Origin of the sequence: Citrobacter sp. BDA59-3 (assembly GCF_015167655.1) — a bacterium.
In the GTDB taxonomy this organism is placed as follows: Bacteria; Pseudomonadota; Gammaproteobacteria; order Enterobacterales; family Enterobacteriaceae; genus Phytobacter; species Phytobacter diazotrophicus.
Genome location: NZ_CP063427.1, coordinates 3,676,818 through 3,734,488, shown reverse-complemented (window position 1 = coordinate 3,734,488; position 57,671 = coordinate 3,676,818). Strand labels below are relative to the sequence as shown.

Sequence of the window (57,671 nt, the reverse complement as noted above, 5' to 3'; positions counted from 1 at the left end):
ACCGCTATACGGTGAAATGGATGATACGGGGCTTGCCTGGCAGCAGGCGCCCGGCGATTGGTGGCAGGACGACAAACCCTGGCTGCGTGAAGATTTGCATAGCGGCAGCGCGAAACAACGCGACTGGTTTTTCTGGCGGCAGAAACGCGGCGTGGTTGTGGCGGGTCGAATGAGCGCGTCGGAAGGCAAGCTGGTGGCCGCATGGGCGAAAATGCTCGGTTGGCCGCTTATTGGCGATGTCCTTTCACAAACCGGGCAGCCGCTGCCGTGCGCCGACCTGTGGCTGGGCAATGCTCGCGCGGTGAGTGAACTGCAAACGGCACAAATTGTTGTTCAACTGGGTAGCAGCCTGACCGGTAAGCGGTTGCTTCAGTGGCAGGCGACCTGCGAGCCGCAGGAGTACTGGCTGGTAGATTCCGTTGCCGGGCGGCTTGATCCGTCTCATCACCGTGGTCGCCGTCTGGTTTCCGGTGTTGCCGAGTGGCTGGAACTGCACCCGGCGGAATCACGCGCGCCCTGGTGTACTGACATTCCACAATTATCCGCTCAGGCGTGGCAGGCGGTTGCCAGCCAACGCGAAACCTTTGGCGAAGCGCAACTGGCGCATCGACTGGCGAAGTATCTGCCGGATCAAGGGCAACTGTTCCTCGGCAATAGCCTGGTGGTCCGCCTGGTGGATGCGCTGGGGCAGTTACCTGTCGGTTACCCGGTTTACAGCAACCGTGGTGCGAGCGGTATCGATGGCCTGATTTCTACTGCCGCAGGTGTACAGCGCGGCACGGCGCGGCCTACGCTTGCAATCGTCGGTGACCTGTCTGCCTTGTACGATCTGAATGCACTGGCATTACTGCGCCAGGCTTCTGCGCCGCTGGTGCTGATTGTGGTCAATAACAACGGCGGGCAGATTTTCTCGCTGTTGCCGACGCCGCAAAGCGAGCGCGAACAGTTTTATTTAATGCCGCAGCATGTCCATTTTGAGCATGCGGCGGCGATGTTTGGTCTGAAATACCATCATCCCCAAAACTGGGATGAGCTTGAACAAGCGCTGGCGGGAGCATGGAGTAAAGCGGGGGCAACGCTGATTGAGCTGGTGGTGAAAGACACTGACGGCGCGCATACACTGCAACAGTTGCTCGCGCAGGTAAGTCAGTTGTGATCCTACATGCGCGGGCTATGCCGGGAGAGCCGCAAAAGCCGTGGCTAATTTTTCTGCACGGTTTTTCGGGTGACAGCCGCGAATGGTTGCCCGTCGGCGAACGCTTTACGGCCTGTTCACGCCTCTATATTGACCTGCCGGGCCACGGAGGTTCGGCGGATAGCATGGTTACATCCTTCGAACAACTTAACGATGCGCTGTGCGACACGCTTTGTAGTTACAACATACTAAGTTACTGGCTGATAGGGTACTCGCTGGGCGGACGGGTGGCGATGCACTTTGCCTGCTCTCAGCCGAAGGGGCTATTGGGTGTGATCGTTGAAGGAGGTCACCCTGGCCTGACGGATGCGACTGCACGGCAGGAGCGCCTGATATCAGATAGACAATGGGCGCAGCGATTTCGTGCGCAACCGCTTGTCGGCGTTTTTAACGACTGGTATCAACAGCAGGTATTTGCGTCATTGAGTGACGAGCAACGGCAACGTCTGGTGGCGTTACGCAGCCAGAACAACGGCCCGGCGCTTGCCGCTATGCTGGAGGCGACTTCGCTCGCTATACAACCGGATTTACGCGCTGCGCTGCGTAACGCGCCTTTTCCATTTCATTATTTATGTGGTGAGTTTGACAGTAAATTTCGCACGCTGGCGGCTGATGTCAGCGCGAACTGTCATGTCATTGTTGACGCCGGGCATAACGCGCATCGGGAACGCCCCGATAGTGTGGCTAACTGCCTGGCGCAAATTCTGCGTCTCGATATAAAGGGCATATTATGATCTATCCCGATGAAACCATGCTGTACGCACCGATTGAATGGCAAGACTGCTCTGAAGGCTATACCGATATTCGGTATCACAAATCGGTGGATGGTATTGCCAAAATTACCATCAACCGCCCTCAGGTGCGCAACGCATTTCGTCCTTTGACCGTCAAAGAGATGATTCAGGCGCTGGCTGATGCGCGCTATGACGATAACATCGGCGTGATCATTCTGACCGGTGAAGGCGAAAAGGCGTTCTGTTCGGGTGGCGATCAGAAAGTCCGTGGCGATTACGGTGGATACCAGGACGACTCCGGCGTGCACCATCTGAACGTACTGGACTTCCAGCGCCAGATCCGTACCTGCCCGAAACCGGTGGTTGCGGCCGTTGCGGGTTACTCCATTGGCGGCGGTCACGTGCTGCACATGATGTGCGATCTCACGATCGCGGCGGAAAACGCTATCTTTGGCCAGACCGGCCCGAAAGTGGGCTCCTTTGATGGCGGCTGGGGGGCATCCTATATGGCGCGTATTGTTGGTCAGAAAAAAGCGCGCGAAATCTGGTTCCTGTGCCGTCAGTACAATGCAAAAGAAGCGCTGGATATGGGGCTGGTAAACACGGTGGTGCCGGTTGCTGAGCTTGAGAGAGAGACCGTACGCTGGTGCCGTGAAATGTTGCAGAACAGCCCAATGGCGCTGCGTTGCCTGAAAGCGGCACTCAACGCCGACTGTGATGGTCAGGCAGGTCTGCAGGAGCTGGCGGGTAACGCCACCATGCTGTTCTACATGACCGAAGAAGGTCAGGAAGGCCGCAACGCGTTTAACGAAAAACGCCAGCCGGACTTCAGCAAATTTAAACGGAATCCGTAATGCGCAGCGCGCAGGTTTACCGCTGGCAGATACCGATGGATGCGGGCGTCGTGCTGCGTGATCGGCGGCTGAAAACCCGTGACGGGCTGTTTATTCATTTGCGGGATGACGCGCAGGAAGGCTGGGGCGAGATTTCGCCTTTGCCGGGATTTAGCGTGGAGTCTCTTGAGGAAGCGACAGCCGCCGTCTGTGCCTGGGCGCAAGGGTGGCGAGCGGGGGATTGCGGCGTGTTGCCGGGGTTGCCGTCGGTTGACTTTGGTATCAGTTGTGCGCTGGCGGAACTGCGCGGCACGTTGCCAACGGCGGCAGACTACCGTGCCGCGACGCTGTGCACGGGTGACCCGGATGCGCTTTTTGCCGCACTGGCTGCTATGCCGGGCGAAAAAGTGGCGAAAATGAAAGTGGGCCTGTATGAAGCGGTGCGTGATGGTATGGTGGCTAACTTGCTGCTGGAGGCGATGCCTGACTTGCGCCTGCGTCTGGACGCTAACCGCGCCTGGACGCCGCTCAAAGCGCAGCAATTCGCAAAATATGTGGATCCGCAATACCGCGATCGCATTGCTTTTCTGGAAGAGCCCTGTAAAACCCGTGATGATTCGCGTGCCTTTGCCCGTGAAACGGGCATAGCGATAGCCTGGGATGAAAGTTTGCGCGATGCCGATTTTACCTTTGAGCGTGAAGAGGGCGTACGTGCGGTGGTGATTAAGCCCACCTTAACCGGAAGCCTTGAGAAGGTTCAGGGGCAGGTGAAAGCAGCCACACAACTGGGTATGACAGCGGTTATCAGTTCGTCAATCGAATCCAGCCTTGGTCTGACTCAACTGGCGCGTATTGCCGCATGGCTCACCCCTGACACCATCCCGGGTCTCGATACGTTAAACCTGATGCAGGCTCAGCTTGTACGCCGCTGGCCGGATAGCCCATTACCCTGCCATAACGTTGAGATGCTGGAACCACTGCTATGACGTTCAATACCTGGCCCTGGCATGACTGGCGCGAAGTGCGTGGCGATAAGCCCGCTATTCGCTTGCAGGATGAGACTTTAAACTGGCGTGACCTGTGCGCGCGCGTTGATGCGCTGGCCGCCGGTTTTGCCCGCCAGGGGGTGAGTGAGGGTGATGGTGTGATGCTACGTGGGCGAAACCAGCCTCAGGTATTGTTAGCGTGGCTGGCGTTACTGCAATGTGGCGCGCGTGTATTGCCGGTTAACCCTCAATTACCCGCGCTGTTGCTGGAGGCATTGCTGCCAACCCTGACGCTGCGTTTTGCCGTTAATCTGGCTGATAGCAATACCTTTGTCGGTCTGACGCCTCTTGAACTGCGACCTGTTGCTCAATCTTATGCTATTGACTGGCAGCCACAACGGCTGGCGTCGATGACCCTGACTTCGGGTTCAACAGGTTTACCTAAGGCGGCGGTCCACACCTGCGCGGCACACCTCGCCAGCGCACAAGGGGTACTGGCGATGATTCCTTTCGCGCCAGAAGATGACTGGCTGTTGTCACTGCCGCTTTATCACGTCTCTGGGCAGGGAATTCTGTGGCGCTGGTTACTGGCGGGCGCGCGCTTAACCGTCTCTGAGAACGGTCTGGCAGAGGCTTTGCAGGGGTGTACTCATGCGTCGCTGGTGCCAACGCAACTGTGGCGCTTGCTGAATGATGCGGTGGAGGTCTCTCTTAAAGCCGTTTTGCTGGGCGGCGCGGCGATCCCTGTCGATCTGACCGAACATGCGCGCGAACGCGGGATCCGTACCTGGTGTGGCTATGGCCTGACGGAGTTCGCTTCAACGGTATGCGGGAAAGAGGCTGATGGGCAGTCTGATGTCGGTTGCCTACTGCCGGGAAGAGCGTTGCGTATCGTTGACGATGAAGTGTGGCTGCGGGCGGAAAGTATGGCCTCAGGTTACTGGCGCGACGGGGAATTATTGCCGTTGCTCAATGACGAGGGCTGGTTTCCCACCCGTGATAAAGGCGTTCTGCACGATGGCCGTCTGACGATTCTGGGACGACTGGATAATCTGTTTTTCAGCGGCGGCGAGGGTATCCAGCCGGAGGAGGTAGAGCGTGTTATCGTGGCACATCCTCAGGTTCAACAGGTTTTTATTGTTCCCCGCGAAGACCGCGAATTTGGTCACCGACCTGTAGCGGTGGTGGAGTGTGATGACGCCGTTGAGCTCTCGCAGCTCACCACCTGGGTACAGGACAAGCTTGCGCGCTTCCAGCAGCCCGTTGCGTGGTTGCGCTTGCCGGCGCATCTTTCGTCTGGCGGCATTAAAATATCACGACGTGCGCTACAGTCATGGGTCGCTGAACGGTAGATTTTTGCGTAGCGCAATATGCCAATGAACTGTACACAACCTCATTTCCATTGGTGGATATTACCGTTGTGCCTGATGAGCAGATCATGACGCACCGACGTGTTGCCTTACTCGAATTATTACAAAAGCACATTCGTCTGCGGGACATGACCCTCTTGCCGGACAAACTGGTCACGACTTTGTCGCTGGGATACGCTACCCGACAGCAGTTGCGTGCTGCAATGCACTATCTACTGAGCAGAGGCAACACGCCAGCGCCAGGCGCTTTTCTTCGCCGACTGGCGCACCGTTCGCCACAACATAAGGAGACGTTGATGACTATTGCTGAACAACTGGAAGAACTCGGCAGGCGTAAGGGTTTTCGTCAGGTGCGCCATGAAGGACGTCACGAAGGACAAAAAGCCGAGGCGCTTCGCATCGCCTGTGAAATGTACTCAGTGGGATGGACAAAGCTGTCGTACAGCGTTTCACTGGTCTGAGTGAAGCTGAACTGGCGCAGCTCAAACATTAAGACTGCGCCGCTCTTTTCTCAAAGTAGCCCTTTCAGGCTCAGCGTGCGGCGGGTGGCGACATTCAGATCGTATTTTGTCAGATCCGCCGGGCTAACCCAGGCGTAATCCTGAAATTCCTCATTGATCTCCACTTCACGGTTCGCGCTGATGCAGTCAAAAATCAGGTAGATCATATAGATCTCTTCTTTACTGCCATCGGCGTAGGTTTTTATGCGCACATCGTCGCTAAAAGTCCATGGCGTTACCTGCTGCAACACCAGTTTCTCACCAAGCTCTTCGCGAATTTCGCGGCGCAACGCGTCTTCAATACGCTCACCAGGTTCGACTCCCCCGCCACTGAGTGCCCATTGGCCGGGAAAAACACCGCGATCGTCCGCCATTTTGCATAGCAAATAATCACCTTCATTTTGAATCAGCGGGCATACAATTGTCCTTTGACGCATGATTTAGTCCTTATCCTTATGACGGGTATAGGGTTTATACCACCAACCTTGCGGGGATGCAGTAAGCTGCCAAAAAAGAGCAAATTGTTCTGTGCAAGCGCATTTAATGAAAACGGGCGCGTAAAAATCGTGGATTGATGTAAAAAATCATTTTTAGTTCAGTATTCTTAAAAAAAATGATCGTACAATCAGCCGCTTTGGAACATTGGACTATTGTTGCGCGGATAAGAGAAATGAAAAAGAGTATATATTTGGGTTTTGCCAGCCTTCTGCTGGCGTCTGCCGGGGCAAATGCTGTGAGCTTGAGCGGCCAGGTGGGTGAGCACTATACCAACCTCGGCGTGGGTATGGGAACGGAAACCAGTGGCCTGGCGTTGAGCGGCAACTGGGCGCATAACGATGATGATGGCGATATCGCTGGTCTGGGCCTGGGTTACAACATTCCGCTGGGGCCGTTTATGGGGACGGTTGGCGGTAAAGGCGTTTACCTTAACCCGAATGCCGGGAGCGAAGGGTATGCGCTGGCCGTTGGTGGTGGCCTGGCATGGCAGGTTAGCGATAGCTTCCGTCTCTTTGGCGAATATTATTACTCCCCGGACTCCCTCTCCAGCGGGGTTAACGACTACCGTGAAGCGAATGCCGGTGCGCGTCTGACCATTATTCGTCCGCTCAGTATCGAAGCCGGTTACCGTTATGTCGAGCTGACCGGTAAAGAAGGCAACCGCGATAATGCGGTGGCGGATGGCCCGTATGTCGGCGTCAACGCCAGCTTCTGATCCTTCGGCGCGGCGTCCGTCCGCGCCAGTTTCTTACCTCTTTTCTTCCCTTCATGCGGTATAGTGTTTCAACCTCTATTGCTGGAGAAAATAATGTTAAACGTAGAGATGCTGTCAACCGGCGATGAAGTCTTGCACGGGCAAATCGTGGACACCAATGCCGCCTGGCTGGCAGATTTTTTCTTTAATCAGGGGCTACCGCTTACCCGACGTAATACCGTGGGCGATAACCTCGACGACCTGGTGGCCATTCTGCGTGAGCGCAGCCAACAGGCGGATATTCTTATTGTTAATGGTGGCCTGGGCCCAACCAGCGATGACCTCAGTGCGCTGGCGGCGGCAACGGCGAAGGGCGAAGCGCTGGTATTACATGAAGAGTGGTTGACGCAGATGGAGCGCTTCTTTTCCGAGCGCGGACGCGTCATGGCGCCCAGCAACCGCAAGCAGGCGGAAATTCCTGCCAGTGCGGAGCTGGTCGACAACCCGGTCGGTACCGCCTGTGGTTTTGCCGTGCAGCTTAATCGCTGCCTGATGTTCTTTACGCCAGGAGTGCCTTCGGAGTTTAAAGTGATGGTGGAACGTGAAATTCTGCCGCGCATTCGCGCACGCTTTACGCTGCCTGAACCGCCTGTTTGCCTGCGCCTGACAACCTTTGGCCGTTCTGAAAGCGATCTGGCGCAAAACCTGTCGCATTTGACGTTACCTGAAGGTGTAGTGATGGGCTATCGCTCCTCAATGCCCATTATTGAACTGAAACTTACCGGTCCTGCTGAGCATCGCGAGGCGATGGAAGCGTTATGGCCGGAAGTGAAGCGGGTGGCCGGTGAGAGCCTCATTTTCGAAGGCACCGTCGGTTTGCCGGCGCTGCTTGCCGGGCGGTTGCGTGAACGTCAACTTAGCCTGACGCTGAGTGAACAGTTCACCGGCGGCCTGGTGGCGTTGCAACTTTCGCGTGCGGGTGCGCCGCTGCTGGTCAGCGAAGTTATCCCTTCGCAGGATGAAGCGTTAGTGCAGACTGCACGTTGGGCTGCGGGGCTGCGCGATCGCCATCTGGCCGGGCTGGCGCTGACCGTCACGGGACTCGAAGATGAGCATCTGAACTTCGCGCTGGCGACGCCGGAAGGTACGCATGCCTTACGCGTCAAGTTTAATACAAACCGACACAGCCTGACGGTACGTCAGGAAGTCTGTGCCATGATGGCGCTGAATATTCTGCGTCGTTGGCTCAATGGCCAGGACGTTGCCAGCGACCATGGCTGGATCAATGTCGTCGAATCCTTATTTGTTGAGTAATCCTTTTACGCCGGAAGAAATTATCCTTCCGGCGCTCTTTCAGTCCAGCCTGTTGTACTCCACCTGAAAAAATCTGCGTAATACTTCACATTTTCTATTCATGAAACGTCCAGCATGCTGGATCGCCATAGCTTTATGATCGCTCTCACAAAATCGGTTCCCCTAAGCCGTAACACTGATTCCAATATTCAGGACTGGAGTCCAATATGTTGGAATCAAGCAAAGTACCGGCACTCAGCCGGGCAATTGAAATCCTTAATCTCATCGCACGTATTGGGCCTTGCAGCGCTGCGGTAATCATCGAAGAGACAGGCATTCCCAAAAGCACCGCCTATTTAATTTTAGCGGAATTAAAGAAAGCGCGGTTATTGCGTATTGATAGCAATGACAACTACTGCTTATGGACAAAGCTCGTTGAACTTGCCGGGCATGCTTTGGGAAGAATGGATCTGCGCGAGATTGCCCGTCCCCGGCTGACTGAACTTATGGATGAGACCGGTCTGCTCTGCCATCTCGGCATTATTGATGACGCAAATGCCTATTACATTCTCAAAATAGAATCCTCCTCCACTATCAGCGTGCGCTCGCACGAGGGCAAAAGTCTTTCCCTTTATCGCTCCGGCATAGGGAAGTGTCTGCTTGCCTGGCAACCGCCCGCGACGCGCGATGAAATCATCCGTCATTTGCACTGGGAAAAAGCGACGTCGTCGACTATCGCCAATGCCCAACAATTACACGATGAGCTGGTGCTGATTCGTTCCAGGGGGTGGAGCTATGACAATGGCGAAGATTACCCCGATGTCCGATGTGTCGCTGCCCCCGTCTTTGATGCCCGCAATGCGCTAACGGCAGCCATTTCGGTCGTGGGAACCCGACTGCAAATTAATGAGGAAAACCGGGATTACCTCGCAGGTAAGGCGATTACTTGCGCAAAAGATATTTCCCGGCTTTTAGGGTGGAAAAGCCCTTTCGACAAGCAAGCATCATAAAAAGGAGAACATCATGACCTTACCGAAAATTAAACATGTCCGAGCCTGGTTCATTGGCGGCGCTACCGCAGAGAAAGGGGCAGGCGGCGGTGATTATCACGATCAGGGCGCTCATCACTGGATAGATGACCATATCGCCACCCCCATGAGCAAATACAAGGCCTATGAACAATCCCGGCAGTCTTTCGGTATTAACGTGCTGGGAACCTTAATTGTTGAAGTGGAAGCCGAAAATGGCCAGACGGGCTTTGCTGTTTCCACGGCAGGCGAGATGGGCTGCTTTATCGTTGAAAAGCATTTAAACCGCTTTATCGAGGGTAAATGCGTCAGCGATATCAAGCTTATTCATGATCAAATGCTTAACTCAACCTTGTATTACGCAGGGTCTGGCGGGCTGGTTATGAATACGATTTCCTGTGTCGATCTGGCCTTGTGGGATCTGTTTGGCAAGGTTGTCGGGTTACCCGTTTATAAATTGCTCGGTGGGGCAGTGCGTGACGAAATCCAGTTTTATGCGACCGGCGCGCGCCCAGACCTGGCTAAAGAGATGGGGTTTATTGGCGGCAAAATGCCGACACACTGGGGCCCGCATGATGGTGATGCGGGTATTCGCAAAGATGCGGCAATGGTTGCTGAGTATCGCGAGAAATGCGGTGAAGATTTCTGGCTGATGCTGGATTGCTGGATGAGCCAGGATGTTAATTATGCAACCAAATTGGCCCATGCCTGTGCCCCGTATAATCTGAAATGGATCGAGGAGTGTCTGCCACCGCAGCAATATGAGGGCTATCTCGAACTTAAACGTAATGCTCCTGCCGGCATGATGGTCACCAGCGGTGAGCATCACGGTACGCTGCAATCATTTCGTACGTTATCGGAAACCGGGATTGATATCATGCAGCCCGATGTCGGCTGGTGCGGCGGCTTAACGACGCTGGTGGAAATCGCCGCGATCGCAAAAGCACGCGGGCAGCTTGTCGTGCCACATGGTTCTTCGGTTTATTCCCATCACGCGGTTATTACCTTCACTAATACGCCGTTTAGCGAGTTTTTAATGACCAGCCCCGACTGCTCTACGCTGCGTCCGCAATTTGATCCCATCCTGGTGGATGAACCGGTGCCAGTAAATGGTCGCATTCATAAGCGTGTGCTGGATAAACCGGGCTTCGGTGTTGAGCTTAATCGCAACTGTAATTTAAAGCGCCCGTATAACCATTAATTCCTCCGCGTCGCGCCGCCATGACGCGGCGCAGCCCTACATGAGGTCATTTCGATGAATACCAGCTTATTGGATAGCGTGGTAAAGAAAAACCGCGCTCGTTTAATCCCCTTTATGTTGATGTTATACGTCCTGGCATTTCTTGATCGTTCTAATATTGGCTTTGCAAAAGAGACGTATCAGATAGACACCGGCCTTAGCAACGAAGCCTATGCGTTGGGAGCGGGGATCTTTTTTGTGGTGTACGCCTTCCTCGGCGTGCCGGCTAATCTGTTGATGCGTAAGTTTGGCGCACGCTACTGGATTGGAGGGACGACCCTGTTATGGGGGTTTCTCTCCGCGGCAATGGCCTGGGCTGATACCGAAGCCAAATTTCTGCTTGTCCGCACGCTTCTTGGGGCGGCGGAAGCCGGCTTCTTCCCTGGCATGATTTACCTGACCTCTCAATGGTTCCCTCAGCGCAATCGCGCCAGCATTATGGGGCTTTTTTACATGGGGGCGCCATTAGCTTTGACTCTGGGTTCACCGCTGTCCGGCGCTTTACTTGAGATGCATGGTTTTATGGGGCATCCGGGGTGGTTCTGGATGTTCTTGATTGAAGGCCTGCTGGCTGTTTCCGCGGGTATCTTTACCTTCTTCTGGCTGGACGATACGCCATCGCAGGCACGGTTTCTCACGCCGCAAGAGAAGGGCGTTCTTGAGGCCCAGCTTGCCAGCGAAGAGGAGAGTAAAGTGACGTCACGTCTGACCGATGCGCTGCGTAATGGACGGGTATGGCAACTGGCTATCATTTATCTGACTATCCAGGTCGCGGTATATGGATTGATTTTTTTTCTGCCGACACAAGTGGCCGCATTGCTGGGGACAAAAGTGGGGTTCACCGCCTCTGTCGTCACCGCTATCCCCTGGATTGCCGCCCTGTTTGGTACCTGGCTTATTCCTCGTTATTCCGATAAGACTGGTGAAAGACGCAACATTGCTGCGCTGACGCTGTTAGCGGCGGGCATTGGTATTGGCGTATCGGGCCTGGTCTCTCCCGTGCTGGCCATTGTCGCTTTATGCGTCGCGGCGGTGGGATTTATTGCTGTACAACCTGTTTTCTGGACCATGCCAACGCAGCTTCTGTCCGGAACAGCGCTGGCGGCAGGTATTGGCTTTGTGAATTTGTTTGGCGCGGTCGGCGGATTTCTGGCCCCGATCATTCGTGTCAAAGCCGAAACCCTGTTTGCCAGCGGCGCTGCCGGGCTTCTCACCCTTGCTGGCGTGGCGATTGCCGGTGCGCTGATCATTTTAACACTGAATGTAAGACAGGCTGTCTCTCACTCGAACAGCGTTCATTCATAACAAAAAGGAAGTGAAATGACAATGGATCCGATTTTATCCAACCCGTTTAAAGCGGGTCTGCTAAAAGGCGAAACGCAGATTGGCCTGTGGTTAAGTTCCACGACATCGTATATGGCTGAGATTGCAGCGACCTCCGGGTATGACTGGTTATTGATTGATGGCGAACATGCGCCAAATACTATTCAGGATCTCTACCACCAGTTGCAGGCCATTGCGCCTTACACCAGCCAGGCCGTCATTCGGCCCGTTGAGGGGAGCCGTGTTCTTATCAAACAGGTGCTCGATATTGGTGCCCGTACATTGTTAATTCCCATGGTGGAGAGCGCAGAGCAGGCGCAGGATGTGGTGGCGGCCACGCGTTACCCGCCACAGGGTGTTCGCGGCGTGGGGGCGAGTGTCGCGCGCGCCGCCCGCTGGGGCCGGGTCGAAAATTATATGGCCCGCGCGAATGAAGAGTTGTGCTTGTTGATTCAGGTTGAAAGCAAAGCGGCGCTGGATAACCTTGATGCCATTTTGCATGTTGATGGTATTGATGGGGTCTTTATCGGTCCTGCCGACCTCTCCGCATCGTTGGGCTATCCTGACAACAGTGGTCATCCGGACGTGCAACGCGCCATTGAGCAGGCCATTAAGCAGATACGTGATGCCGGGAAAGCGGCGGGTTTTCTGGCAGTCGATCCGCTCATGGCAAAAAAAGTGCTGGAGTGGGGGGCTAACTTCGTGGCGGTCGGTGTGGACACCATGTTGTATACGAATGCGTTAGATGAACGGCTGGCGATATTTAAAGGGGCCAGACCTTCGGCATCGGCAACGAAGGGCAGTTATTAATTATTCGCCCGCCGGGAGGGTTACGGCGGGCGAACCTTTTAGCGCAACGCCTGCGCCAGTAGTGTAATAGGATGTTCGCAGCGAAGGCTTGTGGACATCTCCACCTGCCACTTACAGGTTTCACAATCTGTGATCACCAAATCCGCACCGCTCTCCTCAATCTGGCGGAACAGCGGTTCGCCAATCGCCTGCGCTGTGGCGTAATTTTCACGCTTAAAGCCGTAGGTTCCCGCTATCCCGCAACAACGTGAATCCAGTACGGTAAGTTCCAGTCCGGGAATACGTCGCAGCAGATCCAGGGTGTAGTGCGTCCAGCCCATTTTCTCCATATGGCACGGTGTGTGATAAACCACTTTCAACGGTAACTCTTTGAGCTTGAGCGTATTGCCTTCTTCCAGCTTGCGCCAGATCCAACGCGTAGCCAGGTCGATGTGCGGACGTAAATGGTGGTTATCGACGTCCAGCAGATGCGGATATTCATCTCGCAAAGTGAAGGTACAGGTTGATGAGGTGGCAATCACCGGAATACCGTCTCCTGTGATGCTCTGCTGCAACGCCCGAATATTAAATTCCGCCTGCTTTTTCGCTTTCGCAAAATAGCCATTGGCAATCAGCGGCACCCCGCAACATTTTTCCTGACGCAGGATCTGCACACCGATTCCCATCGCGTTCAGCACTTGCAAGAGATCTTTGCCCAGTTGCGGATGGTTGTAATTCACATAGCAGCCATGGAAAAACGCCACCTGCTGATCAAATGCCTTTTGCTTGTCAGCCACGGAGCGGTACCAGCGGCGGAAAGTGCCATGGGAATATTTTGGCAGCGTCCGGTGATGATCGATTTTCAGCGCCTTATCGAGCAACTGGCGAACGGGTTTGAGCGACGTGGCGGTATTGACCAGCGGCGCGAATGGGGTGGATAACGACCCCATCAAATCCGTATGGCTCAGAATGGCATTACGCAGTGAAGGTGGATTGACGGCATATTGCGAACGCGCACGCTGAATAATATCGCCAATCTTTACGCCAGACGGACAGGCGGTTTCACAGCGTTTACAGTTGGTGCAGTATTTCAGCGCCTCGTCAAACAACGCCGGGTCTTTTAGACGTAAGCGCTCCCCATCCGGCCCCGCCTGTTTCGGGCCAGGGTAAGCAGGATTCACCGCACTGACCGGGCAAACCGTGGTGCACACGGTGCATTTGATACAGCTTTCAAACTGAGTTGTGGTCATTTTACCTCCCCCCGGCGCAAATTTGTTCTGCGGCATACAGCGCGGTAACCGCGCAAACGCCACCCCCACACCCCTGAGCAACCGCATCAAAGCCACCCAAAACGGAGCCCACCACATACAGATTATCCAGCGTCGTGCCCTGGCGCTTAGCGCGTAGCGTTTCGTCAGTGATCACGCCAAACTGCTGCCATGGCTGGGTATCAAAGACGTTGTCGCGATACCAGCTTTCCCGTCCGGGGCTTTGTAACACGTCGAGGTCAAAAATGGTTTCCCGTACGCGATCGCGTTCGGCAATCAAACCGTTACTGAAAAAACTGCCGCTGGCGAGCACCACATGGCGTGGACGTAGCGCAATATCCTCGTGCTTGCGCGTCCACAGTTGTGTCACGCGCCCACTTTCCACATCGGCACGGATCACCTCATCACCGGGCATCCATGTCCCACCGCTTTGGATAAAACGCTGTTGCAGGCGTGATTGCATACGGGTGCCGGGAACCGATGGGGGCAGGGTAGGCAGCAACCGTAGCGGACAGGAGAGTTGCTGGTTAAGTCGTGTAAAGACGGCGCTATCCTGCAGGCCGAAACAGGCCGGGAAGTAAAGCTCGTCGTACTGACGGCTTAACGGCAGCAAGGCGCGGTACAGCTCGTCAAAATTCTGTGCAACATCCAGTACACGGGCGATATTGACGGCGCGAAATTCACTCGGGTTATCCCGCACGCGGTCCAGCACCGGCAGCGTTATCTCTTCTGCGGTGGCATTTATGCCACGTTTTTTCAGTGACGCGGCAGCGAGTTGCGGCTGAAAATCGAGAAACCCACAAATACCGACGACCCCAATGGCAATATCTTTTGTCGGCTGGAGAGGAATTTCATTGGGGCTTAACCAGGCCTGACGGAAGGTACCCAGTGGGGTGACGCGGATATGCGGCGTATCGGCCTCACCTTTTAGCGCCAGGCCGCAGTCTGCCAGCATGGTCTGGGTCATTTTTGCATAGTGGCGTACCCTTTCAGCGCCCAGTAAGGCATAAGGATGTTCGCTTTGCATACGCTGTAACGCGTCTACCCCGGCGATGAGGTCGGTGACCGGTTGCCCATCCGGCAGACGGGAGAGTAAGTCCAGCGAGCCGGAAGAGAAATTGAGTGCACTCTGACCGCGGCTGACAATGGCACAGTGTTGACCGTTTTCGCTCAGCCGAATGCCGCAGAGTAACCCGGCGAGGCCGCCGCCGATAATAACCGTATCAAATTTCATCAGTTGGCTCCTTTTCAAGCCCGCACAGTCCTTGATAGACCCAACGTGTAAATTCACTTTCGCGTAGCGCATCCCCCCAGGCGACAGGTTTGATGCCCTTCCAGCGCTCATTCAAAAATGCGCAAAGCTGGTTAATAGATTCTGTTTCGCTGGTCACCCGCATGCTGTGCAGTAAGCCGGCTGCGCGACAGGCGCACAGTTCACCCTGACATGTGCCCATGCCCACGCGGGTACGGCGGCGCAGATCCAGCAGAGAGTTAACATTCAAGTTTTCAACGGCATACTGGACTTCCCCGGCGGTGACGGCTTCGCATTCGCACACCAGGCTACGACTGTGGCGATCGCTGCCCAGCGAGGCTGGCGTGCGATCGCCATGGCGATAAATAGCCGAACCGCGTAGCGGCACCGGCAGTGAGATAATTTTTTTTAGCGCCTGTTCGGTAGGTTGCTGTGAGCCGGGCAACGGCGTTGTCGCTGTGGTACAAGGGGTGTTAAGACCGAGCTTGCGGCAGACGGCATCTGTGGCCCACTCCGCCATCAGACGGTAGGTCATCAGCTTGCCGCCGGTAATGGTGATAAAGCCTTCCATCCCGTCACGTTGAGCGTGATCGAGCAGCACAATACCACGGCTTACGTTACGTCCTGTCGGGTCATCATCGCTGGCAACCAAAGGACGTACGCCTGCATAGGCGCGCAGGATACGGGTTTGCGCCATTACTGGCGCCAGCTTTTCCCCTTCACGCAGCAGAATATCGACTTCTTCAGGCGTCACCCGAATGTTGTCAATATCCTTATAGTCAATATGCGTCGAGGTGGTGCCAATCAGGGAAATGGTATCGCCGGGTACGAGGATGTCGGCATCGGCCGGTTTACGACAACGGTTTATCACATGCTGATTGATACGGTGGTCGAGTATCAGCAGGGCTCCTTTGGCCGGGAACATGCGAATCCGTAAATCCGCATACTCCGCGATGCGCTGTCCCCAGATCCCGGCGGCATTGACCACGACAGGAGCATGCAGAGGATAAATTTCATGGGTTTGCGGGTTCATCAGTTGTACGCCGGTGACCCTGTCGCCCTGGCGTATTAATCCGCAGACTTCGTGACCTGTCAGGATAGTGGCGCCATGTTCACGCGCATCCAGCATATTACTGGCGGTCAGGCGAAAAGGATCCACCGTGCCATCGGGTACGCGGACGGCGCCAGTCAGTGCCGGATTTACGCTGGGCTCCGTGCGCCGCGCTTCTTCTGACGTAATGGCCTGCGCGTTAATCCCTGCGCGCTGGCAGGCGTCAATAAAGACAGGCTGATAAGCCAGATCGTCTTCCGGCAGGGTGATAAATAAACCGTCTGTAGGCTCAATACAGTGGCGAGCGATACGCTTGAGGATTTGGTTTTCTGCAATACATTCCCGGGCGGATTCGTTATCGGTCACTGCGTAACGCGCACCGCTGTGCAATAAACCGTGATTGCGGCCGGTGGCACCTGTGGCAATGTCATGGCGTTCAAGCAGTACCACGCGCAGTCCGCGCAATGCACAGTCGCGGGCGATGCCTGCTCCGGTCGCGCCACCGCCGATGATGATGACATCGTAATCGTTTGAGTTACCCATATTTTCGTCTTCCGAGCGGGATTCCATAGAAACATTTAGCCACACTGTTGCTATGAATTGTTTGATATCGCGCATATTCGAGCAAAAAACGAAAATAACCAGAGTGGTTTTATGTCTGAAAGTGGAGCTTTGTCATAAATATGTAACATAAGGTGCGACAAATCGCCTTTTGTCGTTAGAATTTGCCGGGTAAAACCGTTACAAACGAAATCATGGTTTCGTTTTCACTCATAGTAGTCACATATAATGATAAAACCCTGCCACGGAGGCATATATGTTGAGTATTTTCCGGCCAGAATCCCACCGAGAAAGACTTCCTGAAGATCGTATCGACCCGGTTTATCGTCGTCTGCGCTGGCAGATCTTCCTGGGTATTTTCTTTGGCTATGCGGCCTATTATCTGGTGCGCAAAAATTTTGCGTTGGCCATGCCTTACCTTGTGGAGCAGGGCTTTTCCCGCGGTGATTTAGGGTTTGCGCTGTCGGGGATCTCCATTGCCTATGGTTTCTCAAAGTTCATTATGGGGTCGGTCTCGGATCGTTCGAATCCGCGCGTTTTTCTGCCCGCCGGGTTGATTCTGGCCGCGGCAGTCATGTTGTTCATGGGATTTGTCCCGTGGGCGACATCGAGCATTGCCATTATGTTTGTGCTGCTGTTCCTGTGTGGTTGGTTCCAGGGAATGGGGTGGCCGCCGTGCGGACGTACCATGGTGCACTGGTGGTCGCAAAAAGAGCGTGGCAGGATAGTGTCTGTATGGAACTGTGCGCACAACGTCGGCGGCGGTATTCCCCCGTTGCTGTTCCTGTTGGGTATGGCCTGGTTTAACGACTGGCACGCGGCGCTGTATATGCCTGCGTTTGGGGCAATCATTGTGGCGATCTTCGCGTTCGCTATGATGCGCGATACTCCTCAGTCCTGCGGCTTGCCGCCGATTGAAGAGTATAAAAACGACTACCCGGACGATTACAGCGAAAAGGCAGAAGAGGAACTGACGGCGAAGCAAATCTTTATGCAGTACGTCTTCCCGAACCGTCTGCTCTGGTACATCGCCATCGCCAACGTCTTCGTTTATCTGCTGCGCTACGGCATTCTGGACTGGTCACCCACCTACCTGAAAGAAGTGAAACATTTCGCGCTGGATAAATCTTCCTGGGCCTATTTCTTTTATGAATATGCCGGGATCCCAGGGACGCTGATTTGCGGCTGGATGTCGGACAAAGTCTTCAAAGGTAACCGTGGTGCAACAGGCGTCTTCTTTATGACGCTGGTCACCATTGCCACGATCATCTACTGGTTAAACCCGGCGGGTAATCCGACGATAGATATGGTCTGTATGATTGTCATTGGCTTCCTGATCTACGGCCCGGTGATGCTCATTGGTCTGCACGCTCTTGAACTGGCTCCGAAAAAAGCCGCCGGTACGGCAGCGGGCTTCACCGGTTTATTCGGCTACCTTGGCGGGTCGGTGGCGGCCAGTGCGATTGTGGGTTACACCGTCGATTTCTTTGGCTGGGACGGTGGTTTTATGGTGATGATTGGCGGCAGCATTCTGGCTGTGCTTTTGCTGATTGTGGTGATGATTGGCGAACGCAAACATCATGCACAAGTGGCGGCTAAGCGCCGGTAAGGCAATAAAAAGGGCCGCGCGCGGCCCTTTTACATTTCAATCTCAATATCCCCTTTTGCTTTGCAGCAGCAGGGTAATATTTCGTCAGGCTGGATAAAGGCCAACGGCTCGGTCAGCCAGTCGACCTGGCCTGTGACCAGGCGACAGCGACAGGAGCCGCAGTAACCTTCGCGGCACTGGTATTCCACCGGCACGCGGTGTGATTCCAGCGCCACCAGCAATGACGGATGTTCTTCCTGGCACAACACCTGTGTGCCCGTCAGCCGTAAGGTTACGCGCGTCATCAGAGCTGGAAGTTACTCAGGTCGTCGGTATCGACTTCGGCGTCGATCTGGCCAACCAGATAAGAGCTGACTTCCACTTCCTGCGGAGCCACCTGAACGTTGTCAGAGACCAGCCATGTATTGATCCACGGTATCGGGTTAGAGCGGGTCTGGAACGGCAAGTCCAGGCCGACCGCCTGCATGCGGATATTGGTGATGTACTCAATATACTGCCACAGGATGTCTTTATTCAGACCGATCATAGAGCCGTCGCGGAACAGATACTCTGCCCACTCTTTCTCCTGCTGCGCCGCCTGGACGAACAGGTCATAGCACTCCTGTTTGCACTCTTCGGCAATCTCCGCCATTTCCGGGTCATCGCTACCTGAACGCAGCAGGTTCAGCATGTGCTGAGTCCCGGTCAGATGCAGCGCTTCATCGCGTGCGATCAGACGGATGATTTTGGCGTTGCCTTCCATCAATTCGCGCTCCGCAAAGGCGAAAGAGCAGGCAAAGCTGACATAGAAGCGAATAGCTTCCAGTGCGTTAACGCTCATCAGACACAGATACAGTTTCTTTTTCAGCTCGCGCAGGTTCACGATCACGGTTTTACCGTTAACGGTATGGGTACCTTCGCCAAGCAGATGCCAGTAGCTGGTTAGCTCAATCAGCTCATCGTAATAGGCCGAAATGCCCTCGGCACGTTTCTGGATCTGCTCGTTGGTGACGATATCGTCAAACACAATCGCCGGATCGTTCACGATGTTACGGATGATGTGGGTGTAAGAGCGCGAATGGATCGTTTCTGAAAACGCCCAGGTTTCAACCCAGGTTTCCAGTTCCGGGATCGAAATCAGCGGCAACAGCGCCACGTTCGGGCTACGACCCTGAATAGAGTCCAGCAGCGTCTGGTATTTCAGGTTGCTGATGAAAATGTGTTTTTCGTGTTCCGGCAACGCCTGGTAGTCAATACGGTCGCGGGAAACGTCAACTTCTTCCGGACGCCAGAAGAAGGAGAGTTGCTTTTCAATCAGCTTTTCAAAGATGTCATATTTTTGCTGATCGTAGCGTGCCACGTTGACCGGCTGGCCGAAGAACATTGGCTCTTTGAGCTGGTCGTTTTTCGTCTGTGAAAAGGTGGTGTATGCCATGAGTGTGTCCTGTGAGAGATTTTGTAGATCGGGCAAACAAAATCGTAGGCCGGGTAAGCGTAGCGTCACCCGGCATTTACATTAGATCTTACATGCGCCGCTTTCGCAGCCATCATCCTGAATGGACGGCACCAGATCATCCTGCGCATCTTCCGCACCGTCGCGGGTGTTTTGATAGTACAGGGTCTTCACGCCAAATTTATAGGCAGTGAGCAAGTCTTTCAGCAATTGCTGCATCGGCACTTTTCCGGACGGGAAGCGTGTCGGGTCATAGTTGGTATTTGCAGAGATCGACTGGTCGATAAATTTCTGCATGATGCCCACCAGTTGCAGATAGCCGTCGTTGTTCGGCATTTCCCACAGCAGCTCGTACTTATCTTTCAGCAACTCATAATCCGGCACCACCTGACGCAGGATACCGTCTTTCGACGCCTTGATGCTCACATGGCCGCGCGGCGGCTCAATGCCGTTGGTGGCGTTGGAGATCTGCGATGAGGTTTCCGACGGCATCAGCGCAGACAGCGTGGAGTTACGCAGGCCGTAAGTTTTCACCGATTCACGCAGGGCGTCCCAGTCGTAGTGCAGCGGCTCGCTGGTGATACCGTCCAGGTCTTTCTTGTAGGTATCAATAGGCATAATGCCTTTGGAGTAGGTGGTTTCGTTAAACCACGGGCATGCGCCTTGCTCTTTCGCCAGTTCGTTAGATGCTTTCAGCAGGTAGTACTGGATTGCTTCGAACGTTTTGTGGGTCAGGTTGTTGGCGCTGCCGTCGGAGTAGCGTTTGCCGTTTTTCGCCAGCCAGTAGGCGAAGTTAATCACGCCAATACCCAGCGTACGGCGGCCCATTGCACCGCGTTTTGCCGCCGGAATCGGGTAGTCCTGGTAATCCAGCAGGGCATCAAGCGCACGCACGGCAAGCACCGCCAGCTCTTCCAGCTCATCCAGATTAGAAATCGCACCCAGGTTAAAGGCAGACAGTGTGCAGAGCGCGATTTCACCGTTTTCGTCGTTCACGTCTTCCAGCGGTTTGGTTGGCAGAGCGATTTCCAGGCACAGATTAGACTGGCGCACTGGCGCAACCACCGGGTCAAATGGGCTGTGGGTATTGCAATGGTCAACGTTCTGGATATAGATACGGCCGGTAGAGGCACGTTCCTGCATCATCAACGAGAACAGCTCAACGGCTTTTACGCGCTGTTTGCGGATGCTGTCGTCTTTCTCATATTTGGTGTACAGACGTTCGAATTCATCCTGATCGGCGAAGAACGCGTCATACAGGCCCGGGACATCAGACGGGCTGAACAGGGTGATCTCTTCCCCTTTCAGCAGGCGGGTGTACATCAGTTTGTTGATCTGTACGCCGTAGTCCATGTGACGTACACGGTTACCTTCAACGCCACGGTTGTTTTTCAGAACCAGCAGGCTTTCAACTTCCAGATGCCACATCGGATAGAACAGGGTCGCCGCACCACCGCGCACACCGCCCTGAGAGCAGGATTTTACCGCGGTCTGGAAGTGTTTGTAGAACGGGATACAGCCGGTGTGGAACGCTTCACCGCCGCGAATCGGGCTACCCAGCGCACGAATACGACCCGCGTTGATACCGATACCGGCACGCTGGGAAACGTATTTCACAATTGCGCTGGAAGTGGCGTTGATAGAGTCCAGGCTGTCGCCACACTCGATCAGCACGCAAGAGCTGAACTGACGGGTCGGAGTACGTACGCCGGACATAATCGGCGTCGGCAGAGAAATTTTGAAGGTAGAGACCGCATCATAGAAGCGCTTCACGTAGCTCAGACGCGTCTCGCGTGGGTACCCTGAGAACAGGCAGGCAGCCACCAGGATATAGAGGAACTGCGCGCTCTCGTAGATTTCGCCGGTTACACGGTTCTGAACCAGGTATTTGCCTTCAAGCTGCTTAACGGCCGCGTAGGAGAAATTCATATCGCGCCAGTGGTCGATAAACTCGTCCATCTGCTTGAACTCTTCTTCCGTGTAGTCTTCCAGCAGATGCGTGTCGTATTTGCCAAGTTCAACCATTTTTACCACATGATCGTACAGCGCTGGCGGCTCGAACTGACCGTAGGCTTTTTTACGCAGATGGAAAATGGCCAGGCGCGCGGCGAGGTACTGGTAGTCTGGCGCTTCACGGGAGATCAGGTCCGCAGCGGCTTTGATGATAGTCTCGTGAATGTCGGACGTTTTGATGCCGTCGTAGAACTGAATATGGGAACGCAGTTCCACCTGGGAGATGGATACATTACTCAGCCCCTCTGCCGCCCAATCGAGCACCCGATGAATTTTGTCGAGATTGATGCGCTCGGTGCTACCGTCGCGCTTTGTCACCAGCAGACTCTGATTCATGTGAAATTTACCTGTCCGTGAATAAAAAATATCCCCCAATTATCCACAGAACCACGTTGTGACTAAGTCTGTGGATAAATACTATATGTTGGGGGTATATGATAAGAGAAACGCTATATGGTGAGTATTCTAGTAAGGATTCTTTTGAGTACAAGAGTTGATTTTGACGTTAAATTGAGGTTGCAAAAGAGTGATAAAGGCTAAGTCCACGTCGCATAAGGCCTGGCGGGGATGTCAATATTTCGCAAAAAAAAATGAAAATTTGATCAAACGCTGATTTCTTCATCGGGAAGGGGAGATCGCGCGACATGATGTAGCGCAATCTTTATAAGAATAGTGAATGACGTCAGACGTTTTTTGGCTTTGTATGTAACATATAATTCACATCCACACCGGGCGCGAGCTTAAAGGCATTTAACAGCGGGTTGTAATGCAGGCCCGTAATGTGACGCTCCTTTAGCCCGGATTCATTCACCCAACCGAGCAGTTCTGCCGGTTTGATAAATTTCTTCACATCGTGCGTCCCTTTCGGCACCATTTTCAGCACATACTCCGCGCCAACCACCGCCATCAACCACGCTTTGCCGTTACGGTTAATCGTCGAGAAGAAGACGTGGCCGCCGGGTTTGACCAGCCGCGCGCAGGCGTTGACCACCGATTGCGGGTCCGGTACGTGTTCCAGCATCTCCATGCAGGTGACAACATCATATTGCTGTGGATGTTTGTCGGCGTGGTCTTCGACAGTCTCTTGCACGTATTCGACGCGAATGCCGGACTCCAGAGCATGCAGCCTGGCGACCTGTAGCGGTTCAAAACCCATATCCAGCCCGGTGACTATCGCCCCTTCGCGCGCCATGCTCTCCGCCAGAATGCCGCCACCGCAGCCGACATCCAGGACATTCTTGCCAAACAGACCGTCAGCACGTTCTGCAATATAGCCCAGACGTAATGGATTGATGCGATGAAGAGGTTTGAATTCACCTTCCAGATCCCACCAGCGAGAAGCGACCGCTTCAAATTTGGCGATTTCAGCCTGGTCAACGTTTTGAGCAACCGACGTTTTTTCGGCATTCATGGGGATACGTACTCCTTATTTAGCAAGACGGATGAGTATAACAGTCTGCTGGCGCTAATAAAGCGCCCTGCGGGGTCTTTCCGTTTACCTGATTCATTACGGTTGTGTTATAATTTGCGACCTTTGAATCCGGGATACAGTAGAGGGATAGCGGTTAGATGAGCGACCTTGCGAGAGAAATTACACCGGTCAACATCGAGGAAGAGCTGAAAAGTTCTTATCTGGATTATGCCATGTCGGTCATTGTTGGCCGTGCGCTGCCAGATGTCCGCGATGGTCTAAAGCCGGTTCACCGTCGCGTACTTTACGCCATGAACGTCTTGGGCAATGACTGGAACAAAGCCTACAAAAAATCTGCCCGTGTCGTTGGTGACGTAATCGGTAAATACCATCCCCATGGTGATTCCGCAGTGTATGACACCATTGTGCGTATGGCACAGCCATTTTCACTGCGCTACATGCTGGTTGATGGTCAGGGTAACTTCGGTTCGATTGACGGCGACTCCGCGGCGGCAATGCGTTATACGGAAATCCGTCTGGCGAAAATTGCCCATGAGCTGATGGCCGACCTGGAAAAAGAGACCGTTGATTACGTCGACAACTACGACGGTACGGAAAAAATCCCTGATGTTATGCCTACCAAGATCCCGAACCTGCTGGTGAACGGGTCTTCCGGTATTGCAGTCGGGATGGCGACCAACATTCCTCCGCATAACCTGACGGAAGTGATTAACGGTTGCCTGGCGTACATTGATAATGAAGACATCAGCGTTGAAGGGCTGATGGAACATATCCCTGGGCCGGACTTCCCGACCGCCGCCATTATTAACGGTCGTCGCGGTATTGAAGAAGCGTACCGAACCGGGCGTGGCAAAATTTATATTCGCGCCCGCGCGGAAGTGGAAGCTGACGCGAAAACCGGTCGTGAAACCATTATCGTGCATGAAATTCCGTATCAGGTGAACAAAGCACGTCTGATCGAGAAAATTGCCGAGCTGGTTAAAGATAAACGCGTTGAGGGTATCAGCGCGCTGCGTGACGAGTCTGATAAAGACGGAATGCGCATCGTGATTGAAATCAAACGTGACGCAGTGGGTGAGGTGGTGCTGAATAACCTGTACTCCCAGACCCAGCTCCAGGTTTCCTTCGGTATCAACATGGTGGCACTGCACCATGGCCAGCCGAAGATCATGAACCTGAAAGACATCCTGTCCGCGTTTGTCCGTCATCGCCGCGAAGTCGTGACGCGTCGTACGATTTTCGAACTGCGCAAAGCGCGCGACCGTGCGCATATCCTTGAAGCGCTGGCCGTTGCGCTGGCCAATATCGATCCGATTATCGAACTGATTCGCCGTGCGCCGACCCCGGCAGAAGCGAAAGCCGGTCTTATCGCACAGCCGTGGGATTTGGGCAACGTTTCCGCCATGCTGGAACGTGCGGGCGATAACGCCGCGCGCCCTGAATGGCTGGAGCCAGAGTTCGGTATTCGTGACGGCAAATACTACCTGACCGAACAGCAGGCACAGGCGATTCTGGATCTGCGTTTGCAGAAACTGACAGGCCTTGAGCATGAAAAACTGCTCGACGAGTATAAAGAGCTGCTGGAACAGATTGCCGAGCTGCTGCATATCCTCGGCAGCGCCGATCGTCTGATGGAAGTTATCCGCGAAGAGCTGGAACTGATTCGTGAGCAGTTCGGTGACGAGCGTCGTACTGAGATCACCGCCAATACCGCCGACATCAACATCGAAGATCTGATCAACGAAGAAGATGTTGTGGTTACGCTGTCGCATCAGGGCTACGTGAAATACCAGCCGCTTACCGACTACGAAGCGCAACGTCGTGGCGGTAAAGGCAAGTCTGCGGCGCGTATTAAAGAAGAAGACTTTATCGACCGTCTGCTGGTGGCCAACACCCACGACACGATCCTCTGCTTCTCCAGCCGTGGTCGTCTGTACTGGATGAAAGTTTACCAGTTGCCGGAAGCGAGCCGTGGCGCGCGTGGCCGTCCGATCGTCAACCTCCTGCCGCTGGAGCCGAATGAGCGTATCACCGCCATTCTGCCGGTACGCGAGTATGAAGAGGGCGTAAGTGTCTTTATGGCGACCGCCAGCGGTACCGTGAAGAAAACCGCGTTGACCGAGTTCAGCCGTCCGCGCTCTGCCGGGATCATTGCGGTTAACCTCAATGAAGGCGACGAACTGATCGGCGTCGATCTGACCTCTGGTCAGGACGAAGTCATGCTGTTCTCTGCCGCTGGTAAAGTGGTGCGCTTCAAAGAAGATGCTGTTCGTGCGATGGGACGTACCGCAACAGGTGTTCGCGGTATCAAGCTGGCAGGCGAGGATAAAGTCGTTTCGCTGATCATTCCACGTGGCGAAGGGGCAATCCTCACCGTGACGCAGAATGGCTACGGTAAACGTACGGCTGAAACCGAGTACCCGACCAAATCTCGTGGTACGCAGGGCGTTATCTCTATCAAGGTGACCGAACGTAACGGTTCCGTGGTGGGTGCGGTACAGGTTACTGATACCGACCAGATCATGATGATTACCGATGCCGGTACGCTGGTGCGTACGCGTGTGTCGGAAATCAGCGTGGTAGGGCGTAATACCCAGGGTGTTATCCTTATTCGTACCGCGGAAGACGAAAACGTGGTCGGTCTGCAGCGTGTAGCCGAACCGGTGGACGACGAAGAACTTGACTCCATCGATGGCAGCGTCGCGGAAGGGGATGATGAAATCGCCCCGGAAGTTGACGATGGCGCGTCTGACGACGACGCCGACGAGTAATCTGTGCTGAGGGCCGGTTTTCCGGCCCTTTCTCTTTGCCATTGCGGCACCGGCATTTTACCGCTACTTTAACCTCAGTCACTTTTACACCCTCATGGCGGAGTTTCCCCAGGTTGAAATACCTCGTCTCTTTTCGTAGCACTTTGAAAGTCTCGCGCTATCTTTTCCGCGCGCTGGCTCTGGTGCTTTGGCTGCTGATTGCTCTCTTTTCGGTGTTCTACATCGTCAACGCGTTGCGTGATAAAGAGTCAGAAATACGCCAGGAATTTAACCTCAGTGCCGATCAGGCGCAGCGGTATATTCAGCGCACCTCCGACGTCATGAAAGAGCTGAAATACATCGCTGAAAACCGTCTGACGGCAGAAAACGGTATTCTTGCCTCTCGTGGGCTGGATGCGAAAACTGATGTACCTGATTTTCAGCCGCTGTTCCCCGATTCTGACTGCTCGAAAATGGGCACGGCCTGGCGTGGTTCTCTGGAGTCACTGGCCTGGTTTATGCGCTACTGGCGGGATAACTTCTCGGCGGCTTACGACCTGAATCGCGTATTCCTGATTGGGAGTGAGAATCTCTGCGTGGCGGATTTTGGCCTGCGTGATGTGCCGGTCGAACGCGACGAGACATTGAAAAGTCTGCATGAGCGTATTCTGAAATACCGCAACGCGCCGCAGGATGAACGTGGCAACAACCTGTACTGGATGAGCCAGGGGGCGCGTCCGGGAGTCGGCTATTTTTATGCGTTGACGCCGGTTTATCTGGGCAATCGTCTGCAGGCGTTGCTGGGAACGGAACAATCCATTCGGATGGAGAACTTTTTCACCCCCGGCAGTTTGCCAATGGGTGTGACCATCTTTGATGAAAGCGGGCGTGCGTTGATTTCCCTGACCGGTGCGGAAAATCGTATCGAGGCGGATCCGCGCTGGCTGCAGGTGCGCTCCTGGTTTGGTTACACCTCCGGTTTTCATGACCTTATCCTCAAAAAAAGCCTGCCACCTTCGCCGCTGAGTATCGTCTACTCGGTGCCTGTGGACTTGGTGCTTGAGCGTATTCGCATGCTGATCCTCAATGCGGTGCTGCTTAATATCCTTGTGGGGGTTGCGCTGTTTACCCTCGCACGTATGTATGAACGGCGAATTTTTATTCCGGCGGAAACGGACGCCCAGCGTCTGGAAGAGCACGAGCAGTTCAACCGTAAAATCGTCGCCTCAGCGCCGGTGGGGATCTGTATTTTACGTACCCAGGATGGCACCAACATTCTGAGTAATGAACTGGCGCATAACTACCTGAATATGCTCACCCACGAAGATCGGCAACGTCTGACGCAAATTATCTGCGGGCAGCAGGTAAACTTTGTGGATGTACTGACCAGTAACAATACCAATTTGCAGATAAGCTTTGTCCATTCCCGTTATCGCAACGAAAACGTGGCGATTTGTGTGCTGGTGGATGTGTCTGCGCGCGTCAAAATGGAAGAGTCGCTACAGGAGATGGCGCAGGCGGCAGAGCAGGCGAGCCAGTCAAAATCGATGTTCCTGGCAACCGTCAGTCACGAACTGCGTACGCCGCTGTACGGCATTATTGGTAACCTCGATCTGCTGCAAACCAAAGATCTGCCGAAAGGCGTTGACCGTCTGGTGACGGCGATGAATAACTCGTCGAGTCTGCTGCTAAAAATCATCAGCGACATTCTCGATTTTTCGAAAATCGAATCTGAGCAACTCAAAATTGAGCCGCGTGAGTTCTCCCCGCGCGAGGTGATGAGTCATATCACCGCCAACTATGCGCCGCTGGTGGTCCGTAAACAGCTCGGCCTTTACTGTTTTATCGAGCCGGACGTGCCTGCCACGCTGAATGGCGATCCGATGCGTCTGCAACAGGTTATCTCTAACCTGCTCAGCAACGCCATTAAGTTTACCGATATCGGCTGCATTATTCTCCATGTCCGCCGGGATGAACACTATCTGAGTATCCGTGTGCGCGATACCGGCGTCGGGATCCCGGCCAAGGAAGTGGTGCGGTTGTTCGATCCCTTCTTCCAGGTGGGTACCGGCGTGCAGCGTAACTTCCAGGGGACCGGGCTGGGGCTGGCGATTTGCGAAAAACTGATCAGCATGATGGATGGCGATATTAGCGTCGATACCGAACCGGGAATGGGCAGCCAGTTTACCATCCGTATTCCGCTGTATAACGTCGTTGAGCTTGCGCCTGCGGATGTTGATGGCCTTGCGAATACCTGTTGCTGGCTGGCGGTACGCAATGCATTTCTTAACAGTTATCTTGAAACCTTGCTGGCGCATAATGGCATTCAGGTCCAGCACTATGATGGTCGCCCGCTGGGGGCAAACGACACCTTTATTACGGATGATGAACTGCCCGCGTCCTGGAGCGGGCGGGCCGCCGTCATGTTCTGCCGTCGCCACATTGGTATTCCGCTGGAGCGTACACCAAATGAATGGCTGGTTAGCGTGGCGTCGCCGCATGATCTGATTGCGATCCTTGGGCGAATTCACCGTGTTGAGGTGGTGGTGCCGGAAGTCACTACCGCGCTGCCACCGCCGGGCGCGGCCGAGGCGCGTAATGAGGACATGATGATTCTGGTGGTCGACGATCACCCGATCAACCGCCGCCTGCTGGCGGATCAGCTCGGCTCGCTGGGGTATCAGTGCAAAACGGCAAACGACGGCGTAGATGCCCTGAATGTCCTGAGTAAAAACCCCATCGATATTGTGCTCAGCGACGTTAACATGCCGAACATGGACGGTTATCGCCTGACGCAACGCATCCGTGAATTGGGGATGACACTGCCGGTTATCGGCGTGACGGCGAATGCGCTGGCCGAAGAGAAACAGCGTTGTCTTGAGTCGGGCATGGATAGCTGTCTGTCGAAACCGGTAACACTGGACGTGCTGAAACAGACGCTGGCGCTTTACAGTGCGCGAGTAAGAAAAGACCGGCGATAAAAACAAACCCCGGCGGGAGCCGGGGTCGCAGGTATTACTCTTTCTCGGTCTGGGTCAGTGTGACCGAGGAGAGGTAATTCAGCAGGGCGATATCATTATCAACACCCAGTTTCATCATGGCAGATTTCTTCTGGCTACTGATGGTCTTGATACTGCGGTTCAGTTTCTTGGCGATTTCGGTGACCAGGAAACCTTCGGCAAACAGACGCAATACTTCACTCTCTTTCGGTGACAGACGTTTATCGCCATAACCGCCAGCGCTGATTTTTTCCAGCAGGCGGGAAACGCTTTCCGGGGTAAATTTCTTGCCTTTCTGTAATGCAGCCAGCGCCTTAGGCAGGTCGGTTGGTGCGCCCTGTTTCAGCACGATCCCTTCAATATCCAGATCCAGCACGGCGCTCAGAATGGCCGGGTTGTTGTTCATTGTCAGAACAATGATGGACAGGTTCGGGAAATGGCGTTTGATGTATTTAATCAGCGTGATGCCATCACCGTATTTATCGCCTGGCATTGACAGATCGGTGATAAGAACATTGGCCTCAAGTTTCGGCAGATTATTGATAAGTGCTGTAGAGTCTTCAAATTCACCGACTACATTCACCCATTCGATCTGTTCAAGTGATTTGCGAATACCGAACAGTACAATCGGATGGTCATCGGCAATAATTACGTTCATATTGTTCATGTATTGGGCTACCTTGCTACAGCAAGCTCTTGACGTAAGCGTCAATGTCGCTGATGTAATTTTCTATGCCTGGAACATCCTTCTCACGAATTAAATGCTCCAGCGTTTCACATAACTGCTTACCAGGAACCAGATTAAGCATGGCAAACACCCCTTTCAGGCGGTGTGCTGTCTGAGCCAGTGCAGCGAAATCGCTTGTCGCCGATTCAGTATACAACCTCTTAACATCATCCGGTACTGTGTCGACAAACAGCGCATAATAACCGCTGGCATGGAGTTCGGCATTTTCATCGCCCCCCAAAGGCGACTCCATAACGTCTTCCTGTGCCAGTTGCTCTTCTATAAGCTGCAATATTGCTTCCTGCATTGCATTGCTCATATTAAAGTTGACGCGCAATTGTCCGGGGCCAATTTTCCGCACGCCGACCTCATCATCGCTTAAAAGCAAGCCCGAGGATGTAAGATTAGACGGATTATCCGTTAAAAACAGGTCATATTCTTGACTTAACAGCCTTTCATCCGGAGAGATACAGCTTGCTCCCCAGTTTTCGAGCTGTCGAACCACAATATTGCGGATTTCGCTGGAGGTGATATCAATCATGGCGACCACGTCGTCCAGTAATTTCTCCTCGGCTTCCTCATGTTGAGCGCGCACTGCCATTTTCACGTGCAGTGAATAACGGGTACCGAGCTCTTCCCGTGCTTTAATGTTTAAATGACCACCGAGTTTTCTGGCCAGTTGATCGCACAGCCAGAAGGTGAGGGCATTGGCTTTACCATACTGATCGCCCTGAGTGGTATTGAGGAACGGGAAGTGCAGGTTGTCGATCTCGCTATTACTCACCCCGTTGCCGGTGTCCAGGATACGGAAGGTCAGACGATCTTCCGCTGATTCGTCCATGCTCACTTCAAGGGTGATTTTGCCAATCTGCGTTGTCGTCACTGCGTACTGGATCAACAGCAGCAAAATACGTAGCAGGGCATCACGGTCGCCGTGGCGCTCTTCTTTAGCATGAAGATGGTTATTGATGAGCAGTTGTAGTCCCTTGCGCTTAATCACAGGCAGTACCTGCGGTACCACTTCATCAATTAAATCCTGGATGGAAAACAACGTGGATTGTCCTTTCCAGGTGTCGCTCTCCAGCATATTGGCCAGTTGGATCTCATCCACCAGTCTCGCCAGCGCTTCGGCATGATCAGCAAGCTGGTTGCCCTCTTTATCGCTCAACGCAGCGGCTTCGCCAGCCAGGGCTTTGACAGGCTGCTTGAGCGCTTCGGCAATGTTTTGCATGAACGCTGCGCGACCTTGCTGATTTTTCTCATACAGGCGCTGCGCCTGTTTGAGCTTTTTATTCACCAGTACTTCTCTGTCCTGATCGCGGATGATGAAAATTTGCGTGCGCGACGCCACCTGGCTGCGGAACTGACGAATTTCATACAATTCGTTATTGATAGTTGCCTGAATCACCCCCTGATGCTGATCGGCCATCGAGGTGATGTTTTGCAAATTGAGATGCGGCAGCAAATGATCGGCGATTTTATTGCTCAACACGGTGCGGTTGGCTTCCTGGTCATGTACCAGCAACCCTAACGGCAACAGAGAGACAATCTCTTCATTAAAGGCGCGCATAACGCGCAGCTCGTTACTGTTTCCCGCAGGGGCCAGTCCGTCGCTCTGACGACCCGGTTGATGGCGGAACGTGGTATAGCCAAACAGCGCCAGCGCCAGCAGGCCAATGTTCAACAACAGCGGCAACAGAATATTTTGCAAGGTCTCCAGCAGCAGCGTACCAAACGGCACCTGCCAGACCAGGCGAAGGCCGGTGGAGTTGAGCGAAGAGGCAATCTCGATTTTCGAACTATTGAAATTGATGGTGACGCTGTCGGTGCTCTCTTTATCGGTGGAACGCAGATTATTTTGCGCGTTATCTGTATCGAGACGGAAGCTGTCCAACGACATATCCGGTGGGATTAGGTCGTTAATCGGCAGGTCAAATGCCACAACCGTCGCCAGATGACCGGGCTGGTTAAACGTGGTGCGCAGGGTGAAATAGTGGCCATTCTGCCAGGAAAGGCGACGCAGGGCAGAGAAGCTCTCGCGTTCGTCCAGCGCGTTAGCTTGTTGCAACATCTCCGCGCGGCGTGAATCGACGATGCTGCCAATTGTGGACTCTTTAAACCCGGAGGAGAGATCTTTCAACGGCAGGGTAGAGATCAGGATCATGCTGTTGTCCTGACCATTGAGGTAGTACATCGACCAGGGAACGGTCTCCGCGCCCCACAGGGTATCCAGATAGGTGGAGATTCGCTGCGTCATTTCCAGTGTCGAACTGTCATGGGAGCCGAAGATCAGCGCTTCTGTTTTACGTCGAGGCTTCTCCAGGTAGTAAACGTCCTGTTTCAGACGGGTTTCCTGTAAGCCATCGCTTGAACTGCCAGAGGTCGCTGCCGCGATGTTGTCGTAGATTTGCCAGGTAGCGTAGCGCCAGGTATCAATGCGCTTGTGCATTGCGTGAGTGATATCGACAACCTGATAGCTTTTATCTTTTAGCCAGGCATTAACGGCGCTTTGTATCATTACGCCCAACGTGACCAGCAGGACAATGATCAATAGAAGAAAGAAGCGGGTGATGTTGCCCGGTATCAGAGAAAATTTTCCTGGGGTCATGGTGTCCGATCGACTCATTCGTGTGTGTAACCCGTAATGACAACACTGCAGACTACTACTCAATATCCGCTTCGAGACAATGTTGCTGCCATGCCGTAAGAACCTGCCAGCAATGACGGCGGTCTTGCCGGCGTGATGTTGCAGAGCTGTGTACAGCAGGCAGTATATCGGGTAATGAATGAATTTCCAGACTCTCGTTCGGGCAAATGTCTTGCAGACGAACGAAAAAAGCTCGCCTAAACCAGATGCTAAAAAATGTACAATTCATGCGATTCTGTACAGATATTTACCGCTTCGTTTGTAAAAATCGCACTAAATAACAAGAAAATAAAAAATGAATTATCTTTTTGCACTGTACCTGGCACGAATATTGTTTAATTAATAGTCATTACAAATTCTTTCAGGTAGCACAAAATGAATTTTCTTGCGTAAAGAAAGGTAAAAAAAAACCGAATGCCAGGCATTCGGTCCTAATAGGGGTAAACAGACATTCAGAATCGAATGACGGTAATAAATAAAGTTAATGATGATAGCAAGGGTTATTTTAGTGCCGAATTTATATATTGGTTTTGCAATCAGTGCTAAAAAATGAAAATCATGTAACTTGTTGTTTTTGTTGTATCTTAAATTATATTTTGATTATTCGTGCTTTATTGTTTAGCTATTTGTGCTAAAAAAAGTTCCCATGAATTTACAAATTGAAACATCTATAATGCAATATGAAACATCTTCAAAGTTTTCGTATCATATTCTTATTGGATTATTCTGTATTTTTAAGGAGAATGAACTTGCAGGCTGATTAATAGTATTGATCAGTGAGCAGTGGCTATAAAAACGCATATAACCGAGGGTTAATAACATGAAAGTTAAAGTACTGTCCCTCCTGGTACCAGCACTGCTGGTAGCAGGCGCAGCAAATGCAGCGGAAATTTATAATAAAAACGGCAACAAATTAGATTTGTACGGTAAAGTCGACGGTCTGCATTATTTCTCCGATGATAAAGGCGCTGATGGCGATCAGACATACGTACGTTTCGGCTTCAAAGGCGAAACCCAGGTAAATGACCAGATCACGGGTTACGGTCAGTGGGAATACAACGTTCAGGCAAACGACACTGAAGGTTCAAGCGATCAGGCCTGGACTCGTCTGGCATTCGCTGGCCTGCGTGTCGGTGATGCGGGTTCTTTCGACTATGGTCGTAACTACGGCGTGATCTATGACGTAACGTCCTGGACCGACGTCCTGCCGGAATTCGGTGGGGATACCTACGGCGCTGATAACTTCATGCAATCCCGTGCTAACGGCGTTGCAACTTACCGTAACACCGACTTCTTCGGTCTGGTTGATGGCCTGAACTTTGCTCTGCAGTATCAGGGCAAAAACGGCAGCGTCGGCGGTGAAAACAGCACAGGTCGTAGCACCCTGAAACAGAACGGCGACGGCTTCGGCGCGTCTCTGACCTACGATCTGGGTGCTGGCTTTAGCGCAGGCGCTGCAATGTCTACCTCTAAACGTACCGCTGACCAGAATGCGGCTGGCGTTTATGGTAGCGGCGACAATGCAGACGTTTATAGCGGCGGTCTGAAATATGACGCCAACAACATCTATCTGGCGGCGCAGTACACCCAGACCTACAACGCAACCCGTTTCGGTAACTCTCAGAACAACAGCACCGTTTATGGTTTTGCGAACAAAGCGCAAAACTTTGAAGTGGTTGCTCAGTACCAGTTCGACTTCGGTCTGCGTCCGTCCGTTGCTTACCTGCAGTCTAAAGGTAAAGACGTTACCAACGGTACGACCGATTTCGGCGACCAGGATCTGCTGAAATATGTTGATGTTGGCGCGACTTACTACTTCAACAAAAACATGTCTACCTATGTTGATTACAAAATCAACCTGCTGGATGACAACACCTTCACTCGTCAGGCTGGTATCAGCACCGACAACGTTGTTGCCCTGGGCCTGGTTTACCAGTTCTAAGCAGCAATTCTCGACAAAGGGGCCCTCTGGCCCCTTTTTTTATGGCTGAACCCCGTCTCACCCTCGTTAAATTTGGTGTACTCTGGCGGCGCAAAACGGATAGGGAAAAGACGATGGCGACGACATTTCTGCGTGCAGGCCTGCTGCTTGCGCTCGCATTATTAAACGGATGCGATAACCCCGCCTCCCAGGTGGAGCCCTCCACTGTGCTTGAAGGCAAAACGATGGGCACCTTCTGGCGCGTGAGCGCCATCGCGTTAAGCCCGGAGAAAGCGAAAAGCCTGACGCAGAAAATTCAGGCGCAACTTGATGCCGACGATCAAGCGCTATCAACGTGGAAACCCGATTCGGCGCTAATGCGCTTTAACCATTCTGCCAGTCTGGCGCCGTGGCCGGTGAGCGCCGATATGGCTGATATTGTCACCGCCGCATTGCGCGTTGGAGCCCACACGCAGGGGGCAATGGATATCACGGTTGGACCGCTGGTAAATTTATGGGGCTTTGGGCCGGACAAGCAGCCCAACAAAGTGCCGGATCAGGCGCAAATCGATGCGGCCAAAGCGCGTACCGGGTTACAACATCTTAAGGTCATTAACGAGGCGCAACAGCAGTATCTGCAAAAAGATCTGCCGGATCTTTTCGTCGACCTCTCGACCGTTGGCGAAGGGTATGCCGCCGATCATCTTGCGCGCCTGATGGAGCGTGAAGGGATCTCGCGCTATCTGGTGTCGGTGGGGGGAGCGCTGGTCAGTCGGGGTATGAACGGGCAGGGACAACCCTGGCGTGTAGCGATACAAAAACCAACCGACCAGGAAAATGCGGTGCAGGCGGTGGTGGATATTAATGGCCACGGCATCAGCACCTCTGGCAGCTATCGCAACTACTATGAGCTGGACGGTAAACGCATTTCCCACGTGATTGACCCGCAGACCGGCCGCCCCATTGAGCATAATCTGGTCTCGGTGACGGTGATTGCCCCCACCGCACTGGAAGCTGATGCCTGGGATACCGGCCTGATGGTGCTTGGCACGGCGAAAGCGCAGGATATCGTGCGCAAAGAGGGGCTGGCGGTCTATATGATCATGCGGGAAGGTGACAAGTTTACCACCTGGATGTCGCCACAGTTTTCTGCGTTTCTGCTCAACGAGAAAAATTAGACAGCAAGAATGCGGGTTTTTTCGTCCGGGCTATCGGGCACAGTGAAGCTATGCTTGAAAGAGGAGCCTGAGATGAAAACATCCACGATGTTATATCAACAACCGTTGACCGATGAACAATGCTGGCAGGCTGTCTGCGCGCGTGATGCCAGCCACGACGGGCAATTTGTCTTCGCGGTACGAACCACCGGCATTTTTTGCCGCCCCTCCTGCCGTTCACGTCGACCCCTGCGCGAGAATGTCGGTTTTTACCCCGATGCCGACACCGCGCAGGCTGCCGGGTTTCGCCCCTGCAAACGCTGTCAGCCTGAAAGAGCGGACCCGCAGCAGCAACGGATTGCAAAAGTGGAAAAGGCCTGTCGCTTGCTGGAACAGGAGGGGAGTGTGACCCTGGAAACCCTGGCGGATGCCGTCGCCATGAGCCCCTGGCATTTCCACCGGCTGTTTAAGTCCGTAACCGGCATGACGCCGAAAGCCTGGCAGCTTGCTTTTCGTGCGCAGCGTCTGCGCAACGCGCTTAATGAAAGCGCCACGATCACCGATGCGGTACTGGCGGCAGGGTTTCCCGATAACAGCAGCTACTATCGGCAGGCTGACGCCGCGCTGGGAATGACGGCGCGCCAGTATCGGCGCGGCGGTGACGATACGGATGTCTGCTATGCCCTGAGTCATTGTTCTTTAGGGCATTGCCTGGTGGCGCAAAGTGAACGCGGGATCTGCGCCATTTTGCTGGCTGATAACGAGGACGCACTGCTGGAGGAACTGCGAAGTATCTTCCCCGGAGCCCGACGCGAGCAGGCAGATGAAAGGTTTGTTGAACAGGTTGAGGAGGTCGTGAGGCGCATTGATAATCCGGCTTCACCTTTTACCCTGCCTCTGGACTTGCGCGGTACGGCATTTCAGCTCCAGGTCTGGAACGCGCTGCGCGCCATCCCGGTGGGGGAAACCGTCAGTTATCAGTCGCTGGCAAACACCCTTGGTAAGCCGGGCGCGGTGCGTGCCGTCGCCCGAGCCTGTGCGGCGAACAAGCTTGCCATTGTGGTGCCTTGTCATCGGGTGGTTCGCTCCGATGGCGGGCTGTCCGGTTATCGTTGGGGGGCGACGCGTAAAGCCCGCCTTCTGCGGCAGGAATCAGAATCGAAGGAGACATAATGCTCGATTTGTTTGCCGATGAAGAACCCTGGCAAGAACCTCTCGCCCCTGGCGCGGTGGTCCTGCGGCGTTTTGCGCTGGCAAAAGCACAGGCTTTACTGGCGGGCATTGAGGCGGTAACGCAGGTGTCGCCGCTGCGTCATATGGTAACGCCCGGCGGCTACACCATGTCGGTGGCGATGACCAACTGCGGCGAAGTGGGCTGGACGACCGACGCCAGAGGGTATCTCTATTCAGGGATTGATCCACAAACGGCCAATCCCTGGCCTGCTATTCCTGATGCTTTTGCGACGCTTTGCCATGATGCGGCGGTGGCGGCAGACTATGCGGATTTCAGACCGGATGCCTGCCTGATCAACCGTTATGTACCCGGTGCGAAACTCTCGTTGCATCAGGATAAAGACGAACCGGATTTACGTGCGCCTATCGTCTCTGTCTCGCTTGGCCTGCCGGCGGTGTTCCAGTTTGGTGGCCTTAAACGCAATGACCCCATACAACGTTTAATGCTTGAGCACGGCGACGTGGTGGTGTGGGGTGGGGCGTCACGACTGTTTTATCATGGCATTTTACCGCTTAAACCGGGGCATCATCCGGCGACCGGAGAGTGCCGTTTTAACCTCACTTTTCGCCAGGCAAGAAAGATTGAATAAAAATAAGAATTATTCTTGATGTAAACAATCAGCCGTTTAAACTGCTGGCTGTTTTGGTTGACCGGGTTTTGTGATGGAACTTCTCCTGCTGGTCTGGCGGCAGTACCGCTGGCCTTTTATCGCCGTTATCGCGCTAACGCTGCTTAGCGCCGCGCTGGGCATCGGGCTTATTGCCTTTATCAATCTCCGCCTGATTGAAACGGTGGATATGTCGCTGGCCGTGTTGCCGGAGTTCCTGGGCTTACTTCTGTTGCTGATGGCGGTGACGCTGGGGTCTCAACTGGCATTAACCACCCTCGGCCACCATTTTGTCTATCGCCTGCGCGGTGAGTTTATCAAGCGCATACTCGACACCCCTGTTGAGCGTATTGAAAAGCTTGGCAGTGCCACGCTGCTGGCCGGGCTGACCAGCGACGTACGTAGTATTACCATTGCGTTTGTGCGTCTGCCGGAACTGGTGCAGGGGATTATTCTGACGATTGGCTCTTCGGCGTATCTGGCCTGGTTGTCCGGTAAAATGCTGGTCATCACCGCGCTGTGGATGGCACTGACTATCTGGGGTGGATTTATTCTGGTCTCCCGTGTTTATAAACATATGGCGACGCTGCGTGAAACCGAAGACAAGCTGTACAACGACTTTCAGACCGTACTGGAAGGGCGCAAAGAGCTGACCCTTAATCGCGAGCGTGCCGGGCATGTCTATAACAATCTGTATCTGCCGGATGCCCGAGAATATCGCCACCACATTATCCGTGCTGACACTTTCCACCTGAGCGCGGTGAACTGGTCGAATATCATGATGTTGGGGGCGATTGGCCTGGTGTTCTGGATGGCAAACAGTCTGGGCTGGGCAGATACCAATGTCGCGGCGACCTACTCATTGACACTTTTGTTCCTGCGCACCCCTCTGCTCTCAGCCATTGGCGCGCTGCCGACATTATTGAGCGCGCAGGTGGCGTTCAATAAACTTAAGCAGTTCTCGCTGGCGCCGTATCAGCCTGAGTTCCCGCGACCGCAGCTTTACCCGAACTGGGAAACGCTGGAACTGCGCGATGTCACTTTTACCTATCAGGACAAAACGTTCTCCGTGGGGCCGATTAACCTGACGCTCAGGCGCGGCGAGCTGGTCTTCCTGATTGGCGGCAATGGCAGCGGTAAATCGACGCTGGCGATGTTGTTAACTGGATTGTATGAACCGGTTTCTGGCGAAATTCTGCTGGACGGTAAGCCGCTGGCGAAGGAAAAGCCGGAGGATTATCGCAAGCTGTTTTCCGCCGTGTTTACCGATGTCTGGCTGTTTGATCAACTGCTGGGCGCGGATGGTCAACAGGCGGATCCGGCGCTGGTGGACCACTGGTTGCAACAGTTGAAAATGGCGCACAAGCTGGAGCTCAGGGATGGCAAAATCCTCGATCTGAAACTGTCGAAAGGGCAGAAAAAGCGAGTCGCGCTACTGCTGGCACTGGCGGAAGAGCGCGATATTTTGCTGCTTGATGAGTGGGCTGCCGACCAGGATCCACACTTCCGTCGCGAGTTCTACCAGGTGCTGTTACCGCTGATGCAGGCGATGGGGAAAACCATTTTCGCCATCAGCCACGATGATCATTACTTTATCCATGCCGATCGTTTGCTGGAAATGCGTAACGGTCAATTAAGCGAACTGACCGGGGAGGAGCGTGAGCTCGCCTCCCGCGATGCGGTTGCCCGCACGGCGTGATGGTTAATTTTCGGGCGGAAACGCCCGGAAAATTAGCAAAATATCTCTCTTTTACCCATCTGTACGCGCGGCTTATTAATATTTACATCACCTGCCGCTATGCTTAGACCTGTACGCCTTCATCTCATAAAGGTGAGTTACTACGCAGGGAACGTCCAATGTCTGTCAGCAAAAAAAGCAGTAGCAGATTACGCGATCAGGAACGTGCGCGTTTAATCTGGCTTCTCACCACCGAAAAATCACTCACCGCAACGTTGCTTGGCGAGTTAACTCTGGCGGAACAGTTTGACGCCGATAAGCTCAGCAGTGACATGGCTGAGGTCAACGCGTTAGTGGCGCATTTACCGGCGCCGGATTTAGCCGATACCCTCGAAGGGTTACCGATAGACGGGCGTCTTGCCCTGTGGCGACTGGTAGAAGATGACAAACGTGGCAAAGTCTTGCTGGAAGCGTCGGAAAACGTCTGGGAAGACCTGATTGATGGAATGAGTGATAAGGCGCTGCTGGATGCATTGCAAACGCTGGATATCGACGACCAAATCTGGCTGGTGCAGCATCTGCCGCGTAATCTGACCGGGCGTCTGCTGGCAACACTGCCGGCAACCGATCGCGCCCGGGTACGCCAGGTGATGCGCTACGGCAAAGACTGCGTTGCGGCGATCATGGAGTTTGAAGTGATCACCGTGCGTCCGAATTTGACGCTGGCCACCGTACAGCGCTATTTACGCAGGCTGGGCAAGATGCCGGAAAACACCGACAAACTCTTTGTCACCGGACGTGACGGCATACTGCTTGGCGAGCTGGCGCTGCAAACCATCTTACTGAAAGGCAGTGCCTGCCGGGTAGGCGAGGTGATGAATGACGATCCGGTCACCTTTTCGCCTGATGAACATGCGCAAGACGCGGCGCACACCTTTGAACGCGATGACTTAATTAGCGCGGCTGTTACCGATACCGACGGCAAATTAATTGGCCGCCTTACCATCGACGATATCGTGGATGTGGTCTACGAAGAGACTGACAACGATTTGCGTCAGATGGGTGGTCTGAGTGCCGAAGAGGATGTTTTTGCGCCGGTGACCCGTGCGGTGAAAAACCGCTGGGCATGGCTGGCGATTAATCTGTGCACGGCATTTATTGCTTCACGGGTGATTGACGGTTTTGAACACACCATTTCACAGTTGGTAGCGCTGGCCGCGTTGATGCCTATTGTTGCCGGTATCGGCGGAAACACCGGTAATCAGACCATCACAATGATTGTTCGCGCCCTGGCGTTGCAGACCATTCAGCCGGGCAATTTTCGCTTTTTAGTCTTGCGTGAAATGGGTGTGGCGTTGGTGAATGGTCTGGTGTGGGGAGGGATCATGGGGGCCGTTACCTGGCTACTCTATGATGATGCTGCGCTGGGTGGCGTGATGACGCTGGCGATGGTGCTCAACTTGCTGATGGCGGCATTGATGGGCGTGCTTATCCCAATGACAATGGTGCGTTTCGGGCGTGACCCGGCGGTCGGCTCGAGCGTGATGATCACGGCGATTACCGATACCGGGGGCTTTTTTATTTTTCTTGGGCTGGCGACGATTTTTCTGCTGTAGCGCCACGCGCGTTATGTAAACGTGCAGGAAGGAGAGCCATCGCAATCATCCCTGCCAGTACGCCAATCGCCAGATTGCCAGTACTGATGGTTGCCGCAACGGTGACGATCATCACCACGGTTTCGGCAATCGGCGCGCGTTGCAGCGTTGCCGGATAGAGGCTATGCCAGCTAAAGGTTTTACAGGCGACAATGGTCATAATGCCCGCCAGGACCACCATCGGAATTTCCGCCATTACCTCGCTCAGTGCCGTCACCAGCAATAAGAGCACCAGCCCCGCCACGATGGTGGATACGCGGCTGCGTCCTTTGCCCATTTCCACATTGACGATGGTCTGCCCAATCATTGCGCAACCTGCGATACCGCCGTAAAAAACCGCGAGGATATTGGCGATCCCCAGCCCGGCGCTCTCCCGGCTTTTGCTGGATGGCGTATGGGTTAAATCATCCACCAGACGTGCGGTCAACAATGATTCCAACAGGCCAACAAAGGCGATACTGAGCGCGCAGGGCCAGATAATGCCGAGGGTGGCGAGGTTAAAAGGTACCCGCCATTCGGTGAAGCCAGGCAGGCCGCCTTGCATAGGACCTTCGTCGCCCACGGTAGGCAGCGTTTGTCCCGTGAGGCCGGTAAATAACGTCAGCACCACGATGGCCACCAGCGGCGCGGGCACGCTTTTAACCCAGCGTGGCCACCACAGGACAATCAGTACTGTCAGGACGAAGAGCGCGAGGATCAGCGGTTCGCGGCTCCAGAAATGGGGCACCTGGGCGAAGAAAATCAAAATACCCAGCGCATTCACAAAGCCTGTCATCACTGCTTGTGGCACGAAGCGCATAAGACGCGCCATTCGCGTTAAGCCAAAGATAATTTGTATAACGCCTGCAAGCACGACGGCGGGCAGAATGTATTCCACGCCGTGTTGGTGCACCATCGGGCCAATCACCAGCGCAACTGAACCGGCCGCTGCGGTTACCATCGCCGGTCGCCCGCCCAGCAACGACATGCTGATGCACAGCACCACGGAGGCCAGCAGGCTGACTTTGGGATCGACGCCCGCGATCACCGAGAAGGAGATCACCTCCGGAATCAACGCCAGCGCGGTAATCACACCCGCCAGCGCTTCGCGTGTCATCAATTGAGGGGAGCGCAGCACATGGCTAACCCGACCCGTCGGGGAGAATAATTTTTCAGTCATAACTTTTTACAGGGGTGATTAACGACAGGCATCAATAAAAGGATAGGGTGTCATGTGTTTGACAAAGCGGAGAATACTACTGTTTCTTAGCAAAATTTGCCAGTAAACATGGTTATTTTTAATGCAATTATTAAACTTATTAATAACATTTATGCAATGACTATTTAATGTTTAAACATTATTTAAATCCTCTTTCCCCCGTGCTAGGTTAGATGCGCTAACGAAGTTACCCGCGATAACTGCTAATAAAGCAGCACTAAAAGTAAGGCATTAACATTATGAAAAGAATGACTGCCAGACTGTTTTCGATGGCTGTCGGGCTTAATGCTGTCTCCGCGGCAGCAAAAGCTAACGCATCGAAAGAGCAGGAAACGGATGTGCTTTTAATCGGTGGTGGGATCATGAGCGCTACGTTGGGAACCTACCTCCAGGAGCTGGAGCCCAACTGGTCGATCACCATGGTGGAACGGCTGGACGCGCTGGCGCAAGAGAGCTCCAACGGCTGGAATAATGCCGGTACGGGGCACGCCGCCTTGATGGAACTGAACTACACCCCGCAAAACCAGGATGGAACAATCAGCATCAAAAAGGCGATTGAGATTAACGAAGCGTTTCGTATCTCTCGTCAGTTCTGGGCGCATCAGGTGGAAACCGGTGTGCTGAGCGAACCGCGCTCATTCATTAATACCGTCCCGCACATGAGTCTGGTGTGGGGCGATGACAACGTTAACTTCCTGCGTGCCCGCTACAAAGCGTTGCAGCAAAGTACGTTATTCCGTGGCATGCGCTATACGGAAAACCACGAGCAGATCCGCGCGTGGGCGCCGCTGGTAATGGAAGGGCGCGACCCGCAGCAGAAAGTGGCGGCGACGCGGACGGAAATCGGTACCGATGTGAATTTCGGCGAGATTACCCGCCAACTGATTCATTCCTTACAGCGCAAAGACAACTTCTCGCTGAAACTGGGCAGTGAAGTCCGCAGCATCAAACGCAATGCGGATAACACCTGGAATGTGACCATTGCCAGCCTGAAAAACAGCGGCGTCGATCAGGTTATCAAGGCTAAATTTATCTTTATTGGCGCCGGTGGCGCCGCGCTGAAACTGTTGCAGGAATCCGGTATCCCGGAAGCGGCGGAATACGCGGGCTTCCCGGTCGGCGGCCAGTTCCTGGTCTCCGAAAACCCTGACGTGGTGAATAGCCATCTGGCGAAGGTCTACGGTCAGGCGACAGTGGGCGCGCCGCCGATGTCGGTGCCGCATATCGATACGCGTATCATTGATGGCAAACGCGTGCTGCTGTTTGGACCGTTCGCCACCTTCTCAACGCGCTTTTTGAAAAATGGCTCGCTGTGGGATCTGCTGCGCTCAACTAACAGTTCTAACTTCCTGCCTATGTTAAGCGTCGGGATGACCAATTTCAGTCTGGTGAAATACCTGATGAACCAGGTGCTGCAAAACGACGACGATCGCTTTGATGCCCTGTGCGAGTATTATCCGCTGGCTAAAAAAGAGGACTGGCGTTTGTGGCAGGCCGGGCAGCGCGTGCAGATCATCAAACGCAATGCGAAGAAATTGGGCGAACTTCGTCTGGGCACCGAAGTGGTGAGCGACAAAGAGGGCACTATCGCTGCGCTGTTGGGCGCATCGCCGGGCGCGTCCACCGCAGCGCCGATCATGCTGGAACTGATGCAGAAGGTCTTCCCGGAAAAAGTCGCCTCTCCTGAGTGGCAGGCGAAACTCAAAGAGATCATTCCGTTCCTCGGCGTGAAGCTTGACGGCAACGTTGAAGCCTCGGATGAAGAGTTGCATTACACCAGTCGCGTGCTGGGGCTGAAATGCGACGAATCGCCGCTGGCGGATGCTACGCCGCCGGTACGAAAACCCTCGCATGTTGTGCCGGCGGAGAATGAACCCGCGGCGGATATTGCGCTGTAATCGAAAAACCTGCTTCGGCAGGTTTTTTTGTCGCAACGTTTAAGCGACTTAAATCTGTTTCGTTACCGTTGATGTTTTTCAAAGGCCATTGGTGCGCTCTTCATTGCCACGGCAACTGTCCTCAGTCTTACGGCGGCCCTTGCAGTAGCACGTTGCGCTAGGGAGCGTCGGGTCGGAACGGTCTCATAGAGACGATTTATCCTCTTTAGCACCCTTATGATTTATTTACTTTTTTGTATAGGTAGAGGATGCTTATTTGCGATAAATATCATTTTTCGTCTCTAAGGATCCTCTTTTGACACGTTTTCTTCTTACTGCAACGTTTGCCGCCGTGCTTGTTGGCTGTGCTACGCCAAAACCCACCATCCCTTATGTCAATTACCAACGCATTGCTCTTGCCGATGTCGCGGCAAACAAATGTGTCTCGCTTGGCTTTCTGGATTATCAGATTGCTGCAGCAGCGAAAAATTACGCTGCGCGCGATTTAAATAGCTGGGCTTATGACCCGGTGTTTTATCAGACAACATTCAATGAAATGTCAGCAGCGGCAGAAAAAACGCCACCGACAAAAGCACAGTGCGATAGCTTTGCCGTCGCCATTGTCCAACGTCAGCAGCAAGAACAGCATAATTATCAACAGCAACAGCTTGCCGCACAGCAACAACAGGCGCTCAGTCAGTCTTTGCAAACTCTCCAGAACTCGGTGCCGAAAACCACCTACTGCAATAAAATTGGCTGGCAAACGGTGTGCAATACCTATTGATTTTGCCGCCAGTAGCGCCGGGCAAAGGGGGGGAATACCTCATCGGTGGATAGTCTGATTTGCCAGCAACAGCAGCAAAACCGCAACCATCATTCCCCCTGAAACCCTACTGACCACCTCTGCTGCCTGCGGTCAGATAGCCGTCTCGATAGTCGCTGTTCTGGTCGGTATTTTGCTGACTATCCGGGCGCAACAAGAAGGTGTCTGCCGCCTTCTTTTTCCGCCATAAAATATCTGAACGGCATGTGATTAAGATTAATCTGAGTCATTGCTGAATGTTTGTTTCTATTGTTACGCGGCTAAAAAGTTAGGTTTATTATTAGCTTCTTCCTTAATAAGGGCGCATGTTTATTAACATCATTGCGGAGCAAAGAATGGGACTTCCAGTATCTGGTGTGGCTTCGACTTATTCAGATTTCTTTCTCAATAAAATGACTGCGAGCGGCGATCTTTACACCCATACGGCGTATACCGCCGCTTTATTGCCACGTGAACGCTGGCATGCCGTACCGCTTGGCACAAAACTAAAACTGACATACCAGGGGCGGTCAGTCATCGTCAAAGTGAATGATCGTGGGGCTGGCGATGGTTCAATGGCTCGTGTCCTTGATTTAAGTCGAGCTGCGTTTGCTTATCTGAGTGGCCGGCCGATCAATGCTATTACCGATAAAACTGCAGGCTTGATTACATTACAATCCATCATCGTTGTGCCAGCCAGCACGCTACAGGGACCTGTAACCCCATGAAGACTCTATTTGCTATTCCTTTTTTTGCCCTGGGTTTTATCAGCAGTATTGCCGTGCAGGCAGCGGAAAACAAAACGCCTGATGCGATTAATCGCATCATGGCGGAACCGGTACGTAATTTGAGTCTCATGGATGCCGAGCCTCAGGGGGCATTGCGTTGGGTCGTCTGGCAGGAAGGACGGGCAGATTCCAGCGTTTCTTACCTTGCGTTATTTAAGCAGGATAAAGGGGCTGCCTCATCGGTGTGGTCAACAAGCTGGCCGGAAGCCTGGTCACCTGCGCTGCAACCTCTGCCTGAATGGCGCTGGCAAGGAAATGCTCTTGTGGCCGTGACGCTTCAATTTGGTGCCGCAGCCGGGCAAGTTGAACTGTATGGACTTGATACACAAAACCGACCAATAAAACTGGCGGAAAAGACGGCAGCCAGCGTCAGTTGGAAAATCAATGAATCCGGTCAGCGATTGTTAGTCCTTTATGAACCTAAACCGACTGCGCTCAAAGCGAGCTGTTATGGCTGGCGGGAAAACACCAACAAATTGATGCCTCAGTCTTGTAATTGACAGGGACAGGTCTTTCGGTACTCATTTCTGCTCGGGGTTATCGTCGGTATTCGATAAAAGATCATTCAGTGTTTCGAAATCAATTTCTGATTCAGCGTCATCCAGCAACTGGGTGACGGAAAGCAGATCGGTAAATTCACTGAGCAGCATTTCGGCGTCGGATTTAAGCGGCGTGTCGGAGACATCCACCGCCGTGTTGATGGCTTTCTTTACGTTTTCAATAATCTCGCGGACGCCGCCATTTTTCCCCAGCGTGAGCACCAGGGCGCTAAGTAACAGTGACTGCGCCTCTACGCGAGCAGTGAGCTGTTTTGCCTCCGCATCCATCTTTGAAATCTTTGCGATCATACTGATAATGACGTTTTTCATGTGATTCCCTGCCCCTGATCCGCATGAGTTTTGGCTATCTACAAGAAGTAAGCATGGCGTTATGTAAGCCTAAATGAGCTTAGGATATTTCACGCGTTGAAAAATGCTGAGCCGGGCACAGATGTGAAAAGATCTGCATCAGGAATCAGGTGAAAACCACTCTGGCATCTGATCACAAACGCGTTATCCGCACTGTTTTTCATCGGTAAGGGGGGTCCACGCTAAAGACGCGAGAGTATTGCAGGCATTAAAAAACCCGCAAACTCAGAGAGATTGCGGGTTCTCAAGGGGTAACCGGTCGCGTAAAAGCTTACCGGTGAAATATTTGGTCGGCACGAGAGGTAGCACCGTCTGACACAGATACTGAAAATTTTGTTTCACCCAAAAACTACGATGCCTGTACCCCTCAGAACAATGTCATAGGGTTATAGGCATTAAGCTATTATTTGTTTTTAACTTACGTTGCTCATCGAGAAAGTAGAACTCTGCTTTCTGAACAATCGATCCAGAAGATGTGTCCATGGATGATCGACAAAAGAAGCAAACATATAAGAAAGTATAAGAGTAGATGTAATATATAAGAAGAATGTTATGGATAGGGAACCTGTTTTAAGGAAAATAAATGAAGCAATGCTATTGATAGTTAAGAAGTGTATCAGGTATAAACCAAAAGAAATATCGCCAAGTTTTATAAAAACGGGATTTGAAAAAATCTTAGCAACGAAATTGTTCATTGATACACTTGTTAATAATAAAAATGCAGCAATGGGATACGTGGCGTTGATTGAAAATGGCATAAGAGCTGGTGGAAGAGCTAACGCTGCCATTGATAAGGCTAGAATAAGAAAAGTGATACTTACCAACAAAGGAAGGTTGCGGTGCTTGCTTGTAAGCAAGCCAAGTGCTGCTCCAAGCATAAATTCAAAGTAGTGTGTATTGTAGGAAAAAAACAATAGCACTGCTAAGGAAAAAACTTGAGCATAAAAGTTAATGAATTTACATCCAACTGCAAAAGCAATAACAATAATTACTGCGATTAACTCATACGATATCGTCCATAAATTGGAGTTATATGTGAGAGTTGGATCAAAAGATACGAAGTCTGTCCAGATAGATTCAATAATAGCAAGTTTGAGGTCTGGCTGAAATTTATACCACCTGGCCAGCCAATCTGATTGAGCTGCAACAGATGCTTCTGCGTTATAGAAAAGACCAAATCTGTGAATTAAATATCCAAAAAAACATACGCACATAATAGGGACGCTTAATCTTAAAAATCGCTTTACGGAAGCATTTAACCCTTTTTTAAATGAAGATAAATAAAATTTCTTAAAGAATATATACCCACTTAAAACGAAAAACAAAGCTACAGCAAAATGACCATTCCACATTGAACTTAGAAGAGAATGGTTTATCGGTTTTTCATAGGAGATGAACTGGTTGTCAAAAGATCTAAAAAAATGAAATAGCGCTACAGATAAAGCAGCGATACCCCTAATACCATCGAGGTGCAAATTTCGTCCACCAGGAGCAACAGAAGTTGTTAGATTTTTTTTTTGTGGATTCATTAAATATTATTCCGATTTCGCAACATTCTAAATTAACTTTAACATTAGCAGCATGTTCCCGTCGACACTTATGCCTGACTTGCTCTCAATTATTAACATACCACGTTGCTAAAAAAATCTTCATCAGCAACCTGAAGGTATGCCCATGAAGAAGCCTTTTCCGACGAACAGGTTATCAGTATCTTCCAGGAGGCCGAAGCAAGTATTTCTGCCTGTGAGCTTCGTCGTAAAAGTGACATACACCATCCTCTATATATGTTGGTATGTGACAACACCATTTATCTCTGGGCCTCTGAACGGGAGCACAGAAAACGAGGAGCCTACAGAAGAGTTACCAGCAGTTACGTTGAGTCGTAATCATCTCATTCGTCAGCGGACTTGATTTGAACTTTATGTTAGCAACCCGTAATTCGCGAAACTGATGGGCCACTCCTTCATGATAAAGTGGTTGGCTGGCATCAATGGCCTGGTTTTTAACCAATTATTTTATTATCGCCAACTTTCAGGTATAAAAAAAACCAACCGTAAAAGGTTGGTTTTTTTAGGGAAATTTGGTCGGCACGAGAGGATTTGAACCTCCGACCCCTGACACCCCATGACAGTGCGCTACCAGGCTGCGCTACGTGCCGATTTGTGGCGGTAATAGTACCCTTTTCACCGCTGATTGCAAGTGAGGGGAGAGCTAACTGATTCATAAATAATCAATCAGTTAGCGATAAACCGTTTTTCATCTGTCAGGACCTGTAGCAGCAAACTCAATTGCGGTTTCTGATCCTGAACCTTTTCACCCTGCGGATTCCAGGTCTGATAGCTGCCGTTCTGATTGAGCACCAGCGTCATCTGTGGCGTCGTAATCGCCAGTGCATCGCCGCTTGCTGCGGTGACCCAGGTATGGCGTCGCGTTGCGTTAAACAGATCCTGGCCCTGCGAATACTCGTTTGCTGGCGTACTGACATGCAACAGGCGCTGCATCAGCGTCGTCATCACGTCTTTGTGGTCGGTCAGCTTATTGATGCGCTGTGCAGGTGTGCCCGGCCAGTGAATCACCAGCGGCACATGCAGATTATCGCGCGACCAGGCAAAGTCAGTGGCTGTACGATCGGCAGGCATGCCGTGACCCGCAGTGATGATCACAACCGTATCATCCAGCTTGCCCGATTCGCGCAGCGCATCCAGTAAGCGGTTGATCTGCGTATCGACATCGGTAACGGCGCGACTATAGCGACGGGCAAAATTCTGCTGATTGCTGTCTGGCAGGTTGGTGCCGTTCAACGCCACCCAGGAGAACCAGCGGTTATCGTCCTGAGCATAATGACCCAGCCAGTCAATCCATTGATCGGCGGTCTGCGCGTCTGTCTGCGTTTTTGCCGCAGGCAGCGAGAAATCCGAAAGCAATGCCTGACGATACAACGCGCTACTGAACCCGTCGGAAGAGAACAAACCTAACTGATAACCTTGCTGATTGAGCGCAGAGATCAGCGCAGCAGGCACGCGTGCCGACAGCACCCCGTCCATATAGCTCGGCGAAATACCGTAAAACAGGCCAAAATAGCCGCTGTCCGCCGTGTTGCCAGAACTCATGTGCTGCGTGAAGGTCACGTTCTGTTGCGCAAAGGCGGCAAGTGCCGGCATCTGTTTTTCGTAACCTGAATAATTCAGGCCATCAACGGTAATCAGCAGAACGTTTTGCCCGGGCCCCATATCCAGATAGCGCAGATCGCTCAATGGATACTGTACCGAAACGGCTTCCGGGCTACCCTGTTCAATCAGGCGACGCTGATAATCCTGCGCATCCAGCAGACCATGTTTCTCCAGGAAGCGGCGTGCCGTCATCGGGTAGGAGAGAGGCAGGTTCGCCCGCTGCATGGTGATAGGACGATAGAAGTTTGCATCCGCCCAGATATACATAACGTGGGTGGCAATAAAGGCTACGAAAAAGAACCCTGCCACGGGTTTTGCAAAGCGCCGCCGCCGGGTCAGACTGCGAAGTTTTTGCCAGCTCCAGGTGGCGAACAGCATCTCAATGAGCAGGATAACCGGCACACCGATAAACATGAGCTGCCAGTCACGCGCCGTCTCATTCTGATCGGGGTTGATCACCAGTTCCCAGACGATGGGATTGAGATGCAGGTGAAAACGGGTAAAAACTTCGCTGTCGATGAGTAACAGCGTCATGCCCGTGGTCGCCAGAATAACGGACAGAGACCGCATCAGGCGTTGGGACATCACCACAAAGGTGAGGGGGAATAAAATCAGCAGGTAGGTGGCGAACACCAGAAAGCTGAAATGACCGACCACGCTCAGGTAAGAGTAAATCCGCCCGGCAAGCGTTGTCGGCCAGTCGGCGACAAACAGATAGCGACTACCGACCACAATGGACAATAAAATATTGAACAGGGCGAACCAGTGCCCCCAGCTTACCATCTGGGAGACTTTTTCACGGTAGGGCTGACGATGAGTCACCATAACTTGTCGCTGTTTACCTTAATGCGCTTTATCGTCATTAACGGACGACTGCAATGCCTGGGCGAAAGATTTTGCGATGGCCTGGCGTTGAGCAGGGGCGATGCTGGTATTGATCAAGTTCGTCACCATGTTCCCCAGAACCATCAGGGAAAGGTCGGTCGGAGACTTGTGTTTTTCCAGCACGTTGGCCAGCTCACTTAGCAGTTGTTCAACGTGTTCATCACTATAGCGGGAAATTTGTGGCATAAATCGAAATCAGTTATTCATAAAGGGCAACATATTACCGTAGCAACAGCTTTTTTTCTGCTTTTTTATCAGCAGTTGCACAGTTGCTTGCGTGGTGGTTGAATACCGCCCGGTCTAAAAGGAGAGTTTATCATGAGTCTGGACATCAACCAGATTGCCCTACACCAGCTTATCAAACGCGATGAGCAAAACCTTGAGCTGGTGTTGCGCGAATCTTTGCTGGAACCGACTGCTCCCGTTGAGGAGATGGTCGCCGAGTTACACCGGGTTTACAGCGCGAAAAGTAAAGCCTACGGCCTGTTTAACGACGACAGCGAACTGGCGCAGGCATTACGCCTCCAGCGTCAGGGCGAGGAAGATTTTCTCGCGTTCAGCCGTGCGGCAACGGGGCGCTTACGTGATGAACTGGCAAAATATCCCTTTGCGGACGGCGGCATTGTGCTGTTCTGCCACTATCGCTATCTGGCAGTGGAATACCTGTTGGTCGCGGTGCTCAATAACTTAAGCAGTATGCGTGTTAATGAGCAACTGGACATCAGCGCGACGCATTATCTCGACATTAACCATGCGGATATCGTGGCGCGTGTGGATTTAACCGAGTGGGAAACCAACCCGGAATCGACGCGTTACTTGACCTTCCTCAGAGGGCGCGTGGGGCGCAAGGTCTCTGACTTTTTCATGGATTTCCTTGGTGCAACCGAAGGATTAAACGCCAAAGCGCAGAACCGCGGATTGTTGCAGGCGGTGGATGACTTTACCGCCCAGGCGCAGCTCGATAAATCAGAGCGCCAGGATGTTCGCCAGCAGGTCTACACCTACTGCAATGAACAATTGCAGGCAGGCGAAGAGATTGAACTGGCGTCACTTTCAAAAGAGCTGGCGGGCGTGAGCGAAGTGAGCTTTGAAGAGTTTACCGCCGGGCAGGGCTATGAGCTGGAAGAGAGCTTCCCGGCGGATCGCAGCACATTGCGCCAGTTAACTAAATATGCGGGTAGCGGCGGCGGGTTAACCATTAACTTTGATGCCTTGCTGTTGGGCGAGCGTATTTTTTGGGATCCGGCCACGGATACGTTGACCATTAAGGGCACACCGCCGAATCTGCGCGATCAACTGCAACGCAGAACAGGTGGCAACTGACCGCACTGTGCATAAAAGGAATACGCCAGAAACCCTCTGTCGATGTTGCATTGCGACGACGGGCCCTCAAGGTCTGGTTCGACTTTCAGTTTGATGGCCTGGCAGGGCACGGATCTGATGAGCAACGAGAAGGGGGTTGATGCCTTGAGTGAGGGGCAAATCATCCCGATACGCATTTTGCCGCGAATGGGTAGGCCGTATCGAGTTTGCTGAGACATAAAAAAACCCCGCAGAGCGGGGTTTTTTCAACTTGTCAGCGATTACGCGCGAACGAAGTCGATGTGAGACAGTTTCGGTTTGTAAGCGTGACGCTGTACAGCCTGAACTTTCACTTTTACTTCTTTGCCATCGATAACCAGAGTCTGAACTTCATCATAGAATTCAGCTTTAGACTGGATGTTCCACAGCTGGTCGTGGTCCAGTTCGATAGCAACCGGAGCTTCTTTCCCACCGTAAACGATAGCCGGGAATTTGTTAGCTGCGCGCAGGCGGCGGCTCGCACCCTTACCCTGCTCTTTACGTACTTCTGCGTTAATAGTAAACATGTCAATTTCTCTTAAATAGTTCCTGCTACAGGCGACCCAGCAACAGGCAAGTGATCTGCTTTGCGAATGCAAAAGCGGGCGGATTATACCCGTATCCCCCCTCTGTTACAAGTCGGACCGTTATGGCTTAGCCGCGTAACTCATTGGCGCGGCGAAAGCGCCCTTCATAATCAAACACCTTTTCCCGCACCTGCCAGTACTGGCCTTTTTTGCGCGCCACGACAAAATCAGGGTGGCGTAACAGCGCCTGCCGGGCGAGGATATCGGCGGCGACAATCCAGCGTAATGGCACGCCGGGCGTACGGGTGTGCGGGCGGATAAAGAGCTGCTCAAAAGCGGTACGCTGAGCAGGGGTATGCAGGCGGTAGCGTTCGCTGACATCTGCGCCATCTTCATCGTAGTAGGTAATTTTTAGCCACTCGCCTTTGTCATCCGCGCCGTGCTGTAAGTCCATTCCGCTACAGCGAAGGACCAGCGCGTCTTTGAGTTTCAGCGCCGCTTTAAGCATATCGTCCGGATCGACCAGAATGGTGTCGCAGGTCCGGCAACGACGGGCAGCAATGTCGTTTTCCGCATTACACTGGGGGCAATTTTTAAAACGGAAACGATAGTCACACTGTTCCCGCTGGCCGTCATCGTCCTCAAACCAGCCCTGACAGCGGCGGCCAAAATGTTCGATTAAGGTGCCATCTGCCGTGGTTTTCCCCCAAAAGGTATTGGCAAAGCCGCAGGCCGGGCAAAACACCTGCACAGGTACGTTATCGCTTTTCCCTTTCGGCGCACCGACTTCCGGCGCGTAAAGATCGTGCGGATTTCCGGCGTAGTCGAGGATCAGGCAATCGGTCTTGCCGGGAAACAGCCGCAGGCCGCGTCCGACGATTTGCTGATACAGGCTGACGGATTCCGTCGGGCGCAGGATGGCAATCAAATCCACATGCGGCGCGTCAAAGCCAGTCGTGAGCACCGACACGTTCACCAGGTAGCGAAAGCGTTGCGCTTTAAACGCCTCAATCAACTCATCACGCTGGGGACCTGGCGTTTCGCCGGTAATCAGCGCTGCTTCGCCCGCAGGCAACAGCCCGGTAACTTCATGGGCATGTTCTACGGTCGCGGCAAAAATCATCACGCCTTTGCGGCTTTCTGAGAACTCAACAATCTGGCTGATGATGTGCGGCGTGACGCGCTGCTGTTTTTTCAGTTCACGGTTCAGATCCGCTTCGCTGAACAGGCCGTTACTCTGCGCCTGCAGGCGGCTGAAATCGTACTGCACCACGGGCATATCCAGCCGTTCCGGTGGTGTCAGATAGCCATGCTTGATCATGTAACGCAGCGGCAACTCATAAATGCAGTCGCGGAACAGCGCTTTTTCATCGCCCCGGACCATACCGTGATAATGAAAACGGTAGATCCAGCCTTTCCCCAGACGAAAAGGGGTCGCGGTGAGTCCCAGCAAACGTACGCGGGGATTCACTTTGCGCAAGTGCTGTAAAATTTGCTGGTACTGGCTTTCGCCATCGTCGCTGATGCGGTGGCACTCATCGACAATCAGCAATGAAAACTCACCCTGAAAATGGTCAAGGTTACGGGCAACGGACTGTACGCTGCCGAAAACCACTTTGCCCTCACTCTGTTTACTCTTGAGGCCCGCAGCGTAGATATCCGCCTCCAGACCCAGCGCGAGGTATTTCGCATGGTTTTGCGCAACCAGTTCTTTAACATGTGCGAGCACCAGTACGCGCCCGCGCGCCACCCTTGCCAGTTCGGCAATGACCAGGCTTTTGCCTGCGCCTGTAGGCAGGACAATCACCGCAGGTTCATCGTGATGGCGAAAGTGGGCGAGGGTAGCGTCTACCGCTTCGCGTTGATAAGGGCGTAAGGTAAAAGTCATGCTCTTCATGGTGTGACAACATCATGTCACAAGTATGCCACGAATCTTTCCCTTGAGCGGCGTAGAATGACCGCTATACTGACAGGCGTAAATCACCTGAGTCTTCTTAAGGACGAAAGTCCTGCTTCCAGCACCATACAGGCAAAACAACTTCATGCGACTTGATAAGTTTATCGCTCAGCAACTCGGCGTAAGCCGTGCTATTGCCGGACGTCAAATCCGCGCCAGCCACATTACCGTAGACGGCGAAATTGTCAGAGATGCCGCGTTCAAATTGCTCCCGCAACACGAGGTGGAGTATGAGGGCAACGCGCTGGTTCAACAAACCGGCCCTCGCTATTTCATGCTTAATAAACCACAGGGCTATGTTTGCTCAACGGACGATCCCGATCATCCGACGGTACTCTATTTTCTGGATGAGCCTGTAGCGCACAAATTGCATGCTGCGGGGCGCCTGGATATCGATACTACCGGACTGGTGCTGATGACCGACGATGGGCAGTGGTCGCACCGTATTACCTCACCGCGCCATCACTGCGAGAAAACCTATCTGGTCGACCTGGAATCGCCAGTGGCGCAAGACACTGCGGAACGCTTTGCCAAAGGTGTCCAGTTACATAACGAGAAAGACCTGACCCAACCGGCTCAGCTCGAGGTGATCACCCCGACGCAGGTACGCTTAACTATCAGCGAGGGGCGCTATCATCAGGTAAAACGTATGTTTGCCGCCGTGGGCAACCACGTTGTCGGGCTGCATCGTGAACGTATCGGCGCGATTACCCTCGACGACGATCTGGCGCCGGGAGAGTACCGCGCACTGACAGAAGAAGAGATTGCCAGCGTCGGTTTGCCTGCGCGTTAACGTAGAGGAGCTTTTCGTGACCAACAGGCCACACTCATCACTGAGCATTGTGATTATTCTTGGCCTGCTGGCCATGTTGATGCCGTTATCCATTGATATGTATCTGCCCGCGCTCCCGGTAATTGCCGGGCAGTTTGGCGTACCGGCGGGCAGCGCGCAAATGACGTTAAGCACCTACATTCTGGGCTTTGCGTTGGGGCAACTGCTTTATGGCCCTATGGCGGACAGCATCGGGCGTAAGCCGGTTATTCTTGGCGGTACGCTGATTTTCGCCGCGGCGGCCGTGGCCTGCGCGCTGGCACAGAGTATCGATCAACTGATCACGATGCGCTTCTTTCATGGTCTCGCGGCAGCCGCTGCCAGCGTGGTGATTAACGCCCTGATGCGCGATATATATCCTCGCGAAGAGTTTTCGCGGATGATGTCGTTTGTCATGCTGGTGACCACCATTGCGCCGTTGCTTGCCCCGATGATCGGCGGTGCGGTGCTGGTTTGGTTTAGCTGGCATATGATCTTCTGGATCCTGGCGGTAGCGGGCTTGCTGGTCTCGGTGATGATTGCGTTCTTTATACGTGAAACGCTTCCGCCAGAACGTCGGCAGCCGTTCCATCTGCGCACGACCGTCGGCAATTTTGCCTCTCTGTTTCGTCATAAACGCGTGCTCAGCTATATGCTGGCAAGCGGCTTTAGCTTTGCCGGAATGTTCTCTTTTCTGAGCGCCGGGCCGTTTGTCTATATTGAAATCAACCATGTTTCGCCACAGGATTTTGGCTACTACTTCGCGCTAAATATTGTGTTCCTGTTCCTGATGACCATCATCAATGGACGTTTCGTCCGCCGTGTGGGCGCATTGAAGATGTTCCGCGGTGGGCTGTGGGTTCAGTTCGTGATGGCGCTATGGATGGTTATCACGGCACTTCTTGGCGTAGGTTTCTGGTCACTGGTGGTGGGCGTGGCCGCCTTTGTCGGCTGTGTTTCGCTGGTGTCGTCGAACGCGATGGCGGTTATTCTTGATGAGTTTCCCCATATGGCAGGAACCGCCTCTTCGCTGGCCGGTACGTTCCGCTTTGGTATTGGCGCAATTGTCGGCACGCTGCTTTCTATGTCGGCGTTCAACTCCGCATGGCCAATGATTTGGTCCATCACCTTTTGCGCAACCAGTTCCATTCTCTTCTATCTCTACGCCAGTCGCGGCAAAAAACAGGCGTAACCTTTCAACAGAAGGGGGCAGAAACGCTCCCTTTTTTGATGCACATCAACCAAACCTGACATACATTCGGACGTGTTTGTTTATTTTATGTAAAATCCGTTTGTGTAAAAAGTCACATCCTTGTAGTAAAATAAGTTGAGTTAGATCTCATAAACGGGTACATATAGCCGAAAAAAGGGCCGGGGTTCATCAATAAAAACCTGATAAATGAACCGCTAACCCGCACAGATCGCGGCGTCTTGCGTTTTATGTGTCGCTGACGAGACGGTTTGTCAATAATGTGTTAATATGAATGTGAAATATTTGTGAAGTAATTGGTACTTCCGGGGACAGAAAGTGAATACATTACAACTCTCCATCATCCACCGTTTACCCCAGAGTTATCGCTGGCTTGACGGTTTTGCAGGCGCCAGGGTTGAACCGATTCCGCAAAATGACGATGACGCGGAAGGGAGTCTTGTGGCGCTGAAGTTATTGAGTCCGGATGGCGATAGCGCCTGGCCGGTTATGCACAAGCTGAGTCAGGCACTGAGTGACATCGCAGTAGATTGCTCCGTCGTGGAATGCGAAGGTGAACCTTGTCTGTTCGTGAACTGTCAGGATGAGTTTGCAGCGACCTGCCGCCTGAAAAACTTTGGCGTCGCGATCGCTGAACCCTTCACCACTCAGAACCCTTTCTGAGCGTCAGCTTAATGATAAAAGCTGACGCGTGTAGTCCTGCTGCGGCGCGCTAAACACGCGGTGACACTCTCCCTGCTCAACCACCTCTCCCTGTTTCAGCACAATCACCTGATGGCATAACGCGCGTACCACCTGCAAATCGTGACTGATAAAAATATAAGCCAGATGGTGCGTCTGCTGGAGCGATTTCAGTAAGGCGAGGATCTGCGCCTGTACTGTGCGATCAAGAGAGGAGGTGGGTTCATCCAGTATGATCAGCTCCGGTTTCAGTATCAGTGCCCGGGCAATGGCAATACGCTGGCGCTGACCGCCAGAAAACTCACCCGGGAAACGTCGGCGGGTTTCCGGATCCAGACCAACCTCGTTCATGACTCTGATGACCTCTGCCTCCCGCGCTTCGCGCGTCAACGTCGGCTGATGCACCAGTAATCCCTCTTCGATAATCTGCTGCACGTTCAGTCGTGGATTCAGCGAAGAGTTCGGATCCTGAAATACCACCTGAATGCGGTGGCGCACCGGTAGCATCTGTTTGCGATTCCATGCGTGAAGGGGGCTATCGCCAAAGGTAATGGTGCCCTGCGAGGCAATCAGGCGCAGCAGAGCCAGCCCGGTGGTACTCTTCCCGGAGCCAGACTCCCCCACCAGCCCCAGCGTTTCCCCTGCACGCAGGGTGAAGCTGATGTTATTGACCACCCGGTTTTCGCCCACCACGCGTTTAAAGATACCTTTGCGGATTGGAAAACTGACGCCGAGATTTTCGACGCGCAGCAGTGGCGGTGTCTCCGCGGCCAGGGGAACCGGGTCTCCTGCAGGCTCGCTGTTCAACAGGCGCTGGGTATAAGGGTGCGTTGGCGCGGCAAACAGGGCGCTGGCGCTGTTCTGCTCGACGCACAGACCGTTTTGCATCACGGCAATGTTATCTGCCAGTTTGCGCACAATACTCAGGTTGTGCGTGATAAACAGAAGCCCCATGTTCAGCTCCTGACGCAGTTCGCGCAGCAGCGTCAGGATTTGCGCCTGCACCGTCACATCCAGCGCGGTGGTGGGTTCGTCTGCAA

Annotated in this window: 47 protein-coding genes and 1 tRNA gene (2 of these 48 cut by a window edge); 29 read left to right on the top strand and 19 right to left on the bottom strand. The window is 53.1% G+C overall.

What is annotated here, in order from left to right; translation table 11 throughout:
• The 6 genes in view from menD to IP582_RS17615 are tightly spaced (at most 53 nt apart) and all read left to right on the top strand, a layout consistent with a single transcriptional unit that may run on beyond the window.
• Positions 1–1,156, top strand: partial view of a 2-succinyl-5-enolpyruvyl-6-hydroxy-3-cyclohexene-1-carboxylic-acid synthase gene (gene menD / locus IP582_RS17640; protein ID WP_108700924.1) — the 3' portion only. Its footprint begins 515 nt before the window's first position; only the last 1,156 of its 1,671 coding nucleotides appear in the window; the start codon falls outside the window, past its left edge; the stop codon is at positions 1,154–1,156.
• Positions 1,153–1,929: a 2-succinyl-6-hydroxy-2,4-cyclohexadiene-1-carboxylate synthase gene (menH, locus tag IP582_RS17635; protein ID WP_193793968.1), complete on the top strand. Its 777-nt coding sequence runs from the start codon at positions 1,153–1,155 to the stop codon at positions 1,927–1,929. Before menD ends, menH begins: the two co-directional genes overlap by 4 nt.
• Positions 1,926–2,783 (top strand): 1,4-dihydroxy-2-naphthoyl-CoA synthase, encoded by an 858-nt coding sequence (gene menB / locus IP582_RS17630; protein ID WP_039079905.1) that lies wholly within the window; start codon positions 1,926–1,928, stop codon positions 2,781–2,783. The genes menH and menB overlap by 4 nt, the downstream gene beginning before the upstream one ends.
• Positions 2,783–3,748 carry an o-succinylbenzoate synthase gene (gene menC / locus IP582_RS17625; protein ID WP_193793967.1) on the top strand — a complete coding sequence of 322 codons (966 nt, stop codon included), beginning with the start codon at positions 2,783–2,785 and terminating at the stop codon, positions 3,746–3,748. The genes menB and menC overlap by 1 nt, the downstream gene beginning before the upstream one ends.
• Positions 3,745–5,100, top strand: coding sequence for an o-succinylbenzoate--CoA ligase (gene menE, locus IP582_RS17620; RefSeq protein WP_193793966.1), 1,356 nt, complete (start codon positions 3,745–3,747; stop codon positions 5,098–5,100). Before menC ends, menE begins: the two co-directional genes overlap by 4 nt.
• Before the next feature lie 53 nt (positions 5,101–5,153).
• The gene (locus tag IP582_RS17615; RefSeq protein WP_370551774.1) at positions 5,154–5,579 is read left to right on the top strand and encodes an Rpn family recombination-promoting nuclease/putative transposase; all 426 of its coding nucleotides are present in this window, start codon (positions 5,154–5,156) and stop codon (positions 5,577–5,579) included.
• A gap of 50 nt (positions 5,580–5,629) precedes the next feature.
• Here the strand turns inward: IP582_RS17615 and nudI are convergent, their stop codons facing one another.
• The gene (gene nudI / locus IP582_RS17610; protein WP_193793964.1) at positions 5,630–6,055 is read right to left on the bottom strand and encodes a nucleoside triphosphatase NudI; all 426 of its coding nucleotides are present in this window, start codon (positions 6,053–6,055) and stop codon (positions 5,630–5,632) included.
• A gap of 233 nt (positions 6,056–6,288) precedes the next feature.
• Here nudI and IP582_RS17605 point away from each other — a divergent pair, with 233 nt between their 5' ends.
• The 6 genes from IP582_RS17605 (at position 6,289) to yfaU (ending at position 12,504) form a co-directional block, all read left to right on the top strand.
• Positions 6,289–6,831, top strand: coding sequence for a YfaZ family outer membrane protein (locus IP582_RS17605; protein ID WP_039079910.1), 543 nt, complete (start codon positions 6,289–6,291; stop codon positions 6,829–6,831).
• Positions 6,832–6,924: 93 nt separating this feature from the next.
• Positions 6,925–8,124 (top strand): nicotinamide mononucleotide deamidase-related protein YfaY, encoded by a 1,200-nt coding sequence (locus IP582_RS17600; RefSeq protein WP_193793963.1) that lies wholly within the window; start codon positions 6,925–6,927, stop codon positions 8,122–8,124.
• Positions 8,125–8,330: 206 nt separating this feature from the next.
• On the top strand, positions 8,331–9,113 hold the full coding sequence (locus IP582_RS17595; protein ID WP_039079912.1) for an IclR family transcriptional regulator: 783 nt from the start codon (positions 8,331–8,333) through the stop codon (positions 9,111–9,113).
• A 13-nt stretch (positions 9,114–9,126) separates the two neighbouring features.
• Positions 9,127–10,332 (top strand): L-rhamnonate dehydratase, encoded by a 1,206-nt coding sequence (gene rhmD / locus IP582_RS17590; protein WP_193793962.1) that lies wholly within the window; start codon positions 9,127–9,129, stop codon positions 10,330–10,332.
• A 54-nt stretch (positions 10,333–10,386) separates the two neighbouring features.
• Entirely contained in the window at positions 10,387–11,676 is a 1,290-nt protein-coding gene (locus tag IP582_RS17585; protein ID WP_193793961.1) for an MFS transporter, read from the top strand.
• Between the two features lie 21 nt (positions 11,677–11,697).
• Complete coding sequence (gene yfaU / locus IP582_RS17580) at positions 11,698–12,504, top strand: 2-keto-3-deoxy-L-rhamnonate aldolase (protein WP_039079978.1); 807 nt, start codon at positions 11,698–11,700, stop codon at positions 12,502–12,504.
• Positions 12,505–12,542: 38 nt separating this feature from the next.
• Here yfaU and glpC read toward each other — a convergent pair whose 3' ends face one another.
• Genes glpC through glpA form a run of 3 tightly spaced genes read right to left on the bottom strand, consistent with a single transcriptional unit; the run spans position 12,543 to position 16,597 of the window.
• The gene (gene glpC, locus IP582_RS17575; RefSeq protein ID WP_193793960.1) at positions 12,543–13,733 is read right to left on the bottom strand and encodes an anaerobic glycerol-3-phosphate dehydrogenase subunit GlpC; all 1,191 of its coding nucleotides are present in this window, start codon (positions 13,731–13,733) and stop codon (positions 12,543–12,545) included.
• A 1-nt stretch (position 13,734) separates the two neighbouring features.
• Positions 13,735–14,985: a glycerol-3-phosphate dehydrogenase subunit GlpB gene (gene glpB, locus IP582_RS17570; protein ID WP_193793959.1), complete on the bottom strand. Its 1,251-nt coding sequence runs from the start codon at positions 14,983–14,985 to the stop codon at positions 13,735–13,737.
• Complete coding sequence (gene glpA, locus IP582_RS17565) at positions 14,975–16,597, bottom strand: anaerobic glycerol-3-phosphate dehydrogenase subunit A (RefSeq protein WP_193793958.1); 1,623 nt, start codon at positions 16,595–16,597, stop codon at positions 14,975–14,977. Before glpA ends, glpB begins: the two co-directional genes overlap by 11 nt.
• 274 nt (positions 16,598–16,871) lie before the next feature.
• Here glpA and glpT point away from each other — a divergent pair, with 274 nt between their 5' ends.
• Positions 16,872–18,224, top strand: a complete 1,353-nt coding sequence (glpT, locus tag IP582_RS17560) for a glycerol-3-phosphate transporter (protein WP_071195658.1) — start codon at positions 16,872–16,874, stop codon at positions 18,222–18,224.
• A 29-nt stretch (positions 18,225–18,253) separates the two neighbouring features.
• On the opposite strand, the gene yfaE is transcribed toward glpT, so the two are convergent.
• The 4 genes from yfaE to ubiG all read right to left on the bottom strand — a co-directional run bounded on the left by yfaE (position 18,254) and on the right by ubiG (position 23,080).
• Positions 18,254–18,508 (bottom strand): class I ribonucleotide reductase maintenance protein YfaE, encoded by a 255-nt coding sequence (gene yfaE / locus IP582_RS17555; protein WP_039079917.1) that lies wholly within the window; start codon positions 18,506–18,508, stop codon positions 18,254–18,256.
• Complete coding sequence (gene nrdB / locus IP582_RS17550) at positions 18,508–19,638, bottom strand: class Ia ribonucleoside-diphosphate reductase subunit beta (protein WP_193793957.1); 1,131 nt, start codon at positions 19,636–19,638, stop codon at positions 18,508–18,510. Before nrdB ends, yfaE begins: the two co-directional genes overlap by 1 nt.
• Before the next feature lie 81 nt (positions 19,639–19,719).
• The gene (gene nrdA, locus IP582_RS17545) at positions 19,720–22,005 is read right to left on the bottom strand and encodes a class 1a ribonucleoside-diphosphate reductase subunit alpha (RefSeq protein WP_071195659.1); all 2,286 of its coding nucleotides are present in this window, start codon (positions 22,003–22,005) and stop codon (positions 19,720–19,722) included.
• Between the two features lie 346 nt (positions 22,006–22,351).
• Positions 22,352–23,080, bottom strand: a complete 729-nt coding sequence (gene ubiG, locus IP582_RS17540; RefSeq protein ID WP_039079920.1) for a bifunctional 2-polyprenyl-6-hydroxyphenol methylase/3-demethylubiquinol 3-O-methyltransferase UbiG — start codon at positions 23,078–23,080, stop codon at positions 22,352–22,354.
• 158 nt (positions 23,081–23,238) lie between these two features.
• On the opposite strand from ubiG, the gene gyrA reads away from it, so the two are divergent.
• Both gyrA and rcsC read left to right on the top strand, forming a co-directional pair.
• The gene (gene gyrA, locus IP582_RS17535; RefSeq protein WP_193793956.1) at positions 23,239–25,872 is read left to right on the top strand and encodes a DNA topoisomerase (ATP-hydrolyzing) subunit A; all 2,634 of its coding nucleotides are present in this window, start codon (positions 23,239–23,241) and stop codon (positions 25,870–25,872) included.
• Between the two features lie 113 nt (positions 25,873–25,985).
• Positions 25,986–28,832: a two-component system sensor histidine kinase RcsC gene (rcsC, locus tag IP582_RS17530; protein WP_193793955.1), complete on the top strand. Its 2,847-nt coding sequence runs from the start codon at positions 25,986–25,988 to the stop codon at positions 28,830–28,832.
• A 34-nt stretch (positions 28,833–28,866) separates the two neighbouring features.
• On the opposite strand, the gene rcsB is transcribed toward rcsC, so the two are convergent.
• Both rcsB and rcsD read right to left on the bottom strand, forming a co-directional pair.
• A complete protein-coding gene (gene rcsB, locus IP582_RS17525) occupies positions 28,867–29,517 on the bottom strand; it encodes a response regulator transcription factor RcsB (protein WP_039079923.1) in 651 nt (216 codons plus the stop codon).
• A gap of 16 nt (positions 29,518–29,533) precedes the next feature.
• Positions 29,534–32,203, bottom strand: a complete 2,670-nt coding sequence (gene rcsD / locus IP582_RS17520) for a phosphotransferase RcsD (RefSeq protein WP_193793954.1) — start codon at positions 32,201–32,203, stop codon at positions 29,534–29,536.
• Between the two features lie 841 nt (positions 32,204–33,044).
• Here rcsD and IP582_RS17515 point away from each other — a divergent pair.
• The 6 genes from IP582_RS17515 to mgtE all read left to right on the top strand — a co-directional run bounded on the left by IP582_RS17515 (position 33,045) and on the right by mgtE (position 40,437).
• Positions 33,045–34,166 (top strand): porin OmpC, encoded by a 1,122-nt coding sequence (locus IP582_RS17515; RefSeq protein ID WP_079496265.1) that lies wholly within the window; start codon positions 33,045–33,047, stop codon positions 34,164–34,166.
• Positions 34,167–34,279: 113 nt separating this feature from the next.
• Positions 34,280–35,323 (top strand): FAD:protein FMN transferase ApbE, encoded by a 1,044-nt coding sequence (gene apbE / locus IP582_RS17510; protein ID WP_193793953.1) that lies wholly within the window; start codon positions 34,280–34,282, stop codon positions 35,321–35,323.
• Between the two features lie 87 nt (positions 35,324–35,410).
• Positions 35,411–36,475 (top strand): bifunctional DNA-binding transcriptional regulator/O6-methylguanine-DNA methyltransferase Ada, encoded by a 1,065-nt coding sequence (gene ada, locus IP582_RS17505; RefSeq protein WP_193796300.1) that lies wholly within the window; start codon positions 35,411–35,413, stop codon positions 36,473–36,475.
• Complete coding sequence (gene alkB / locus IP582_RS17500) at positions 36,475–37,125, top strand: DNA oxidative demethylase AlkB (RefSeq protein WP_193793952.1); 651 nt, start codon at positions 36,475–36,477, stop codon at positions 37,123–37,125. The genes ada and alkB overlap by 1 nt, the downstream gene beginning before the upstream one ends.
• A 73-nt stretch (positions 37,126–37,198) precedes the next feature.
• Complete coding sequence (locus tag IP582_RS17495) at positions 37,199–38,842, top strand: multidrug ABC transporter permease/ATP-binding protein (protein ID WP_193793951.1); 1,644 nt, start codon at positions 37,199–37,201, stop codon at positions 38,840–38,842.
• A gap of 158 nt (positions 38,843–39,000) precedes the next feature.
• Positions 39,001–40,437, top strand: a complete 1,437-nt coding sequence (gene mgtE, locus IP582_RS17490) for a magnesium transporter (RefSeq protein ID WP_193793950.1) — start codon at positions 39,001–39,003, stop codon at positions 40,435–40,437.
• Here mgtE and IP582_RS17485 read toward each other — a convergent pair.
• Entirely contained in the window at positions 40,400–41,635 is a 1,236-nt protein-coding gene (locus IP582_RS17485; protein ID WP_193793949.1) for a SulP family inorganic anion transporter, read from the bottom strand. The genes mgtE and IP582_RS17485 overlap by 38 nt on opposite strands.
• Positions 41,636–41,913: 278 nt before the next feature.
• On the opposite strand from IP582_RS17485, the gene mqo reads away from it, so the two are divergent.
• The 4 genes from mqo (at position 41,914) to IP582_RS17465 (ending at position 45,641) form a co-directional block, all read left to right on the top strand.
• The gene (gene mqo / locus IP582_RS17480) at positions 41,914–43,572 is read left to right on the top strand and encodes a malate dehydrogenase (quinone) (RefSeq protein ID WP_039079932.1); all 1,659 of its coding nucleotides are present in this window, start codon (positions 41,914–41,916) and stop codon (positions 43,570–43,572) included.
• A gap of 295 nt (positions 43,573–43,867) precedes the next feature.
• A complete protein-coding gene (locus IP582_RS17475) occupies positions 43,868–44,335 on the top strand; it encodes a hypothetical protein (protein WP_193793948.1) in 468 nt (155 codons plus the stop codon).
• 344 nt (positions 44,336–44,679) lie between these two features.
• Positions 44,680–45,081 carry a septal ring lytic transglycosylase RlpA family protein gene (locus tag IP582_RS17470; protein WP_079496270.1) on the top strand — a complete coding sequence of 134 codons (402 nt, stop codon included), beginning with the start codon at positions 44,680–44,682 and terminating at the stop codon, positions 45,079–45,081.
• Entirely contained in the window at positions 45,078–45,641 is a 564-nt protein-coding gene (locus IP582_RS17465) for a hypothetical protein (RefSeq protein ID WP_193793947.1), read from the top strand. Before IP582_RS17470 ends, IP582_RS17465 begins: the two co-directional genes overlap by 4 nt.
• 21 nt (positions 45,642–45,662) lie before the next feature.
• On the opposite strand, the gene iraP is transcribed toward IP582_RS17465, so the two are convergent.
• The 5 genes from iraP to IP582_RS17440 form a co-directional block, all read right to left on the bottom strand.
• A complete protein-coding gene (gene iraP / locus IP582_RS17460; protein WP_039079935.1) occupies positions 45,663–46,010 on the bottom strand; it encodes an anti-adapter protein IraP in 348 nt (115 codons plus the stop codon).
• A 452-nt stretch (positions 46,011–46,462) separates the two neighbouring features.
• A complete protein-coding gene (locus tag IP582_RS17455; protein WP_193793946.1) occupies positions 46,463–47,578 on the bottom strand; it encodes an acyltransferase in 1,116 nt (371 codons plus the stop codon).
• A 552-nt stretch (positions 47,579–48,130) separates the two neighbouring features.
• Positions 48,131–48,207, bottom strand: a tRNA-Pro gene (locus IP582_RS17450).
• Between the two features lie 76 nt (positions 48,208–48,283).
• Positions 48,284–50,044 carry an LPS biosynthesis-modulating metalloenzyme YejM gene (yejM, locus tag IP582_RS17445; protein WP_193793945.1) on the bottom strand — a complete coding sequence of 587 codons (1,761 nt, stop codon included), beginning with the start codon at positions 50,042–50,044 and terminating at the stop codon, positions 48,284–48,286.
• Between the two features lie 18 nt (positions 50,045–50,062).
• A complete protein-coding gene (locus IP582_RS17440) occupies positions 50,063–50,290 on the bottom strand; it encodes a YejL family protein (protein WP_039079937.1) in 228 nt (75 codons plus the stop codon).
• Between the two features lie 132 nt (positions 50,291–50,422).
• On the opposite strand from IP582_RS17440, the gene yejK reads away from it, so the two are divergent.
• Positions 50,423–51,427 carry a nucleoid-associated protein YejK gene (gene yejK, locus IP582_RS17435; RefSeq protein ID WP_039079938.1) on the top strand — a complete coding sequence of 335 codons (1,005 nt, stop codon included), beginning with the start codon at positions 50,423–50,425 and terminating at the stop codon, positions 51,425–51,427.
• 260 nt (positions 51,428–51,687) lie between these two features.
• On the opposite strand, the gene rplY is transcribed toward yejK, so the two are convergent.
• Both rplY and IP582_RS17425 read right to left on the bottom strand, forming a co-directional pair.
• The gene (gene rplY / locus IP582_RS17430; protein WP_039079939.1) at positions 51,688–51,972 is read right to left on the bottom strand and encodes a 50S ribosomal protein L25; all 285 of its coding nucleotides are present in this window, start codon (positions 51,970–51,972) and stop codon (positions 51,688–51,690) included.
• Between the two features lie 127 nt (positions 51,973–52,099).
• Positions 52,100–53,860, bottom strand: coding sequence for a DEAD/DEAH box helicase (locus IP582_RS17425; RefSeq protein ID WP_193793944.1), 1,761 nt, complete (start codon positions 53,858–53,860; stop codon positions 52,100–52,102).
• Between the two features lie 154 nt (positions 53,861–54,014).
• Here IP582_RS17425 and rsuA point away from each other — a divergent pair, with 154 nt between their 5' ends.
• The 3 genes from rsuA (at position 54,015) to IP582_RS17410 (ending at position 56,613) form a co-directional block, all read left to right on the top strand.
• Positions 54,015–54,722, top strand: coding sequence for a 16S rRNA pseudouridine(516) synthase RsuA (rsuA, locus tag IP582_RS17420; protein WP_039079941.1), 708 nt, complete (start codon positions 54,015–54,017; stop codon positions 54,720–54,722).
• A gap of 16 nt (positions 54,723–54,738) precedes the next feature.
• On the top strand, positions 54,739–55,932 hold the full coding sequence (locus IP582_RS17415; RefSeq protein ID WP_071195672.1) for a Bcr/CflA family multidrug efflux MFS transporter: 1,194 nt from the start codon (positions 54,739–54,741) through the stop codon (positions 55,930–55,932).
• Between the two features lie 336 nt (positions 55,933–56,268).
• Positions 56,269–56,613 carry a YejG family protein gene (locus tag IP582_RS17410; RefSeq protein WP_039079943.1) on the top strand — a complete coding sequence of 115 codons (345 nt, stop codon included), beginning with the start codon at positions 56,269–56,271 and terminating at the stop codon, positions 56,611–56,613.
• A 3-nt stretch (positions 56,614–56,616) separates the two neighbouring features.
• Here the strand turns inward: IP582_RS17410 and yejF are convergent, their stop codons facing one another.
• Positions 56,617–57,671, bottom strand: the 3' portion of a protein-coding gene (gene yejF / locus IP582_RS17405) for a microcin C ABC transporter ATP-binding protein YejF (protein WP_193793943.1). 535 nt of this gene lie beyond the right edge of the window; the window shows 1,055 of its 1,590 coding nt (coding positions 536–1,590); its start codon lies off the right edge, out of view; it ends in the stop codon at positions 56,617–56,619.

What these genes read in the sequence shown, in the direction of transcription:
- menB (WP_039079905.1), top strand. Translation starts at nt 1,926, where the DNA reads ATGATCTATCCCGATGAAACCATGCTGTACGCACCGATTGAATGGCAA.
- menC (WP_193793967.1), top strand. Translation starts at nt 2,783, where the DNA reads ATGCGCAGCGCGCAGGTTTACCGCTGGCAGATACCGATGGATGCGGGC.
- menE (WP_193793966.1), top strand. Translation starts at nt 3,745, where the DNA reads ATGACGTTCAATACCTGGCCCTGGCATGACTGGCGCGAAGTGCGTGGC.
- nudI (WP_193793964.1), bottom strand. Translation starts at nt 6,055, where the DNA reads ATGCGTCAAAGGACAATTGTATGCCCGCTGATTCAAAATGAAGGTGAT.
- IP582_RS17605 (WP_039079910.1), top strand. Translation starts at nt 6,289, where the DNA reads ATGAAAAAGAGTATATATTTGGGTTTTGCCAGCCTTCTGCTGGCGTCT.
- IP582_RS17600 (WP_193793963.1), top strand. Translation starts at nt 6,925, where the DNA reads ATGTTAAACGTAGAGATGCTGTCAACCGGCGATGAAGTCTTGCACGGG.
- IP582_RS17595 (WP_039079912.1), top strand. Translation starts at nt 8,331, where the DNA reads ATGTTGGAATCAAGCAAAGTACCGGCACTCAGCCGGGCAATTGAAATC.
- rhmD (WP_193793962.1), top strand. Translation starts at nt 9,127, where the DNA reads ATGACCTTACCGAAAATTAAACATGTCCGAGCCTGGTTCATTGGCGGC.
- IP582_RS17585 (WP_193793961.1), top strand. Translation starts at nt 10,387, where the DNA reads ATGAATACCAGCTTATTGGATAGCGTGGTAAAGAAAAACCGCGCTCGT.
- yfaU (WP_039079978.1), top strand. Translation starts at nt 11,698, where the DNA reads ATGGATCCGATTTTATCCAACCCGTTTAAAGCGGGTCTGCTAAAAGGC.
- glpC (WP_193793960.1), bottom strand. Translation starts at nt 13,733, where the DNA reads ATGACCACAACTCAGTTTGAAAGCTGTATCAAATGCACCGTGTGCACC.
- glpB (WP_193793959.1), bottom strand. Translation starts at nt 14,985, where the DNA reads ATGAAATTTGATACGGTTATTATCGGCGGCGGCCTCGCCGGGTTACTC.
- glpA (WP_193793958.1), bottom strand. Translation starts at nt 16,597, where the DNA reads ATGGGTAACTCAAACGATTACGATGTCATCATCATCGGCGGTGGCGCG.
- glpT (WP_071195658.1), top strand. Translation starts at nt 16,872, where the DNA reads ATGTTGAGTATTTTCCGGCCAGAATCCCACCGAGAAAGACTTCCTGAA.
- yfaE (WP_039079917.1), bottom strand. Translation starts at nt 18,508, where the DNA reads ATGACGCGCGTAACCTTACGGCTGACGGGCACACAGGTGTTGTGCCAG.
- nrdB (WP_193793957.1), bottom strand. Translation starts at nt 19,638, where the DNA reads ATGGCATACACCACCTTTTCACAGACGAAAAACGACCAGCTCAAAGAG.
- nrdA (WP_071195659.1), bottom strand. Translation starts at nt 22,005, where the DNA reads ATGAATCAGAGTCTGCTGGTGACAAAGCGCGACGGTAGCACCGAGCGC.
- ubiG (WP_039079920.1), bottom strand. Translation starts at nt 23,080, where the DNA reads ATGAATGCCGAAAAAACGTCGGTTGCTCAAAACGTTGACCAGGCTGAA.
- gyrA (WP_193793956.1), top strand. Translation starts at nt 23,239, where the DNA reads ATGAGCGACCTTGCGAGAGAAATTACACCGGTCAACATCGAGGAAGAG.
- rcsB (WP_039079923.1), bottom strand. Translation starts at nt 29,517, where the DNA reads ATGAACAATATGAACGTAATTATTGCCGATGACCATCCGATTGTACTG.
- rcsD (WP_193793954.1), bottom strand. Translation starts at nt 32,203, where the DNA reads ATGAGTCGATCGGACACCATGACCCCAGGAAAATTTTCTCTGATACCG.
- IP582_RS17515 (WP_079496265.1), top strand. Translation starts at nt 33,045, where the DNA reads ATGAAAGTTAAAGTACTGTCCCTCCTGGTACCAGCACTGCTGGTAGCA.
- apbE (WP_193793953.1), top strand. Translation starts at nt 34,280, where the DNA reads ATGGCGACGACATTTCTGCGTGCAGGCCTGCTGCTTGCGCTCGCATTA.
- ada (WP_193796300.1), top strand. Translation starts at nt 35,411, where the DNA reads ATGTTATATCAACAACCGTTGACCGATGAACAATGCTGGCAGGCTGTC.
- alkB (WP_193793952.1), top strand. Translation starts at nt 36,475, where the DNA reads ATGCTCGATTTGTTTGCCGATGAAGAACCCTGGCAAGAACCTCTCGCC.
- IP582_RS17495 (WP_193793951.1), top strand. Translation starts at nt 37,199, where the DNA reads ATGGAACTTCTCCTGCTGGTCTGGCGGCAGTACCGCTGGCCTTTTATC.
- mgtE (WP_193793950.1), top strand. Translation starts at nt 39,001, where the DNA reads ATGTCTGTCAGCAAAAAAAGCAGTAGCAGATTACGCGATCAGGAACGT.
- IP582_RS17485 (WP_193793949.1), bottom strand. Translation starts at nt 41,635, where the DNA reads ATGACTGAAAAATTATTCTCCCCGACGGGTCGGGTTAGCCATGTGCTG.
- mqo (WP_039079932.1), top strand. Translation starts at nt 41,914, where the DNA reads ATGAAAAGAATGACTGCCAGACTGTTTTCGATGGCTGTCGGGCTTAAT.
- IP582_RS17470 (WP_079496270.1), top strand. Translation starts at nt 44,680, where the DNA reads ATGTTTATTAACATCATTGCGGAGCAAAGAATGGGACTTCCAGTATCT.
- IP582_RS17465 (WP_193793947.1), top strand. Translation starts at nt 45,078, where the DNA reads ATGAAGACTCTATTTGCTATTCCTTTTTTTGCCCTGGGTTTTATCAGC.
- iraP (WP_039079935.1), bottom strand. Translation starts at nt 46,010, where the DNA reads ATGAAAAACGTCATTATCAGTATGATCGCAAAGATTTCAAAGATGGAT.
- IP582_RS17455 (WP_193793946.1), bottom strand. Translation starts at nt 47,578, where the DNA reads ATGAATCCACAAAAAAAAAATCTAACAACTTCTGTTGCTCCTGGTGGA.
- yejM (WP_193793945.1), bottom strand. Translation starts at nt 50,044, where the DNA reads ATGGTGACTCATCGTCAGCCCTACCGTGAAAAAGTCTCCCAGATGGTA.
- IP582_RS17440 (WP_039079937.1), bottom strand. Translation starts at nt 50,290, where the DNA reads ATGCCACAAATTTCCCGCTATAGTGATGAACACGTTGAACAACTGCTA.
- yejK (WP_039079938.1), top strand. Translation starts at nt 50,423, where the DNA reads ATGAGTCTGGACATCAACCAGATTGCCCTACACCAGCTTATCAAACGC.
- rplY (WP_039079939.1), bottom strand. Translation starts at nt 51,972, where the DNA reads ATGTTTACTATTAACGCAGAAGTACGTAAAGAGCAGGGTAAGGGTGCG.
- IP582_RS17425 (WP_193793944.1), bottom strand. Translation starts at nt 53,860, where the DNA reads ATGACTTTTACCTTACGCCCTTATCAACGCGAAGCGGTAGACGCTACC.
- rsuA (WP_039079941.1), top strand. Translation starts at nt 54,015, where the DNA reads ATGCGACTTGATAAGTTTATCGCTCAGCAACTCGGCGTAAGCCGTGCT.